General features: G+C 61.7%; 35 protein-coding genes, 1 tRNA gene and 2 CRISPR repeat arrays (1 of these 38 running past the window's edge). Of the genes, 13 read left to right on the forward strand and 23 right to left on the reverse strand.

The window, feature by feature from the left end; genetic code table 11:
* Nucleotides 1-309: 309 nt before the first annotated feature.
* Nucleotides 310-395: transfer RNA gene (locus J3L12_RS08390), tRNA-Leu, on the reverse strand.
* A 356-nt stretch (nucleotides 396-751) separates the two neighbouring features.
* Here J3L12_RS08390 and hypF point away from each other — a divergent pair.
* Nucleotides 752-3,037 carry a carbamoyltransferase HypF gene (gene hypF / locus J3L12_RS08395; protein WP_208014603.1) on the forward strand — a complete coding sequence of 762 codons (2,286 nt, stop codon included), beginning with the start codon at nucleotides 752-754 and terminating at the stop codon, nucleotides 3,035-3,037.
* Between the two features lie 147 nt (nucleotides 3,038-3,184).
* A CRISPR array of direct repeats spans nucleotides 3,185-8,848; the repeat unit is 37 nt; unit sequence GTTTCAATCCTCACTCGAGCTTTCGCCCGAGTGCAAC.
* 200 nt (nucleotides 8,849-9,048) lie between these two features.
* Here hypF and cas2 read toward each other — a convergent pair.
* From cas2 to J3L12_RS08485, 18 genes are all read right to left on the reverse strand, one after another.
* Nucleotides 9,049-9,348 (reverse strand): CRISPR-associated endonuclease Cas2, encoded by a 300-nt coding sequence (gene cas2 / locus J3L12_RS08400; protein ID WP_208014604.1) that lies wholly within the window; start codon nucleotides 9,346-9,348, stop codon nucleotides 9,049-9,051.
* Nucleotides 9,349-9,351: 3 nt separating this feature from the next.
* Nucleotides 9,352-10,371: a type I-C CRISPR-associated endonuclease Cas1c gene (gene cas1c / locus J3L12_RS08405; protein WP_208014605.1), complete on the reverse strand. Its 1,020-nt coding sequence runs from the start codon at nucleotides 10,369-10,371 to the stop codon at nucleotides 9,352-9,354.
* A complete protein-coding gene (gene cas4 / locus J3L12_RS08410) occupies nucleotides 10,368-11,021 on the reverse strand; it encodes a CRISPR-associated protein Cas4 (protein ID WP_208014606.1) in 654 nt (217 codons plus the stop codon). Before cas4 ends, cas1c begins: the two co-directional genes overlap by 4 nt.
* Complete coding sequence (locus J3L12_RS08415) at nucleotides 11,022-12,080, reverse strand: putative CRISPR-associated protein (protein WP_208014607.1); 1,059 nt, start codon at nucleotides 12,078-12,080, stop codon at nucleotides 11,022-11,024.
* Nucleotides 12,077-13,057, reverse strand: a complete 981-nt coding sequence (gene cmr6, locus J3L12_RS08420) for a type III-B CRISPR module RAMP protein Cmr6 (protein WP_208014608.1) — start codon at nucleotides 13,055-13,057, stop codon at nucleotides 12,077-12,079. Before cmr6 ends, J3L12_RS08415 begins: the two co-directional genes overlap by 4 nt.
* Nucleotides 13,038-13,436, reverse strand: a complete 399-nt coding sequence (gene cmr5 / locus J3L12_RS08425; RefSeq protein ID WP_208014609.1) for a type III-B CRISPR module-associated protein Cmr5 — start codon at nucleotides 13,434-13,436, stop codon at nucleotides 13,038-13,040. The genes cmr6 and cmr5 overlap by 20 nt, the downstream gene beginning before the upstream one ends.
* Nucleotides 13,426-14,295, reverse strand: a complete 870-nt coding sequence (gene cmr4, locus J3L12_RS08430; protein WP_208014610.1) for a type III-B CRISPR module RAMP protein Cmr4 — start codon at nucleotides 14,293-14,295, stop codon at nucleotides 13,426-13,428. The genes cmr5 and cmr4 overlap by 11 nt, the downstream gene beginning before the upstream one ends.
* A gap of 2 nt (nucleotides 14,296-14,297) precedes the next feature.
* Nucleotides 14,298-15,431 carry a type III-B CRISPR module-associated protein Cmr3 gene (gene cmr3, locus J3L12_RS08435; protein WP_208014611.1) on the reverse strand — a complete coding sequence of 378 codons (1,134 nt, stop codon included), beginning with the start codon at nucleotides 15,429-15,431 and terminating at the stop codon, nucleotides 14,298-14,300.
* Nucleotides 15,412-16,887, reverse strand: coding sequence for a type III-B CRISPR-associated protein Cas10/Cmr2 (gene cas10 / locus J3L12_RS08440; RefSeq protein ID WP_208014612.1), 1,476 nt, complete (start codon nucleotides 16,885-16,887; stop codon nucleotides 15,412-15,414). Before cas10 ends, cmr3 begins: the two co-directional genes overlap by 20 nt.
* Nucleotides 16,884-18,107: a type III-B CRISPR module RAMP protein Cmr1 gene (gene cmr1, locus J3L12_RS08445; RefSeq protein WP_208014613.1), complete on the reverse strand. Its 1,224-nt coding sequence runs from the start codon at nucleotides 18,105-18,107 to the stop codon at nucleotides 16,884-16,886. The genes cas10 and cmr1 overlap by 4 nt, the downstream gene beginning before the upstream one ends.
* Complete coding sequence (gene cas7c, locus J3L12_RS08450) at nucleotides 18,100-19,083, reverse strand: type I-C CRISPR-associated protein Cas7/Csd2 (RefSeq protein WP_208014614.1); 984 nt, start codon at nucleotides 19,081-19,083, stop codon at nucleotides 18,100-18,102. The genes cmr1 and cas7c overlap by 8 nt, the downstream gene beginning before the upstream one ends.
* Before the next feature lie 30 nt (nucleotides 19,084-19,113).
* On the reverse strand, nucleotides 19,114-20,955 hold the full coding sequence (gene cas8c, locus J3L12_RS08455) for a type I-C CRISPR-associated protein Cas8c/Csd1 (protein ID WP_208014615.1): 1,842 nt from the start codon (nucleotides 20,953-20,955) through the stop codon (nucleotides 19,114-19,116).
* Nucleotides 20,955-21,701 (reverse strand): type I-C CRISPR-associated protein Cas5c, encoded by a 747-nt coding sequence (gene cas5c, locus J3L12_RS08460; RefSeq protein ID WP_208014616.1) that lies wholly within the window; start codon nucleotides 21,699-21,701, stop codon nucleotides 20,955-20,957. Before cas5c ends, cas8c begins: the two co-directional genes overlap by 1 nt.
* Before the next feature lie 61 nt (nucleotides 21,702-21,762).
* The gene (gene cas3, locus J3L12_RS08465; protein WP_208014617.1) at nucleotides 21,763-25,017 is read right to left on the reverse strand and encodes a CRISPR-associated helicase Cas3'; all 3,255 of its coding nucleotides are present in this window, start codon (nucleotides 25,015-25,017) and stop codon (nucleotides 21,763-21,765) included.
* Nucleotides 25,018-25,125: 108 nt separating this feature from the next.
* Nucleotides 25,126-26,748, reverse strand: a complete 1,623-nt coding sequence (locus J3L12_RS08470) for a tetratricopeptide repeat protein (RefSeq protein ID WP_208014618.1) — start codon at nucleotides 26,746-26,748, stop codon at nucleotides 25,126-25,128.
* Between the two features lie 501 nt (nucleotides 26,749-27,249).
* Nucleotides 27,250-33,015: a CRISPR direct-repeat array (repeat unit 37 nt; unit sequence GTTGCACTCGGGCGAAAGCTCGAGTGAGGATTGAAAC).
* Nucleotides 33,016-34,090: 1,075 nt separating this feature from the next.
* Nucleotides 34,091-35,599 (reverse strand): lysine--tRNA ligase, encoded by a 1,509-nt coding sequence (gene lysS / locus J3L12_RS08475; RefSeq protein ID WP_208014619.1) that lies wholly within the window; start codon nucleotides 35,597-35,599, stop codon nucleotides 34,091-34,093.
* Nucleotides 35,600-35,717: 118 nt separating this feature from the next.
* Nucleotides 35,718-36,191, reverse strand: a complete 474-nt coding sequence (locus J3L12_RS08480) for a GreA/GreB family elongation factor (RefSeq protein WP_208014620.1) — start codon at nucleotides 36,189-36,191, stop codon at nucleotides 35,718-35,720.
* A 157-nt stretch (nucleotides 36,192-36,348) separates the two neighbouring features.
* The gene (locus tag J3L12_RS08485; RefSeq protein WP_208014621.1) at nucleotides 36,349-36,714 is read right to left on the reverse strand and encodes a hypothetical protein; all 366 of its coding nucleotides are present in this window, start codon (nucleotides 36,712-36,714) and stop codon (nucleotides 36,349-36,351) included.
* A 427-nt stretch (nucleotides 36,715-37,141) separates the two neighbouring features.
* Between J3L12_RS08485 and J3L12_RS08490 the strand changes: the two genes are divergently transcribed.
* The 7 genes from J3L12_RS08490 (at nucleotide 37,142) to J3L12_RS08520 (ending at nucleotide 46,272) form a co-directional block, all read left to right on the forward strand.
* On the forward strand, nucleotides 37,142-37,612 hold the full coding sequence (locus J3L12_RS08490) for a MarR family transcriptional regulator (protein ID WP_208014622.1): 471 nt from the start codon (nucleotides 37,142-37,144) through the stop codon (nucleotides 37,610-37,612).
* A 50-nt stretch (nucleotides 37,613-37,662) separates the two neighbouring features.
* Nucleotides 37,663-38,955: a TolC family protein gene (locus tag J3L12_RS08495; protein ID WP_347708869.1), complete on the forward strand. Its 1,293-nt coding sequence runs from the start codon at nucleotides 37,663-37,665 to the stop codon at nucleotides 38,953-38,955.
* Nucleotides 38,952-39,941: a TolC family protein gene (locus tag J3L12_RS08500; RefSeq protein WP_208014624.1), complete on the forward strand. Its 990-nt coding sequence runs from the start codon at nucleotides 38,952-38,954 to the stop codon at nucleotides 39,939-39,941. Before J3L12_RS08495 ends, J3L12_RS08500 begins: the two co-directional genes overlap by 4 nt.
* Complete coding sequence (locus J3L12_RS08505) at nucleotides 39,941-41,164, forward strand: efflux RND transporter periplasmic adaptor subunit (RefSeq protein WP_347708870.1); 1,224 nt, start codon at nucleotides 39,941-39,943, stop codon at nucleotides 41,162-41,164. The genes J3L12_RS08500 and J3L12_RS08505 overlap by 1 nt, the downstream gene beginning before the upstream one ends.
* Before the next feature lie 208 nt (nucleotides 41,165-41,372).
* Nucleotides 41,373-44,726, forward strand: coding sequence for an efflux RND transporter permease subunit (locus tag J3L12_RS08510; RefSeq protein WP_208014625.1), 3,354 nt, complete (start codon nucleotides 41,373-41,375; stop codon nucleotides 44,724-44,726).
* Between the two features lie 172 nt (nucleotides 44,727-44,898).
* Entirely contained in the window at nucleotides 44,899-45,468 is a 570-nt protein-coding gene (locus J3L12_RS08515) for a GNAT family protein (RefSeq protein WP_208014626.1), read from the forward strand.
* 60 nt (nucleotides 45,469-45,528) lie between these two features.
* Nucleotides 45,529-46,272: an alpha/beta hydrolase gene (locus tag J3L12_RS08520; RefSeq protein ID WP_208014627.1), complete on the forward strand. Its 744-nt coding sequence runs from the start codon at nucleotides 45,529-45,531 to the stop codon at nucleotides 46,270-46,272.
* A 3-nt stretch (nucleotides 46,273-46,275) separates the two neighbouring features.
* Here the strand turns inward: J3L12_RS08520 and J3L12_RS08525 are convergent, their stop codons facing one another.
* Nucleotides 46,276-47,118 carry an SDR family oxidoreductase gene (locus J3L12_RS08525; RefSeq protein WP_208014628.1) on the reverse strand — a complete coding sequence of 281 codons (843 nt, stop codon included), beginning with the start codon at nucleotides 47,116-47,118 and terminating at the stop codon, nucleotides 46,276-46,278.
* Nucleotides 47,115-47,486, reverse strand: coding sequence for a holo-ACP synthase (gene acpS, locus J3L12_RS08530; protein ID WP_208014629.1), 372 nt, complete (start codon nucleotides 47,484-47,486; stop codon nucleotides 47,115-47,117). The genes J3L12_RS08525 and acpS overlap by 4 nt, the downstream gene beginning before the upstream one ends.
* A gap of 20 nt (nucleotides 47,487-47,506) precedes the next feature.
* On the opposite strand from acpS, the gene rsmF reads away from it, so the two are divergent.
* A complete protein-coding gene (gene rsmF, locus J3L12_RS08535; protein WP_208014630.1) occupies nucleotides 47,507-48,880 on the forward strand; it encodes a 16S rRNA (cytosine(1407)-C(5))-methyltransferase RsmF in 1,374 nt (457 codons plus the stop codon).
* Between the two features lie 153 nt (nucleotides 48,881-49,033).
* On the opposite strand, the gene J3L12_RS08540 is transcribed toward rsmF, so the two are convergent.
* Nucleotides 49,034-49,255: a transcriptional regulator gene (locus tag J3L12_RS08540; protein WP_208014631.1), complete on the reverse strand. Its 222-nt coding sequence runs from the start codon at nucleotides 49,253-49,255 to the stop codon at nucleotides 49,034-49,036.
* A gap of 183 nt (nucleotides 49,256-49,438) precedes the next feature.
* Here J3L12_RS08540 and murA point away from each other — a divergent pair, with 183 nt between their 5' ends.
* Both murA and prfB read left to right on the forward strand, forming a co-directional pair.
* Nucleotides 49,439-50,722 carry a UDP-N-acetylglucosamine 1-carboxyvinyltransferase gene (murA, locus tag J3L12_RS08545; protein WP_208014632.1) on the forward strand — a complete coding sequence of 428 codons (1,284 nt, stop codon included), beginning with the start codon at nucleotides 49,439-49,441 and terminating at the stop codon, nucleotides 50,720-50,722.
* A 402-nt stretch (nucleotides 50,723-51,124) separates the two neighbouring features.
* A protein-coding gene (gene prfB / locus J3L12_RS08550) for a peptide chain release factor 2 (RefSeq protein ID WP_208014633.1) occupies nucleotides 51,125-52,223 on the forward strand; the annotation gives its coding sequence in 2 pieces (ribosomal slippage) (nucleotides 51,125-51,175 and nucleotides 51,177-52,223; 1,098 coding nt in all).
* A gap of 365 nt (nucleotides 52,224-52,588) precedes the next feature.
* Here prfB and acs (J3L12_RS08555) read toward each other — a convergent pair.
* Nucleotides 52,589-54,535 (reverse strand): acetate--CoA ligase, encoded by a 1,947-nt coding sequence (gene acs, locus J3L12_RS08555; protein ID WP_208014634.1) that lies wholly within the window; start codon nucleotides 54,533-54,535, stop codon nucleotides 52,589-52,591.
* 227 nt (nucleotides 54,536-54,762) lie between these two features.
* On the opposite strand from acs (J3L12_RS08555), the gene J3L12_RS08560 reads away from it, so the two are divergent.
* Together J3L12_RS08560 and acs (J3L12_RS08565) are read left to right on the forward strand one after the other, a co-directional pair.
* Nucleotides 54,763-57,405 (forward strand): AMP-binding protein, encoded by a 2,643-nt coding sequence (locus J3L12_RS08560; RefSeq protein ID WP_208014635.1) that lies wholly within the window; start codon nucleotides 54,763-54,765, stop codon nucleotides 57,403-57,405.
* Between the two features lie 116 nt (nucleotides 57,406-57,521).
* Nucleotides 57,522-57,671 carry the 5' portion of an acetate--CoA ligase gene (gene acs / locus J3L12_RS08565; RefSeq protein WP_208014636.1) on the forward strand. The gene runs 1,734 nt beyond the window's last position, so the window shows 150 of its 1,884 coding nt (coding positions 1-150); its start codon is at nucleotides 57,522-57,524; its stop codon lies beyond the right edge, outside the window.

Consider the following 57,671-nt stretch of genomic DNA (forward strand, 5'->3'; position numbering starts at 1 on the left):
TCGCCAGCAGGTTGGTGCGTCCACTCCCCAGCCCCATCAGCACCAGCATGAACAACAAGCGCCAATCGTAGGTGGTGTTGTGGGCTCGCAGATCGGGTACTTCCATCAGGTAGGGAATCGGGCTGGGGATCTGTATGGTCGTCTTCATGCAGAATATGATAAAAGCCTGCTTACTTTGTGGAAATGCTCAACTGATTACACTGTCATCTAGTAGTTTGTACAGAAGCTGCAATCAACTGGCCAATCGCAAAACTGCTGCAAAACTACCTTCCCACAGGCGGTTTGCCGAAAATCCTGCTCAGAACCGTTTGGTGCCGGGAATGGGACTCGAACCCACACGCCCTTGCGGGCAACGGATTTTAAGTCCGTAGCGTCTACCATTCCGCCATCCCGGCAGACCCGCCCTCTAGTTTATCGCCTGGTTGCATTCTGGCAAGCCAGAACCAAAAACGTTGAATACAGTTAGCTTTTTACCATACCAACCTTACATCGGTGTGGAGAAAAGGGTGTTGGAGGTCGGATGCGGAAGCCTGGTGTCGCCAGGTAGCAGAGCTGCTGAAAAGACCTTGACCCGGCAACCTGGTTTGGACATCTCAATCACTTCTGGTAACGGTCAGGTGTTGGGGTTCAGATTGGGAATTGTCGAGCACGATAGGTAAAACGACACGTACAATAACAGTGGATTTGAAGCAGATCAGCCAGAGGTTGTGGCTATGAATTGCCGGCGACTATAAATCCTCATCTGAGCTATATGAGCCCTCTTCACAACTCCCCAGCCCCGCAAACGCTGCGCCTGCGGGTGCAGGGGGTGGTGCAGGGCGTGGGTTTCCGCCCTTTTGTGTTTCGGCTAGCCCAGGCCTTGGGGCTCTCGGGCTGGGTACGCAACGACCTCGAGGGGGTGCTGATCGAGGTCTCCGCAACCCCCGAGGTGCTATCGGCGTTTGTCCAGGCCCTCCGCGAACAGGCCCCACCTGCCGCCCGGGTCGAGCGCATTGACGTTGTTGAGTGCCGTCCGGGAGGCTTACCCCCCGGTTTTGCCATCCTCGAGAGCGAGGCCAGCGGCCCTATCACCACCCTCATCTCGCCCGACCTGACCCTCTGCGAAGATTGCTTGCAGGAACTATTCGACCCTGCGAACCGCCGTTACCGCTACCCTTTCATCAACTGCACCAACTGCGGCCCGCGTTACAGCATCATCCAGCAACTGCCCTACGACCGTCCCTTCACCACCATGTGGGCTTTTGCGATGTGCCCGGACTGCGCCGCCGAGTACCACGACCCCCTCAACCGCCGCTTCCACGCCCAGCCCATCGCCTGCCCAACTTGTGGCCCACAGGTGCATCTGTGGAACGCCAGGATGGAACCCATTGCGTCCAGACACCCGGCCATTGCAGAAGCTGCGCGGCTCCTGCGCGAGGGCCAGATTCTGGCCATCAAGGGGCTGGGAGGCTACCACCTGGCCTGCGATGCACACAACGCAGAGGCCGTAGAAACGCTGAGAACCCGCAAAAAGCGCCGGGCCAAGCCCTTCGCGCTGATGGCAAGAGACACCGAAGCCCTGCGCGGCTACGCCCTGCTAGACGAGGCGGCCCTGCGCCTGCTGGAGAGCCTCGAGCGGCCCATCGTACTGCTGCCCAAAGGCCCCAAACCCCTCCCAGAACCCCTGGCGCCCGGCAGCCCCCACCTGGGCTTCATGCTGCCCTACACCCCCCTCCAGCACCTGCTCTTTGCCGAAGGCGCCCCTCCGCTGCTGGTCATGACCAGCGCCAACCGCTCCTGCGAGCCCATGGTCTACCGCGACGAGGCGTTGGGCAGCCTGTCCGGCCTGGCCGATTTTTTCCTGGTGGGCGAGCGGCCCATCGCCCGCCGGGTGGACGATTCCATCGTGGCGCTGGCCGATTCAAAGCCCCTGCTCCTGCGCCGGGCTCGAGGGTTCGCCCCTGCGCCGATCCTGCGCTCAGAACGGTTCCAGCGGCCCATCCTGGCCCTGGGGGGCATGCTCAAAAATGCCATTGCGCTCAGCACCGGCGGCCAGGTATTCGTGAGCCAGCACATCGGCGACCTGGAAGAGCTGGAAGCCCGCCTGGCTTTCCAGCAAACCATCCACGACCTGACCCAGATGTACCGGGTCAACCTGGACAAAACCCTGGTGGTGCACGACCTGCACCCCGACTACCCCTCCACCCAGTACGCCCTGGAACTGCCCGGCCCCAGGCAGGCCGTCCAGCACCACCAGGCCCACATCGCCTCGGTGCTGGTGGAGCAGGGGCTCTGGGAAGAAGAGGTGATGGGCTTTGCCTTCGATGGCGCAGGGCTCGGGGAGGATGGGGCCATCTGGGGCGGGGAGGTGTTCGCCGGCTCGCTGGCCCGGGGCCTCAGGCGGGTGGCCCACCTGCGCTACGCCCCCCTGCTGGGCGGGGACGCCGCTGCTTCATTCCCGCCCCAGGCCGCGGTGGGGTTCTTGCAGGAACTCGCGGGCTGGGAGGCTCCGTTGCCCGAACCGGTGGTGCAGGCAGGAACCCGCCTGCTGCGTTCCAAAATGCCCATTCCAGTCACCAGCAGCATCGGGCGCTTGTTCGATGCAGTAGCTGCCTTGCTGGGCTTTCACACCCGACAGGACTACGAGGGCCAGGCCGCAACATGGCTGGAGAGTCTGGCGCGCTCGAGCCCACCCCTGCCCAACCAACTAACCCTGCCCATCCGGCAAACCTCGGGCCTGTTCGAGTGGGATTACCAACCTTTGCTCCAGGCTGTTCTGGATTTACTGAAGGCCCGCACCCCCAGCACACTGGTAGCCCGGCATTTCCACGCCGCCCTGGCCGATGCCGTTGTGCGCATGGCCCTAACCCTCCACCCCACCCACCCGACCACTCGTGTGGTGCTTTCAGGCGGGGTGTGGCAAAACCAGCTTTTGCACCAGCTAACCCTTAGCAAACTGCGTTCAGAAGGCTTTGAAGTGTACTGGAACCAGAAAGTCCCTCCTGGCGATGGCGGCCTGGCACTCGGACAACTGGCACTGACCCTGGACTCGGTGTGAAGTTACCCCACAGCGCCCCCTGTTCCAACCTACTCATTTGGGACTTTTTTCCCTAGCGCGTCCGGGAGTTTAGCTGTAAAAAGTACTCAACCCACTTATGGTGGGCATCCATAAACGCCTGCGGGTTCCCCTCCCTAACCCACAGGCGTTATTTTTTGTGATCGAGCTTTCGCCCGAGTGCAACGTTGTATGCGGAGCGAAATCCTGAAGCAAATCGAGTTTCAATCCTCACTCGAGCTTTCGCCCGAGTGCAACGGGGCATGGGAGAAGGGGGTGGTTACATCAAAAAGTTTCAATCCTCACTCGAGCTTTCGCCCGAGTGCAACATACCTCCCGCGAAGATACCTCCAGCCGCCACTCAAGTTTCAATCCTCACTCGAGCTTTCGCCCGAGTGCAACCCCCGAAATGCGGGTACGGGGTGTACCCGCTCCTCGTTTCAATCCTCACTCGAGCTTTCGCCCGAGTGCAACAGAACAAGCGAAATACGGAGAACTGCTCAAAGCTGTTTCAATCCTCACTCGAGCTTTCGCCCGAGTGCAACGTCAGTTTATAGGTTCCAGGCGCATCGCACGAGTTTCAATCCTCACTCGAGCTTTCGCCCGAGTGCAACGGGCATGGCTACCTCCCAGCAGTTGCACCACCGGCCAGTTTCAATCCTCACTCGAGCTTTCGCCCGAGTGCAACGCTATTTCCATGTTTATAGCAAGGGCCTGACGCAGGTTTCAATCCTCACTCGAGCTTTCGCCCGAGTGCAACAAAATGTCCTCAAGGTCAACCTCCTACCACCGCCATGTTTCAATCCTCACTCGAGCTTTCGCCCGAGTGCAACTCCCGCCTCATTCACCGCCCGCAATACGGGTAGCAAGTTTCAATCCTCACTCGAGCTTTCGCCCGAGTGCAACGCACTAGATCGAGTGTACTCCACCGTGTGGTGGGGGTTTCAATCCTCACTCGAGCTTTCGCCCGAGTGCAACCCTCGAGGGAGTCAGCTCGAGGGGTCGCGGCTGTTTCAATCCTCACTCGAGCTTTCGCCCGAGTGCAACCAAAACCACGGCGGATAAGTCCACCAAGCCCGCGTTCGTTTCAATCCTCACTCGAGCTTTCGCCCGAGTGCAACAGTGCCTGTATGCTTGGGCACTCGGGTGTTTGCAGGTTTCAATCCTCACTCGAGCTTTCGCCCGAGTGCAACAGCCGTGGGAGTGTCAACTTAAAGAAGTAGCATAAGTTTCAATCCTCACTCGAGCTTTCGCCCGAGTGCAACTATCTTGCCGTAAATGTCGTCCTCGTGATTCTGGGTTTCAATCCTCACTCGAGCTTTCGCCCGAGTGCAACCGTGTATGAGTATGCGGGCGCAAATGTGGGCGTATACAGTTTCAATCCTCACTCGAGCTTTCGCCCGAGTGCAACCGGGAGGTTGTGCGTGAGGTTGTGGCCGAGGTTGGTTTCAATCCTCACTCGAGCTTTCGCCCGAGTGCAACTTGCTGCGATTCGATCCGCTAATAGCATCCTGCGTTTCAATCCTCACTCGAGCTTTCGCCCGAGTGCAACCCGTCCCCGATAAGCCTGAGTATGTCTCCGTGGTTTCAATCCTCACTCGAGCTTTCGCCCGAGTGCAACGAGGGTCGTCTGGCTTCCCGCCTTACAGTCGCCGAAGTTTCAATCCTCACTCGAGCTTTCGCCCGAGTGCAACCGTCGGGGCATGAACCCTCCCAGCGTGGTATGCTGGTTTCAATCCTCACTCGAGCTTTCGCCCGAGTGCAACAATGGGCGGCATACTTTGCCCAGCCCAGCGCGCAAGTTTCAATCCTCACTCGAGCTTTCGCCCGAGTGCAACCCATGACTATCAGTAAGCTGGCAGAACGGTTCAAAGTTTCAATCCTCACTCGAGCTTTCGCCCGAGTGCAACGCGCGTGTCCAGCGTTGCAGCGGCTGTGGCCGCGTCTTTGTTTCAATCCTCACTCGAGCTTTCGCCCGAGTGCAACCTCCATACGTATATGTACATCTCCATCCATTTGCAGTTTCAATCCTCACTCGAGCTTTCGCCCGAGTGCAACTAGGCTACATCCTGGAATACGTTCCCGGCGAGAGCGTTTCAATCCTCACTCGAGCTTTCGCCCGAGTGCAACCCTTATCAGTCGCAAAGACTTTGAGAGAATACTCGAGAGTTTCAATCCTCACTCGAGCTTTCGCCCGAGTGCAACGCTCAAGCCGCTCACGATGCTGTAAGCAAGCGTCTGTTTCAATCCTCACTCGAGCTTTCGCCCGAGTGCAACCTTGGGTATCTACGCCGAATGGGATGAGCAAGCCGAGTTTCAATCCTCACTCGAGCTTTCGCCCGAGTGCAACCCTGATGGCTGAACAGGTAGGCGTCCCAATGCTCAAAAGTTTCAATCCTCACTCGAGCTTTCGCCCGAGTGCAACATGCTCGAGCGCGTTGTAAACAAGGCGCGTATGCTTGTTTCAATCCTCACTCGAGCTTTCGCCCGAGTGCAACGGCGGGATATAGCCTAGGCCAATATCCCAGTATTCAGTTTCAATCCTCACTCGAGCTTTCGCCCGAGTGCAACCCCAGTCGGGCTGGGACTCAACTTGGGCTACCCGAGTTTCAATCCTCACTCGAGCTTTCGCCCGAGTGCAACGCTCATGAGAGTCGCCTACGGGTTCTCTCATGGAGGTTTCAATCCTCACTCGAGCTTTCGCCCGAGTGCAACCATCACGGCAAACGCCCGTTCTTGCCGTTTGCCATCGTTTCAATCCTCACTCGAGCTTTCGCCCGAGTGCAACAAGCCCGTCGCCGCCAAATCCGACGCCGCCAAATCCGTTTCAATCCTCACTCGAGCTTTCGCCCGAGTGCAACGCGTTTGAGGAACTGCAAAAGCGCTTCCCAGCTTGTTTCAATCCTCACTCGAGCTTTCGCCCGAGTGCAACGCCCGAATGTCCAAGCATGCGGGCGCTTGCCGAGGTTTCAATCCTCACTCGAGCTTTCGCCCGAGTGCAACTTCCCAACCAGGTGTTGTTTGTTGCGGCTATGCAAGTTTCAATCCTCACTCGAGCTTTCGCCCGAGTGCAACGCCCTTGCCAGGATGTGGGCAGGGGGTAGCATGGGGTTTCAATCCTCACTCGAGCTTTCGCCCGAGTGCAACTGCCCTCACGCCCGGCAAAAGCATCCGGCGGCCAGGTGTTTCAATCCTCACTCGAGCTTTCGCCCGAGTGCAACCAGGCTGTTCACGAGGGACAGGTACGTATACGTGTGTTTCAATCCTCACTCGAGCTTTCGCCCGAGTGCAACTTACGAGGACATGTTGCACCTCGTAACGGACGCCGTTTCAATCCTCACTCGAGCTTTCGCCCGAGTGCAACCTGAAAAATCCCCCGAGCTATGCTTTGTGCTGCTGTTTCAATCCTCACTCGAGCTTTCGCCCGAGTGCAACGTATGGACGTCAGCAAGATGATTGATTACCTCGTTTCAATCCTCACTCGAGCTTTCGCCCGAGTGCAACTTGGGCAGGGTCACAGCATTCTGCTCAGCCCAATCGGTTTCAATCCTCACTCGAGCTTTCGCCCGAGTGCAACTATCGCGCAAAACAACAAACAAGCCGCTGTCGTTGGTTTCAATCCTCACTCGAGCTTTCGCCCGAGTGCAACGAGATGTAGTACAGATACGTTCGTCAAGAGGGTGGTGGTTTCAATCCTCACTCGAGCTTTCGCCCGAGTGCAACAGGCTGAGGCCCTGCTCGGCAACCAACAGGCGGACAGTTTCAATCCTCACTCGAGCTTTCGCCCGAGTGCAACGTCGTGCAAGCGGCGGCACGTATAGCCGGCTGCTGTTTCAATCCTCACTCGAGCTTTCGCCCGAGTGCAACGCCTTGAGCCCAAGCGCCGTCGGGCCGGAGTCCCGGCTGTTTCAATCCTCACTCGAGCTTTCGCCCGAGTGCAACGGCCAACCACGGCGAGCGCAAGCGCTACGTTTTGTTTCAATCCTCACTCGAGCTTTCGCCCGAGTGCAACGCTCCATCAGATTCTCGCCAGGCTGCAAGCCCTGCGTTTCAATCCTCACTCGAGCTTTCGCCCGAGTGCAACTTTGGTGCTCTGTTCCGTCTCCTCCCTCCCTCCATCCAGTTTCAATCCTCACTCGAGCTTTCGCCCGAGTGCAACCGTCTGCGGGCTATCGAGGCGGCTGTCGAAGAAGTTTCAATCCTCACTCGAGCTTTCGCCCGAGTGCAACGCCCCGTCTGCGGGCTATCGAGGCGGCTGTCGAAGAAGTTTCAATCCTCACTCGAGCTTTCGCCCGAGTGCAACAGGTATTCTCGAAGACTTCGGCGTTAGCGAAGACGTTTCAATCCTCACTCGAGCTTTCGCCCGAGTGCAACAAAGGCCGGTTTATCCCTATCGCCGCATTGATAGGTTTCAATCCTCACTCGAGCTTTCGCCCGAGTGCAACTTAATATGGCTTGGCGCTTTCAGCTTGACTTGCTGTTTCAATCCTCACTCGAGCTTTCGCCCGAGTGCAACGGCAGATGGGCGATTTTGTCGTGCTGCACGGCGAAGTTTCAATCCTCACTCGAGCTTTCGCCCGAGTGCAACCTGCCCAACGGCGACCGGCAGGTCGAGGTTTTGCCCGTTTCAATCCTCACTCGAGCTTTCGCCCGAGTGCAACGAAGAAATGTCTTACGTTCTAACTCGCTCATTCATGTTTCAATCCTCACTCGAGCTTTCGCCCGAGTGCAACCCTCAAGGGGGATTTTTCTTTGGCCCGCCAGCCTGTTTCAATCCTCACTCGAGCTTTCGCCCGAGTGCAACCCAAGTCCGACGACAAGCCCGTCGCCGCCAAGTCCGTTTCAATCCTCACTCGAGCTTTCGCCCGAGTGCAACCCGCCAAGTCCGACGACAAGCCCAAGTCCGACGACGTTTCAATCCTCACTCGAGCTTTCGCCCGAGTGCAACTTGCCGCGTCTCTGGGCGTGAACAAGTCGTTGGAGGGTTTCAATCCTCACTCGAGCTTTCGCCCGAGTGCAACAAGGATGGGCCATGGCCCGCTACTTCAAGTACAAGTTTCAATCCTCACTCGAGCTTTCGCCCGAGTGCAACCTGGTCACCCCTTGGCCCGCCCGTGTAAGCATGAATGTTTCAATCCTCACTCGAGCTTTCGCCCGAGTGCAACTGATTGACGAGGGGAAAATAAACCCGCAATACGTCAGTTTCAATCCTCACTCGAGCTTTCGCCCGAGTGCAACCAAGCGGGTTTGCTGCAACTATGGGAACACGCTTGTTTCAATCCTCACTCGAGCTTTCGCCCGAGTGCAACGCTCACTCGCCTCAAAAACTGAACACGATTCGAATAGTTTCAATCCTCACTCGAGCTTTCGCCCGAGTGCAACGCTTGGACTTGGCCGTAGCCGTAGCCGTAGGCTTGGTTTCAATCCTCACTCGAGCTTTCGCCCGAGTGCAACACGGACACATTCGTCAAGAGGGTGGTGTACGAATGTTTCAATCCTCACTCGAGCTTTCGCCCGAGTGCAACGCAGATGCGCTGGAATCCCTTGGCACGCAGGTGGGTTTCAATCCTCACTCGAGCTTTCGCCCGAGTGCAACTTGCGCGCTGGGCCTAGCAAAGAACTCCGCCCAGCGTTTCAATCCTCACTCGAGCTTTCGCCCGAGTGCAACCAACAGCAACCATGCTGTACATTCTTGCCAATCTGGGTTTCAATCCTCACTCGAGCTTTCGCCCGAGTGCAACGCTCAAGCTCATGCTCGAGCGCCGCTGCGATGATTTGTTTCAATCCTCACTCGAGCTTTCGCCCGAGTGCAACAGCCCCATTTTAGCGTGCGTGCTGGACGCGGCTCAAGGGGGGTTTTGCGCGAACCCCCCCAAAAAGGGTTCCGACGCAGGGTGGCGGAGGGTGGGGGGAAAACGGGTTTTCAATGTCCCCTAGCCGATTTCTCGGCTTGCGCGAACCCCCCTGGGTTTTGGCACTTGCTTGGGGTTCGCGCAAAGCAAGTGCCCGGTGGTTCAAACCACCAAGGGGTCGTCAAAATCGGTGTACCTGTCCTGGCCGTGAACCCGCAGGCAGCGGTCTCGACCACCCACCAGGGTGTAGATTCGCAGGCTGTCTTTGTCCGGCTCGATAATCTTCAGAAGTTTGGCCTCCATTTCCTCGAGCTGTGCTCGCGTCACCCGGCACTCAAACACCGACATCTGCACCCGCTGACCATAATTTTTGCACACCTTGGCCACCCGTGCGAGCCGTGCCTGGCCGTCTTCGGAGGTTACGTTCACGTCGTATGTGACCAGAATATCCACCCGATCCACGCGTCACCTCCCCACAAATGGGGCATATTCGGGCAGGTCGCCCCGTAGGTAGCGGGCCAGCAGGCGGGCCTGTACGTGGGGCAGCAGACCCACCGGCACGGGTTCCTTGAACAATGGGTGCTGCACTGTCTCCTGGCGGCGGCTCTGGAAGGCCACAATCACCGCCTTGCGGCCCTCCTCATCCAGCAGCACCGCGCCCCCAGGACGCTCCTCGAAGTGCTTGGGGGTGAGTTGCTTGCGGTTCAACAGCGAAAGGGCCAGGCGGTCGGCCCACCAGGCCCGGAACTCTTCCATCAGATCCAGGGCCAGGGCGTTGCGGCCTGGGCGCAGGGCGTGCAAGAAGCCCATCTGCGGGTCGAGGCCCACCCCCTCCAGGGCGGCAGTGCATTGGGTCACCAGCAGGGCGTAGATGTAGCCCAGAAGGGCATTCACCGGGTCGCGCGGGGGCCGTTTGTTGCGCCCATCGAAGCGAAACTCGCCCGATAGCAAAAGGTCGCCAAAGGCGGCAAAGTAGGCGCTGGCCGCCTGGCCCTCGAGGCCCCGCACCTCGTCCACCGAGCGGGCCTGGGGCAGCATCCGCAGGGCGGCCTCGTGTTCGGCGATGGCCAGGGCCAGGGCCTCGGTCTCGCCCCGCTCGCGCACCGCCCGCTGAAGCACCAGGCGGCTGTTTTTGAGCTTGGCCTCCACAAAGCGCCCGGCCAGGTAGAGGGTTTGGGAGGGGTTGTCGAGGGCTTTGTGCTGGGCCCGCCGCAAAAGCACATTGCCCGAAACCGGCCCCGATAGGCGGCCCTGAAAGCGCCCCGACTCGCTAAACCAGGCCACCTCGAGGCCCTCCTCGGCGCAGCGGTGCAGCAAAAAAGGCGAGATGAGCACGTTGCCAAACACCGCCACGCCGCCCAGGTGGTGCAGGGGCACGTTGCGCAGGGTTACGTCTTCGTGCTGGATGCGCAGGGTGTCGCCCTCGAGGCGCAGGTACACCCCCTGGGTTTGCACATAAAGCGTGTTCAAAAGTTCGCCGGTCATGGTTGTTGGGCCTGCCACTCGGCCAATGCCTGCGGCACGTGCGGCATACAGACCGCCATCAGCGAGCAGTGGCGGCAGCGCTCGTCGGCGGCGGGCGGGGGCAGGCGCTCTTCCTGCAGGAGCTTTCTTAGACCGCTCAGGGCGGCCAGGGTGGCGGCCCGTAGCTCGGGGGTGAAGCGCACTACCCGTCGGCGTCGGTTGGCTTTGCTGAACAAAGCGCCTTCCGCCACGCTCTGGCCAAACATCTCCTCCAGGCACAGGGCCTGGCCGCAGAGCTGGATCTCAGCGGCCCGGCGGGCCAGCTCCTTGGGCCAGCGCTGGCCCACCTTGTACTCCACCGGATACGGAGCCCCCTCCACCAACTCCACCACGTCGGCCCTTCCCACCAGGCCCAGCCGCTCCGACCATAGCGGCAAGGCCCGCTCCACCCAGACCCCCTCGCGCAGCAGGCCCTCGGGCAGGTCGGCCTGCTCGTGGGCGCGGGCGCCGCGCAGGGTGAACTCGTTGTCCTGCCACTCGCCCTCGAGCAGAATCAAAGCCGCCCGGCGGGGGCAGTAGGTGTACTGGGCCAGGGCGCTGATGGGCAGTGGCTCCTGGGTTTCAGGCGGGCTCAGGGCAGCCTCGGGCAACAAGTCGTCCAGGTCGTTCATTTAGCCCTCCCAGAGGGTGAAGTCTGCCGGGTCGAAGTCGCGCCAGCTAAAGCCCTCCCGGCACATGCGCTCGTACTCGGGGCCGTGCCGGGTGAGGGCGAACACGTAGAGCTTCCCATCGCGCTCGGCGTAGAAAAGCCGCTCGTCGGTGTGCCCCTTGGGGTAGCCCAGGGCGTCGCCCCCACCGCTTTTGAGCTCGCTGTTGGCCGCACGGTTGGGCAGGCGCAGGCGCTGGAGTAGCTTTTGGTAGCGCTCCTGTGCGGCGGGCTCGAGGCTCTCCCAGGTGGCCTGCGCTTTGGGAGAAAAGTACACCGGAACGCTCTGGGCCTGTTCAAACTCGGTCTGGAAGGCCTCGAGGTAGGCATCGCCCAGGGGCGACAGTCCCATGTAAGGCTTGCCGTCCAGCTCGAAGGTCTCGAGCAACACCTGGGCTTCTTCGGGCAGGGGCGCCATCCTGGGCTCAACCTCGGCCTTGGGGCGCACGCCCCCTTCGCCCTCGCTCAGCCAGTCGAAAAAGTCTCTGTACCAGACAAACAGGCTGTTGTCCCAGCTAATGGGCGTGGGCGGCAGGGTGACGATCTCTCTAAACTGCTCGTGGATGTAGCAGACCGGCACCTTGAACACCAAGCCCAGCACGGTGGCGTAGGAAATCTCGGCCTTAAAGCCGCCGGTGGCGTTGATGATGACGTCTTTTTGCGCCCTGGTCGCCTTGCGAATCTCACCCGCTAGGGTGCGCACAAAGTTTTTCAGGCCATAGTCCACGAACCCCTGTGCCTCGTAGGCCAGGCCGGGAATCCGCACCCGGCTGCAGGGCACGCCCTGCTGCCGCCAGTACTGTTCCAGAAGCTCAGCGGCCCGTGCGCCTTCTACGGTGTCGCTGTGCAGCAGCACGATCTCGTCGCCCTTGTGCAGAATACGCGTGAGGGAGTTGGTTTCGGCGCTGGCCTTGATGGGATCTTGCTTTATATAGGCCAGAATATCACTGTCCTGCACAAGATTATCGCGGCGGGCGTTGAACAGCAGGCTGGTGCCTACGGTGGTGAGGATGACGTTGCTCATTGGTCTAGTAGCTCCTGAATCCTGGCGTGCTGAGGGTTGCTTGTCTTCCAAACTTTCCACTCCTGTAGATGCTTTTTGAGGGCCTCGAGGGTGGGCTTACGAAGGGCTGGGGGTTTATCGGCCAGCTCCCGTAGGAAGAAGTCCAGCTCACCCCGCTCGTTTGCGGGTTTGATGCCGGCAATCCGCTTGCGGTAGCCCTCGAGGAGTTCCAACCCAAGCTCGAGTTCACCTTTGGGCTTTTCGGGCGGTTTTACAGTGAAATACCCATACCCCGCATTGGTCTTACCCCCCAGGCCCAGGTTTTCCAAACCCCACTTGAGCATCTCGGCGGCCTTGTAGGGCCAGTCCTGGGCGTTTTCGGCGGGGGAGGTGATGGGAATGCAGAACTTTACTCCCGGCTTCACCGACAAAAAGGCCACGGGATTGGGGTCGTCGAAGTCGGTGGGCCAGACCGCGCCTTTTTTGCCGTAGTATTCGCGGTGATGCACGGTAATCACATCCGACTGGAAGGGCTGGCTGCTGGCGGGGTCTAACCAGCCGTCCCAGTAGACCAGGTAGGCCGCGTTGCCCTGGTTTTTTCGCTTGGGGTCGGGGCCTTCGCCCAGCAGCACCGCTTTTTCCTGCTCGGTAAGCCCATAGCGCTCGGCCACCCGGCGCAGCAGGCCCTTTAGCGCGCTGCCCGGCAGGTAAGGCGTGCCGTAGGTGTGGTGCAGGGCCAGACCGTTCTCCAGGGGGCTGCTGTTGCCCAGGCCAATGGCCAGTGGGGTGCGGGTGGTGGCCTCGAGCCAGATTGCGCCCTTGAGGCTTTCCTTCCAGCGCTCGAAGGCGGTGCGGTACACGGTAGAGACCTGGCTGTTGGCAATATGGGTCAGGAGTTCCCGCGCCGAAGCGTTTTCATCGTCTTGCTGCTTCAAGTAGCGTTGAAGGGCCAGCCCGGCGTGGGGGGGTGGGGGAAGGTTAAGTCTGCTGGCTCTCATCGTGTCCTCCGGTATGCACGCCCAGCACGCTGGCGGCAAAGCGCTTGAAGTAGACCCAGGCTGAAAGCACCCGGCGGGTGTAGTGCATGTAGCCAATGGCATCAGCGCCCTGAACAGCCCCCAGGGCGTCGTTTTGGCCCAAAATCGCAGCCACATGCTCGAGCAGCTTTTGATGTGCTCTTGCTCGGTTTCCGTCCCCAGTGGCCTTGTCGGCGCTAAAAGCCAGCGCCTGGCACAGCCCGCTCTGCCGCACCAGGATGGGAAAGTTGTGGCACAGGCCGCCGTAGATGTTCTTGACCTCTTCGTTTTCGCCTTCAAGGCTGCTGACTAGATTGAGGGCTTTTTTCATATCCTCCTGGGCGCGGGTCTTAAGACTCATACTTCACCCCCAGCCGCCGCAACAGCCCCCTTCCCACGCTGGCCTGGCCGCCTATTTGGATGTAGGGCCGGTTGATTTCGTCAAAGCCGCTCTTGCCGATGGCGAAGCTCGAGAAGACTGTTTCGGCAGGGATAGCCTCCTCGTACCACAGCCCTCCTCGCTCAACGGTCTTTGTATCCGATTTGAGCCTGACCCGAGCGATAATCTCCATGCCCATCTCGCAAAAGTAGGCAAACACGTCGTTCGAAACCAGGGCAAACCGCTCGACAAAGTAGCCCGCTTCCTCACCGAACACCAGTTTCCCAAGTTCCTGCGCCAGGGCATCTGCGCCCCCGACTTTTGCGCTCAGGTCTATGTCCTCGAGGATCACCTTGTCGCCATGCACAATCTGGGTGTTCTGCGCCAGTAGGGCATCTGTTTGTCCCGGATTTGGAATCGAGGCTTTTAGCTCGGGAAGGCCCAATGCCTTCTGGTCGCGCTTGAGCCGCTCGAGCACCAGCGGGCAGGTCAGGAAAGCGAAGGTGCCCGCATACGAGCGCACCGGCAGGAAGAGCACCCGCGCATCGGTTAGGGTTAGCTCGGCGGCCTGGCTGATGTCTTCCTCCTCTTCGGAGTCGCTTTTCTTCTTCTTTCCGGCATATCCAAAAACCCGTCTTGCAATCGCAGCCTCCTCGCTCTCGTCGTTCTTCTCGAGGCCGCGCCCGTCCCGCAACACCCCCTTCAGGCTGCTGGCCGGAATCACCGGGAAGCCAGTAGCGGCCTCGCGGGCTACCGGAAGGTCAATCACGCTGCTGCTGTCCTGCCCGGTGCCGGGGTGCACCGGCGTAAGGGCCTGCCAGAAAATCATCTTTGCTTGCATCTTCACCACACTCCCCAAAGGGCCAGTCCAAAGCCGTCCTTGCGGTCTTGCTCACTGTCGCTAACGGGCCGGAGCCAGCTTTCCAGCAGGTCGGCTGGGTTACCGTCCTCTACCTCGAAGAAGTACACGCTGCCTGCGGGCGCCATCCAGCGCACCCGTTTGGGCTGGTTTTGCCGCAGGTTCCAGCCGCTCACCGGCTCGCGCCGCCCCACCGCCGCCGAAACCAGCCTGAGACGTACCCTGGCCAGCCCGCGCGGCAGGTGCAGTTCGCCCGTGCCGGACTTCTCGACCCAACCGGGCTTCCAGCCCTGTTCAAACAGGGCCGGGGTGGCCAGCACCAGGCGCACCCTTGCCCCCTTGCCCAGCTCCGCGAAGCGCTTTTTGATAGCTTCCGGGCAGTCGAACCAGTAGTCCGAAAGGCTCGGTTTTACCTCCACCGCCACCGGACGGCGCTCGCCCCCCAGGTGGCCGATGGGGGCCGGGGTCTGCCCATTGGGCAGCGAGAGCCGCACCCGCAGGCTGGCGGGCTGGTAGGTTTGGGGGTTCTTGCCCATCTCCAGGGGCCGGTAGGCCACGCTGAAAAGCTGGCCTTCCTGGGCTTTACCCTTTTCATGGTCCATGCCCACGTGCACGCGAGTTTCGGTGGGCAGGCCGGAAATTTTTTGCGGTATAACCGTTTCTCCCAGCAACCAGCGCTCCATCTCGTGGGCCGGCCAGAAGTTGTAGCCGGACTCGGGCTTCACGTCCTGGGTGACCTGCAGGGGCAAAAGGCCGTCCGGCAGGTCACAGCCCGCGCCGTCGGGGGGGCTAAAGGGTGTCAGCTTCATAACCTGGGGACTGCCGTCAGCACCCCCGTAAACCACCGCATCGCGGGGGGCGGGGAGCAACACCTCGTCGCCTCGAGCCAGCAACGGCCCGCACACCTGAAGGCCATGCAGGTTTTGCAGTTGCTCCTGGCTAAACCCCTTGCCCTCGGCCAGCCCTACCTGGGTACGCACAAAGCCCGCCACAGTGCTGGGCAAGGGCAGGTTCAGGCTCCGGGCGGCGGTCTCGGTGCCGTCGGCGGCGCTGAAGGGCCGGCCATCGCGGAACAGCAGGGGGCTCAGGGCGTGGATTTCAAGCACTCGTTCCGGCATGCGCTTCCTCCCGGATGCCGCTCAGAAAGCGGGCGATGATAAGTTGATCCACAAAGCGAAGCAAATCGCTTCGGTAGGTTGGTGTGTCGGTGATAGGCGCGGGGATTTTCAGCTCGCGGGCCTCTTTGCGGGCCAGAACCCGCAGGGCTTCCTTGTGCAGGTAATCGGCCCGCATATGGTCTTGCCATTCCCGCACCAGATCCCGCAGTTCGTGGGCAAACCCACGGGTAATCTGGCGAGACCTGTAGGCCTCGAGCAGCTCATCCCAGCTCAGGGCGTCCCAGTGCTGCACCACCTGGATGGGTGCGCCCCCTCGAGTGTGCAGGGCTACCGCCAGCGCATTGCGCCCGCCATTCTTGGCGGCTTTTTCTGCGTCTCGAGCATTTTCCAGGGAAATGGATAGCGGCTCGCGGTAGTGCACAATGGCAACCCCTGCCGAAAGGGTGCCCTTGACCCGGCGGCGAAACTCCTCCGAGAGCGCTTTGGCGCAGGCTACTGCTCGGTTCACCGGCAAAAAGGCCAGCACATCGTCCCCGCCCGAATAGACCATAAAGCCCTTGTGCTTGAGCACAATGTTGCGGGCTTCCCTGGCGAAGTCATCCAGGGTTTTGGAGAGGCTGCGGTGGGCCTCTGGGTCGTCCTGGCGGCTGATCAGGTCGCCCATGCGATCGCCGTCGGCTACCAGGATGGCAAAGTAGGGCTGGGGCTCCTGGATGTGGTCGTCGTCCTCGCCCCAGCGCTCATCCGGCATAGCTTCGGGGTTGATGGCCCGCCGAGCCATGGTGCGGGTGTCCACCACCACCTCAGACTTCAGCGCCCCGTAGCAGCGCTTTAGAAGCGAGACTGCGTCCAGAAACTCGGTGGGCTTGATGCGGAGCGGGCGATAGGAGCCATCCTCCAGCCGCACGCTGGCCTCGGCCCACTGCCGGGGGTCAATGACCGCAGCCCGCGAAGGATCCAGGGCCGACTTGGGCACGCCATCGTCGTTTTGCCGGGTAGGCGCAAAGTCCCGCAGAGCCTTGCGGCCTGCGAGCAGTCGCTCCACGGCCTGGCGGCTTTCGGGGTATTTCTTCAAGGGCACCCAGGCAGCGTAGAACTCGAGGAAACTCCCAAGCTGCTCTTGGACTCGTTTATCGTCAATCAAGCCCCGGTGCTCACCGGAAAGTTTGCCGATGGTCTCTTCCCAGATTGCCTTCAACTTCTTCTGAACTTCCCTCCTGGTATCCTCGGCAAGCTGCTTGGGGTCTGTGCTCACCTTGGCCAGAATCTTGTTGGCCCCGTCGGCGTTCGGGTCGGCTGGGAAGATGAGCTCTGCTTCCTTTGAATGGAGAAACTGCGCGGCGTGCTTGCTCAGCTTCTGCAAGATTTGCGAACCTGCGTACAGGTCGGCGGTGCGGCGGGCGGCGGCGATGAAGTCCTGCACGGGGCCGATGGAGATGGCGAGGAGGTGGGTCATAGGCGCACCTCCTGGGTGAAGCCCTGAAGCTGGGCAGCCTTACGCACAGCCTCGAGGGGCTCGTCGGCCTCGAGCGCATCCAGCACAGGGTCGTTGTCAGGAATCTGCAAAGAGAGTTCTTCTCCATTGACCCTGATTCGTGTGGGGGCAGGGGCATTGAGGATGATGACGGCTGGCCAAATGCTGCCATCCCCAAAAGCAATGGGCTTCAAAATAACCGGCGAGGCCATGCGTCTGCCACCTGAGTGAACGGCCTCGAGGGTTCCGCTAAAGCTGTCGCCCAAGCGCTGGTAAACGATGGGCAGGCCGTAGAAGGGCTTGGCCAGGGCAATACGCTCTTGCCTGGGTCGCAAGGCCAACAGGGTCTTGTGGTCGCGCCACTTGCCCCCAGCCATGGGGGTGTAGGCCATGGTTTCTCCGGTCACGGGGTCTTCCAGATAGTGCCCTTTCCGAAAACGCGCCCAAAAGCGCCCCAGCTCCCGCCAGGCCGAGTGCCCTTTATAGGGGTCGGTGTTGCTGGGCCTGCGGGGCTGGCCCAGGCAGATCACCGCGCCAGCAAGGGTGGTGTGATGAACCTCTTTCTGCGGTGGAACCGCAAACCAAGTTTTGAGCTGGTCGGGGGTAGCGGGTAGCCAGTCTTTGAGGTTCGCGGTGACCTCGAGCGCCCCCACCCCGCGTCGGGTTCTCGCCCCAATGCCGCCGAAGGCAATCCAGGCCCGAACAGCCCGACGCAGGTGCTCCGCCTCGGTTTCGGAGAGGGTATGGGTGAGCTCGAGGGTAAACTCCACCGACTTTAGCCCACTAGCTTCTGACAAACCCTCGCTTCTATTTTCGTTGAAAGGGTGCAGAAAGAACTTCTCCATCGGCCCGGTTCTCGCTGTACCCCTATCCGGCACAAGTTCCGAGGGTCTCACGGCCTGCCCGGCAGACTGCTCCAGAACCCGCAGGGCCACTTTTCCGTACTTCTCTGCACTCCCCCAAATTTCCTCTTCCGCCTTGAACAACTCCTCCGCACTGGCATACTGCGCCCCCGCCGTGGCCCGCCACCAGAAGCGCAGGTGCCCCCGCACGCTGGCGACGCGTACCGGGTTATTGGGGTCAACCTCGCGCGGGGTGGCGCTGCCCCCGAACATGGGGGTAATGGTTCTCAGTTTGAGCGTCCAGGTAGTAAGCTCCGGCGCTCTTAGCTGGGGGGGTGGGATGGGGATGGTTCTAGGCATCGGCCCCTCCCATCCAGCGGTCGAAGCGGGCTTCATCCCAGGTGTCCAGCTCGAGCATCCGCACGCCTCTGGGCAGCCGGGTGGGATCGGCCTTCACCTCGTAGTCGGCGAAGCGGCGCGGGGGCTTGCTCTCGTCTAAGAGGCGCACCGAGACCACCTGGCCCAAATCGAGCAGGCGGTGCGCGGGGGCGCAGCCCAGCATGGCCTGGCGCTTGTTCTGCTCGGCGTTGTGGGGGTCGGTGCCCACGTGCTGGAAGAGGTAGAGGCGGCGGGTGGCCATGTGGCCCTTGCTGGCACTGCGGTCGTGCTCGAACATGTTCAAAAGGGCTTCCACCAGCAGCTTCAGGTCGGCCTGGCTAAAGCCGGTGCCCTGGGCCAGGTGGGCGCTCACGAAGCCCTTGGCCTGGTACAGGCCATACGAGACCTGGCTTTTGCGGCCCATAGTGCGGAGTTTGTCCTCGGGCTGTTCTTGCTCCCATTTTTCGTAATCGGCCAGGGTCTTGGCGTTCTTCACGTCTTCGGCCACCGCACCGCGGGTGATGCTGAACTCGGCGGGAAAGATGGGGTCGAGGCTCCTAGCAAAGGTGATCTGCACCGGCCCCCGCACCTGCCCGGCGTTGGCCCCGGTGCTCATCACCGCTCCAAAGGTACGCACGTCGAAGAACTGCTCGCACATCCACCGGCGGGCGGCCTCCACTTTGTCTTTGGTTTTGGCTCCGGTAAAGCCGCCCGTTTTCTCGTGGGCTTCGAAGATTGGGCGGTTCAGGTTGGTGCCGTGCTGCACAAAAATGTTCGCCCCGGCGGCCTGGGCATAGTTGCGAATGCGGCGCTTGAGGGCCACGTCGCTCACCAGGCCGTGCCCGTCCTCGGGGTCTACCCGGGGGGCGTTGCCACTGTCGGGGTCGCCGTTGGGGTTGCCGTCCTGCACGTCGAAGAAGAGCAGGAACTCGTAGCGGTTCTGGATGGGTTGGGACATATACCTCTCCTTTCAAGCTCACGCGCGGTTTTATGCGGATGGGGCTTCACTTTCTTGCTTGCCCTTGCGGCTTTCGGCCAGTTGATGGTAGTAGCCCAGGGCAAAAAGGCTCTGCTCCTCCAGGCTCAGCGTGCGCGGGAGGCTGGGCCCCAGGGCGCTCCAGACCTGGGCGAGCTGGCTGTTGAACCAGTAGGCCAGGCCGGGGGAGTCCTTGGCCATTTTGCTCAGGTGGTGCTGCGAGAGCCGGGTCAGGCGGCCCAGCACCAAAGCAGGCGTGCTGCTGGCCGCGCCGTAGTAGCGCTGCACCACGCCGGCGTTGATCTCGGCTTCGGTAGATGCCTCCTGGATCTGGGCCAAGAGGCACATCAATCGGCCACAGTGATAGGCCGGGCTGGGGTGATGGGGGTCTAGTGCGGTGCTCATCTTCCCTCCTTTGCGGATGTGGTAGGCCTTCAAAAGCCCCATGCGGGCGTAGATGCGCCCCAGGGCGGCGGCGTCGGGCTTTTGGGCTTTCAAAGCCTCGGTAAAGGCCCCGGTCATGACCTCGGCGGTGTGGGACTCCATGACGCGAACGACGGCCGCGTAAGGGATGGGCAGGTCGGGGTTCAGGGCGGCCCGCCAGAGGGGGAGTTGCAGGGTTTTGATGGGCTTGATGTAGTCATCGAACTTTTGCTCGGGGGCTTTGGGGCGTTGGAGGCTCAGGAAGAGCCGGTTCAGCCCCGGTAGGTTGGCGGATCGGTCGCCACTTTTGCGCACGATGGAAAGGTGGTCGAACCAGGCCTCTACGGCCAGAATGAAGCCCTCGAGCGAACCCGTCTGCCAGTCGCGCACCATCACCCGGCCCGAGGCCGGGCTCATGGCGGTGGCAAAAAAGCGGGCCTGGCGCAGACTGGGCGGGGCTTCGCCGGTCTTTAGGGCTTTGAGTACCTTGCGGGCGCGCTCGAGGGCCTGGGCTTCCTCGGCCTCGGGGGCGCTGGGGGCGAAGAGGTCGCGGAAGAAGTCGTCTTCCTGGGGCACTTCCTGGTCGTACCAGACCACCACCTTCATATCGCCCAGGGTTTCGGCCTGCTCCAAGAGCGTGTCCAGCCCGGCCCGGTAGGCGGTGGCGGCCATTTCTTCCACGGCGGCGTTCTCGCCCTGCGAGAGCCCATACGACTCGAAGGCCTCCTTGTCGTAGGTGACCAGGGCGTGTCCGAAAGCGCTCCCGCCCAGCTTGGTCACCTTGGGGTGGGTGGGGGCCGGTGGGGCCAGTTCCCCACTGGCAAAGGAGCGCATCCCACCAGCATTGGTGGCCGGAAAGGCCTGAGCCCGGAACCGCCGCCACCAATCGTGCCAGTCGGGAAAGTCAAGCACGCACTGCCCCTGCACAAAGAACGAAATTTTGTCGGTGGGCTTGAGCTTATCGGCCCCTTTTTGCTGGGTTTGGGCCTCGAGCTTCTCCAAGGCCCGTGCCATCTGCACGGTGTTGGCCAGGGCCTGGGCGATGGGCTGTAGCAGGGGCACCTCTTCAGCAGCCAGCTCGATTAGCAGTTGGAAGGTCTGCTGCTTCTGGAGGTTTTTGGCGTGATCTTCGGGCTTCTTGAGGTTGCCCTCGCGGTCCCGCTCGGCCAGCCCAAACACCACCGCACAGGTCTCAGCCAGAAAGTGGGCGGCCTGCTCTGCCGGATGGCCCTGGGCCCGCAGGTAGCCCGGCAGGGTCATCATGTCGGGCTGGGAGAGGTCGGGGGCGGGTTTGGGCTGGTTTAGGGGGATTAGCTCGGTGAACTCCCCCGCCGGGCTCACCCCGATCAACCAGCGAATCTCCTTGGTGGTAAAGCCGGGTTCGGCCCCCAGGCCCTTCTGTTGGGCGTACCGCACGAGCTGTGCGAGCATCAGGCCCCTCCTTTGCGTACTTTTTCGCTCCCGTAAGGGGGCACCTCGAGCACCCCGTCCCTCACTTCGGCCTCGAACACGCTCACGCTGGGCTTCTCGCCTTTGTCGGTGCGGAGCGGGCCGCGTGGCTTGGAGAGGTCGAAGACGTCGTAGAGCATCCAGCCGATCTTTTCGCTGTAGGGCACGGGCTGGGCCTCCTCGCCGGGCTCTACCAGGCGAAAGTAGCCGGTAAACTCGCGGCAGCCCAGATAGGGCTGGTAAACGCACTGCCCGGCCCTGGCCCGGCGTTCAAAGCTGTGCTCGATTTTCTGGCGCAGGGCGTGGTCTTCGCGGTAGAGCACGGCGTGGGCACTCAGACGGTAGCGCACGTCCCGCAGGGCCATGGTCTGGCGCTGGGTGCGGCCTTTGGTGTCCTGGCCGGTGTCGTCCTTGGTAGCGTCGGCAAAGATGGGCTCAAAACTGCCGGGGTCTTTCATCCAGCGCTGGATGCTACGTTCGCTGGCCTTTTCCTTCACCTCGTTGCGCATCAGAGCGATGTAGCGCACCGGCCTGAGCACCTCGATGCGCTCGATTTGCCAGTACATCAGGGGTTTCTGGCCCTGTGGGCTAAAGTCCAGGTAAATGGCATCGAAGATGCCCCTGGCGGCGCTGGGCGTGATGATGGGGTAGCTGAAGCGCTCGACTTTGAACTCGGGCCGCGTGAAGCAGGCCAACTCACCCCAGACTTCCAAGCTAAAACTTCGCATGGCTCCTCCTCTTCGCCTTTTTTGGGGCGCAGGATACCAAAGGATGCGCCCCGGTACGGGGTTAAATGACCAGGCCTGCCCCGCTGCCCTCTTCGGGCGTAAAGCCCAGCAGGGCGTCGTAGAGGGCTTGGTCCGGGCAGAGGTACCAATCGGGCACTTCACTCCGCCCGTAGCGCAGGAAGATCGTCTCCAGGAACGACGGGGGCCCGCCCTTGGGCAAAAAGAACGGCACCGTGTAGGGCCTGGCGCGGTGAATCCAGTCGGCGGCGATGCCCCGGTTGCGGGCCTCCTGCATGAGGGCCAGGGCTTCGTCGTTGTAAGGCACCACCACATTCACGGCAGCGGTCTCGATCAGGCGGTAGCGGCGGGCCAGCTCGGCGTAGTTCTGGGTCTGAATCAGAGTTTCGATTTCGGGATCGCTTACGTTTTGCAGGGTGTAGAGGCTCTGGTAGTAACGGCGGAAGACGGCGGGCTCGAGGGTCAGCGCTCCCTCGGCCTGCAAGGCGCGGGTCAGCCGGGCGGCCTGTTGGTAGGCTTTGTCCGGATACCCCTCGTCCTCGGGCACAAACACCACCAGCCGCCCCTCACGGCGCAGCCCGTGCCGGTTGATGCGCCCGGCGGTCTGGGCGATGGCCTCGAGGGGGGCCAGGGCGCGGTAGCCCACCGGAAAGTCGAGCTCCACCCCGGCTTCCACCACCTGCGTGGAGATCAGACGGCAGGGCCGGCCGTCCTGCAAACGCTGCTGTACCTCTTCCAGCACCTTTTTGCGGTGGGCCGGGCAGAGGGCGGTGGAGAGGTGAAAGAGCCCCTCGAGGCCCTTTTCCTGGGCCTGCCGGAAAAGGGCGTGGGCCTGGCGCTTGAGGTTCATCACCACCAGGGCCTGAGGCTCGGTTTCCAGTAGCGTGACCAGGCAGGGCGTCTGGGTGGGGTTCTTGAGCCACCACTCCACCTGCACCCGGCTGCTTTGCTGAAAGAGTACCTCGGGGGCGGGAGCGATCTCCACCGGCTGCCAGCCCTGGGGCTCACCGGCCTGCACCCGGGGGTGCAGGGTATCGAAGGCGGGCTGGGTAGCGGTGGCAAAAACCACCACCGCGCCGTACTTCTCGCTGGCCAGATGGGAAAGGGTCTTGAGGGTGGGCACCGCCAGGTGGGTGGGCAGGGTCTGGACTTCGTCGAAGAGCAGCACACTCCCGGCCAGGTTGTGCAGCTTGCGGCAGGCCCCAGGCCGGTTGGCGTGCAGGCTTTCCAGCAGTTGCACGTGGGTGGTCAGGATGATGGGCGCTTCCCAGTTTTCTGCCAGCAGGCGGCGCTCGAGTTCGGCCAGGTTCTGCTCGTCGGAAAGCTCTTTGTGCAACGGGCGGTAGGCCAGGCTGTGGTCTTCCAGGATGTAGTGCGGCCCAAAGCCCGCAAAAAGCTTGCGGTACGTCTGGGCGGTCTGGTCGAGGATGGACAGGTAGGGCAGCACCACCACAATGCGCCGGATGCGGGGGTCGCGCTTGGCCCGCCGCAGGGCGAAGCGCAGCATGGCCAGGGTCTTGCCCAGGCCGGTGGGCGCGGTGAGCGTAAAAACCCGTTCGGGCCGCCGGGCGGCCTCGGCGGCCGCATCGGAGAGGGCTTTGCGAAGGGCGCGGATGCGCTCGGGCAGGCGCTCGTCCTGGGAGAGGGCCTCGAGGTGCGCCTCCAGGCGGGATAGCGCCTGGCCGACCTGGAGCGATGGGGCCTGGGGGCGGACGGCCCCGTGCAGGTGGGCCTCGGTGTCCAGAAAGTCGGCATCTACCAGGGCCGAGAAGAGCATTCGGGTATCGAGCATGTCGGCAGCCCTGCTTGGGGCGGTCATGGGGCTGGTTGGGGCCGGTGTGGGCAGGGTCAGGCCGTCGTCTTGCAGGCGCCTGGTAAGCAAGTCCTTGTTGAGTTCGCTGAGCTTTAGTTCGGGCGGCACCCCCTGCCCATCGGAGCGCAACCACATGGCCTTGAGCTGCTCTTTAGCCCCGCTTTGCAGGCCGATGTGATGGCCCTGCACCGCCAGGGCCACAGCGGGCAGGCGGTAGTCGAAAAGGGCGACGTGGGCCCCCGCCGACCAATGGTCGAGGCCCCTGGCCTTGCCCTGCAGCCGAAGCTGAAACCGGTCGCCGTACTTGCCGAGGTCGTGCAGATACCCGGCCAGACGGGCGCTTTGCTCCTCGGCAAAGGGGGCCGCCCGCTCGGCGGCCAGGCGGGCCACGTTCTCCAGATGCACCCGCAAGGGCTGCCACCGGTTGGAGTCGGGGTGGGAGTGGCCCCAGTACACCCGCGGGCTGGGGCCGGATTGGGCGGCACTGAAGCGCTCCACCACCGCCCGCGCTTCGTCCAGCCAGACCTGTCGCAGGCTTGGGGGCTCCAGCACCTCCACCCTGGGCCCCCAGCTTTGTATCCAGGGTAGCAGCTCGAGGGGGAATCCTGCGGTATCGGTGCCAACGGTAATTTGAGCGAGAGTGTAGCCACCCTCGGGCTGCTCCAGTATTTGCAAGTTGGGGTAGCCCCCTTCGCGCAGGCGCTCGCTGGCCTCCGGTGCGAAGCGCAGCAACACCCGCAGGGGGTTCTCACCCCCCACAATGCCCCAGGCCGTTGAGAGGTAGGCGGTGGGGTCGAAGTCGTCGGGAATGGTGTAAGAAACGTCCAGCAGGCGCGGGCGCTGGATGCGCTCGAGCTTGTAGGTGCGGAGGTTTTCCAGGTAGTGGATGCCCCGGCCATACAGGCGGTCTCTGCCAATGACGTACACGGCCATATTGGCCCGCGAGACCTCGATGAAGTAGGGCTCGAGTTCCACCCCAATGCTTCGGCCCGCCGGAAGACGGTACTCGAAGGCCACCGCCCGGCGAAGGAGCCAGCCCTGGGTGAGGGTCTCGAGGTTGGCCCCGCTCAGGCTGGGTGGGCGCTCTTGCAGGGCCTCGGTGCTCTTGAGGGCGATGGCTTTGAGCGGTTCGGGCAGGTTTTTGGCCAGCTTGCGAAGCGCCTCCTGGTAGGCTTTGTTGCTGCCCGGTGAGTGATGGGCCAGCATCCGCAGGGCGGTAAAGGCTACCACCGTCTCGGTGAGGCTGAGCCGCTCCTCGACCTCGATGGCATAGGTGCTGCGTAGAGGGTCGTGGATGAAGCGCAGACCCAGCTGCTGGGCCAGGGCCTCTACCTCGTTCAGGTAGTCGAATATCGCTCGCTCGCCCAGCCCCAGCTCGGCCCGAAGCTCGACAGGCCGCCAGGGCTTCTGCTGCAAAAGCTCGAGGAGCCGGAGCAGTCTAAAGGCTTTGGTCTGGTGGTGGTTGAGTTCCTGAGAACTGGACATACGGGTGCTTTGCTTTGCCGATAACTATAGCGCCCCCCATCCAGCCCTTGTCCATTTTTTTTACTCATGATTTATTTGTAAGAAAATATGAGTCTAGTAAACTCATGACTAGACCACCAACCACTGCTGCCGCCACTCCTCCACCCACTCGCTGTAGTAGCCCTGCATGAAACTCTGTGAACGCTCGAAGCCCCGGTGGGACGGGAGGTTGCCCGGCTCCAGGTCGCACTTCCACTCGGCCTGGGGATCCAGGGTGTACACCCCGCCGTGGCTCTGCACGCTCTCCTGCCAGCCCAGGGCCTGGCGTAGTTTTTCGATAACCTCCCACAGCGCTTTGCGGGGGTTTTTGTTGCGGGGGTCGCCCAGCCGATCCAGCAGCACCTCGAGGCTGGCCTCCCTGCCATGCACCAGCAAAAACACCAGCAGCTCGCCGGTTTTGCTGACCGCCGGGATGGGCACAGGCCGGCCATTCACCCGCACTTCCAGCCGCCCAAAGGGCCGCACCTCCACCCGGAAGGGCTGCTTCTGCAGGGGCTCCAACTCCAGCATCCGGGCCAGGGCCGGAAAACAGCCCAGCTCTTCCCGGGCCCACAGGCTTTGTAAGTCCTGGCCTGCCAAAAGCGCCCTGGCCTGCTCTGCTTGGCCCTGCTGACGGGCCAGCTCGGCCTCTAGCACCCGCAGCACCAGTTGGCCCCGCTGGCCCAGTTGCCCCGACTCCACGTACCCCTGCAAGCGTGGCAGGCTTTGTCGGACGCTCCTCTGTTCGCCCAGCATCAGCCGGGTTGCGGCCAGATCGGCCTCCAGCCAGACCTCGTGGGGGTTTATCTGCCAGGCTTGCAGCAGCTTGGCCAGGGCCTCTTCCACTCGCCCCATCAGGCGCAGGGTGTGGCCCCAGCCCCACAGGGCCAGTTGACGGTCTGTAGCCTCGCTAGCGGCGCGGTAGGCAAGCTGGTAACTGTGCAAAGCACGCGGCCACTCCCCCAGGCTGCGCCGCACCGCCCCCACCCCGGCCAGGGCCTTGGAGCGGAACCCTCGGGCCCCCTCCTTCTGGCTTATTCGCAGGGCCTCTAGCAGGTGTTGTTCGGCCTGCTGAGGCTGATCGTTGAGCAGCGCAAAGCCCAGGCTGTTATGGGCCCAAGCCAGGTAGTAGGGGTCGGGCTCCAGGTAGCCCAGCGCCTCGGCCCAGCAGACCCGCGCCTCCGCCAGCCGCTGCCGGGCGTTTAGAAAGCCCCCCAGGTCAATCAGCATTCGCCCCAACGCCGCCCCCTGCAGATGGGGCCGGGCCTGCTCCAGCACCTGCTGCCAGTCGGGGCGCCCCAGCCAGAAAAGGGCTTCGCCTTTGGTGCGGTAAAAAATGCCCCAGTCCAGCTCGGGTTCGTTTTCAAGCTGCTCGAGTACCTCCAGCGCCTCGGCATAGCGCCCCCCGCGAACCAGTGCCCAAGCCCGGTAAACTTGCCCCTGCACCGGGCCCTGGTGCTGCTCGAACCAGTTCAGGATGCGCTCGGGCATTCTGGCCCTGCACAAAGCTTTCAGGTAAAGCTGCTGCAAGCGGGCATCCTGGGCGAACGGGCCGGGCAGCCCCTCGAGCAGGCTCACAAACTGCTCGGCTTGCTGGTGGGTCTGGCACTGTTCAAACTGCTCATGAAGCAGGTGAAGGGCTGTTTGGTTACGCTCATTTTCCCAAAGCCCCTCAAGGGAGAGTGCCAACAGTTTCAGATCAGCTCGTTTCACCTTGGCGTTATATTACCCAGCGCATAACCATCGAGGGAGGCCATTTTGACCTCCCCCGAATGCGGCCCACTAGCCGCCGGTGCCAATTTTGGGCCGGTCGCCATCGGCCAGATGCGGCCCTGCCGTAGCCCCCTGGGGCGTGGCAAGCGCCAGCAGGCCCAGCAGCACCAGCGCCAGCAGCCACCCTTTCGCCCAAACCGATTGCCTGAGGTTGTTTGTGCCTATTGTGGGATTGTGAAAGTTCGTTTTCACAACCCCCAGGGTCGGGGCCCGGTATGCGCGATTCGTGCAGGGTGATGTAACCTAAGCGTCAGAGACCTGCGCGAACCCCAAGCAAGTGCCAAAACCCAGGGGGGTTCGCGCAAGCCGAGAAATCGGCTAGGGGACATTGAAAACCCGTTTTCCCCCCACCCTCCGCCACCCTGCGTCGGAACCCTTTTTGGGGGGGTTCGCGCAAAACCCCCCTTGAGCCGCGTCCAGCACGCACGCTAAAATGGGGCCGTTGCACTCGGGCGAAAGCTCGAGTGAGGATTGAAACATCACCGCCGCTGACACGTACCCCTCGAAGGTCGGGGTTGCACTCGGGCGAAAGCTCGAGTGAGGATTGAAACAGGAGCAGGCGTGCCCACGAGGGGAGCGCCTTTGCGTTGCACTCGGGCGAAAGCTCGAGTGAGGATTGAAACCCTGCAGCCTGGCGAGAATCTGGTGGAACTTGTCCAGTTGCACTCGGGCGAAAGCTCGAGTGAGGATTGAAACCAAACCGGGTGCTTTCTCAGCCACACGGGTATGGGGTTGCACTCGGGCGAAAGCTCGAGTGAGGATTGAAACTGGCATCGGTGGGACTTGAGTCCCGATAGGCAATCTGTTGCACTCGGGCGAAAGCTCGAGTGAGGATTGAAACTTCGAGCTCTGCTAAGGGCAGCGTCAGCCGTGCCCTCGTTGCACTCGGGCGAAAGCTCGAGTGAGGATTGAAACGGCGACTCTCATGAGCCCCAAATGAGAAATCCCAGGTTGCACTCGGGCGAAAGCTCGAGTGAGGATTGAAACAGGGCCCATCCCTGGGCCATAGGCAGATCAGAGCCCGTTGCACTCGGGCGAAAGCTCGAGTGAGGATTGAAACAATGGCCGGATTTTGGTGTCAATGGCGTACCGGATGTTGCACTCGGGCGAAAGCTCGAGTGAGGATTGAAACCTCCCGGCACAAGAGAACCATTTGATAGTCCACCGGTTGCACTCGGGCGAAAGCTCGAGTGAGGATTGAAACGGGGTTGCCCCCCAACCACACGTAGGCTAGCACAACGTTGCACTCGGGCGAAAGCTCGAGTGAGGATTGAAACCAAGATACATCGCTTGTCTCCTTTTCCACCGTGATGTTGCACTCGGGCGAAAGCTCGAGTGAGGATTGAAACTCTCACTCGGAGTAAGCCTGAGCGCATTCAAGCGGTTGCACTCGGGCGAAAGCTCGAGTGAGGATTGAAACACGCTGCAGCCCCCGCTGCACTAGCAGCGCCATGTTGCACTCGGGCGAAAGCTCGAGTGAGGATTGAAACCTTGCTGGAGCACCTGTAGGCGCGCCAAGATTTGGTGGTTGCACTCGGGCGAAAGCTCGAGTGAGGATTGAAACCACCCTGCACACCAGCGCTTGACGCTTGACCCGAGTTGCACTCGGGCGAAAGCTCGAGTGAGGATTGAAACTCCTCCTTGCCCTGGATTGCCCGCCAGGGCTCGGGTTGCACTCGGGCGAAAGCTCGAGTGAGGATTGAAACGGGGAGAAGGCCGCTTGTGAGGGCGAATCGCCCTCGTTGCACTCGGGCGAAAGCTCGAGTGAGGATTGAAACTTCAACCTGGCAGGGTATACCGTTAGCGTCAAGCGTTGCACTCGGGCGAAAGCTCGAGTGAGGATTGAAACATCTATCCCGGCTATCATTATCCCAGGCTTGCCGGCCGTTGCACTCGGGCGAAAGCTCGAGTGAGGATTGAAACACGGAGATGTGTTCGGGCTTGTCGCCGGGCTTGGCCGTAGGTTGCACTCGGGCGAAAGCTCGAGTGAGGATTGAAACTTGGGGGAAAATCCTTGAACACCGGAAGCTCGCCATCTGTTGCACTCGGGCGAAAGCTCGAGTGAGGATTGAAACATCGTGGGAATTTCGGATCCTACGAAGCCGCATTGGTTGCACTCGGGCGAAAGCTCGAGTGAGGATTGAAACGCTGGGACGAAGCGCGCTGGGCGGAATTTTTCGCTCGTTGCACTCGGGCGAAAGCTCGAGTGAGGATTGAAACCGTTACATGTAGCGTTGTTCATGCGTAGCTAGCGTGTTGCACTCGGGCGAAAGCTCGAGTGAGGATTGAAACTAGAGGGCGGATTTTTGCCTCTAGAGCGTACTTTATGTTGCACTCGGGCGAAAGCTCGAGTGAGGATTGAAACGGCGACTCTCATGAGCCCCAAATGAGAAATCCCAGTTGCACTCGGGCGAAAGCTCGAGTGAGGATTGAAACTGTATTTCCGCCGCCAGCCGACAATGTGGGCATCGTTGCACTCGGGCGAAAGCTCGAGTGAGGATTGAAACTTTATAACTTTAGCCTATATCCCACTCTATAAGCCGCTCAGGTTGCACTCGGGCGAAAGCTCGAGTGAGGATTGAAACTTTGTCGGGCCGAGCGAAAAATTCCGCCCAGCGCGCGTTGCACTCGGGCGAAAGCTCGAGTGAGGATTGAAACGGGCGGCATGTGTCCCAGCGATTCTCATAATCGCTGGTTGCACTCGGGCGAAAGCTCGAGTGAGGATTGAAACGGTTCATTCGCTCACGCATGACAGTCAGTTCCTCAAGTTGCACTCGGGCGAAAGCTCGAGTGAGGATTGAAACTGATTCTGGTGTCAAGGCCAACAGAAGATTCAAGGGTTGCACTCGGGCGAAAGCTCGAGTGAGGATTGAAACGCCAGATTGGGCAGCGCTTCATGCCCACCTACGTTGCACTCGGGCGAAAGCTCGAGTGAGGATTGAAACTTTATGCGCCGCATCCACCAAAGCAAGCAAGTCCTCGTTGCACTCGGGCGAAAGCTCGAGTGAGGATTGAAACATGCTCGATGACCTCCGCGATGACTTCGCGCACAAGTTGCACTCGGGCGAAAGCTCGAGTGAGGATTGAAACGGCGGGGACGCGGAGGTCATGCTCGATGACCTCCGCGAGTTGCACTCGGGCGAAAGCTCGAGTGAGGATTGAAACCCAGGGTTCCGTACCTGAACGTGTCCATGTACGGGGTTGCACTCGGGCGAAAGCTCGAGTGAGGATTGAAACCGATAATACAGAAGGGGGATACCAGGGCGGAAGCGTTGCACTCGGGCGAAAGCTCGAGTGAGGATTGAAACGGCTTGGAGACGGGCTTGTCCGCCGTAGGCTTGGTTGCACTCGGGCGAAAGCTCGAGTGAGGATTGAAACTTCACGAAAGCCACCCGGCAGGTCGAGCAATGCTTCGTTGCACTCGGGCGAAAGCTCGAGTGAGGATTGAAACGCTGTACCTCCTTCCTTTCTCCTGACTCTCCTTCTCGGTTGCACTCGGGCGAAAGCTCGAGTGAGGATTGAAACCTCCTCCTTCGCGGCAAGGAAGGCGAACAGCTTGTCGTTGCACTCGGGCGAAAGCTCGAGTGAGGATTGAAACGGGTAATTCGCACCCGTTCCTGGGGGGTTGCCAATGTTGCACTCGGGCGAAAGCTCGAGTGAGGATTGAAACATAGACTGATAGCAGACATCCCCTTCGGGGAAGTTGCACTCGGGCGAAAGCTCGAGTGAGGATTGAAACATGCAAAATGAGCATGATTGCTCCGTGGAGTGATGGGTTGCACTCGGGCGAAAGCTCGAGTGAGGATTGAAACCGCCAGGGCAGCACGGTCAAAACCTACCTGAAGGGTTGCACTCGGGCGAAAGCTCGAGTGAGGATTGAAACGCTGGGCTGGATTGGGTATGCACGTACTCTCCGCCGTTGCACTCGGGCGAAAGCTCGAGTGAGGATTGAAACGTTGCAGTAATTGATTGCGAGCGGGATGCCCGCAATGTTGCACTCGGGCGAAAGCTCGAGTGAGGATTGAAACGCTGAGGTCGTGCATGACCTCGCGTACAACCTCCGCGTTGCACTCGGGCGAAAGCTCGAGTGAGGATTGAAACGCCGGAATCCCGGCAAACTTGGACAAATGCCGGGGTTGCACTCGGGCGAAAGCTCGAGTGAGGATTGAAACGCCGATCTGGATACCCTCCTGGAATATACGGTCTTGTGTTGCACTCGGGCGAAAGCTCGAGTGAGGATTGAAACAGATACGTCTCCACCTCTCCCGGAGTTGGGAGTGGCGTTGCACTCGGGCGAAAGCTCGAGTGAGGATTGAAACTGCGCGCGCTGCTGGAAAAGGAGCGAGGGATGTGGATGGTTGCACTCGGGCGAAAGCTCGAGTGAGGATTGAAACCTTTATCTGGGGTACGCTCAGGCTGGGAACTTCCCGTTGCACTCGGGCGAAAGCTCGAGTGAGGATTGAAACCTATATGGAGCTTGGAAGCCAAGCTTTTCCAGAGCGTTGCACTCGGGCGAAAGCTCGAGTGAGGATTGAAACCAGGTACTTTTTCTCATAAACCTCCTGTGCTGCTTGTTGCACTCGGGCGAAAGCTCGAGTGAGGATTGAAACAACGACATCATGCTGATAAGTCCAAGCGAGATAACCGGTTGCACTCGGGCGAAAGCTCGAGTGAGGATTGAAACGCCGGGTTGGGGTGCGACTGGGCCCTGGCTCCAGTCGGTTGCACTCGGGCGAAAGCTCGAGTGAGGATTGAAACGCCGTAGCTATCGAAATACTCCTCGACAGCCCTTGTTGCACTCGGGCGAAAGCTCGAGTGAGGATTGAAACGGCGTCCAAAGCGTAGCGGATTTGGGGTACGCTCATGTTGCACTCGGGCGAAAGCTCGAGTGAGGATTGAAACTGAGGCTACCAAGCCCGCCAAGTCTGAGGCTACCAAGGTTGCACTCGGGCGAAAGCTCGAGTGAGGATTGAAACCGCTACCAAGCCCACCAAGTCTGAGGCTGCCAAGCGTTGCACTCGGGCGAAAGCTCGAGTGAGGATTGAAACCAACGAGGGTCGTGCGGGGTTGCACCAACCGGTTATGTTGCACTCGGGCGAAAGCTCGAGTGAGGATTGAAACAGCAAATGCCAGCCCCATTGACAAAATGGGGGCGTTGCACTCGGGCGAAAGCTCGAGTGAGGATTGAAACACGAGGAGGTGAGAAAGGAGAAGGGAGGCATGAAGGGTTGCACTCGGGCGAAAGCTCGAGTGAGGATTGAAACCCAACCCGAAGATAGCGGCCCATCTGAGCCACCAGGTTGCACTCGGGCGAAAGCTCGAGTGAGGATTGAAACGTAAAGCCGCCAAGACCTCAGCAAGAGTCTCCGCGGTTGCACTCGGGCGAAAGCTCGAGTGAGGATTGAAACAGGTCGTGGCTGAGGTTGTACGTGAGGTCGTGGCTGTTGCACTCGGGCGAAAGCTCGAGTGAGGATTGAAACTCTCGCGGGATGGCAATAGCTTACCATGCCTCCAGGTTGCACTCGGGCGAAAGCTCGAGTGAGGATTGAAACGCGGGCTTGGTGGGCTTGGTAGCGGGCTTGGTGGGCGTTGCACTCGGGCGAAAGCTCGAGTGAGGATTGAAACAGTAGGGAAACGAGGTGAGGCAAGCATTCCTCCAACGTTGCACTCGGGCGAAAGCTCGAGTGAGGATTGAAACGAGCCCCAAAACGAGGCCGGGGATGGTGGTGCGGGTTGCACTCGGGCGAAAGCTCGAGTGAGGATTGAAACACATCCTGGTCAACGATGGGGGTCGGAGCAAACTCACGTTGCACTCGGGCGAAAGCTCGAGTGAGGATTGAAACGACGGTGCATCGTTTGTGGTGGGGGCGCTGCCCTTTGTTGCACTCGGGCGAAAGCTCGAGTGAGGATTGAAACTCGTTGCCGAAATAAGTTTACCCCGGCTATCCGCCGGGTTGCACTCGGGCGAAAGCTCGAGTGAGGATTGAAACCGACCCAGAAAAAAATGTGTGGGTGCGTAAAGGGAGGTTGCACTCGGGCGAAAGCTCGAGTGAGGATTGAAACGCTGGAGTTCAAGTTGGATTGAGTATAGCTGTATCGTTGCACTCGGGCGAAAGCTCGAGTGAGGATTGAAAATGGCCCAGTGAAAACCAAGCGTTCTATGGCTGCGCGTTGCACTCGAGCGAAAGCTCGAGTGAGGATTGAAAGTTTTGGTATGTATTTGAATCAGCGTACTATCAACGAATATAACCAGGTCATTTTCTTTGCTCCTGGACATACTCGAGGGAACTTTTTTTACCTTTGAGTTTGATCTGCGGGGGGGCAGGTCTTTTTTGGGGGTTAGCAGGCTCGAAAACCATGAAATCGCTGGCCCAGGAGGTTGGGTCTGGGCCGTAGACTCTTCTTTTGGACTTTTTAGAGAACGTGCGGTCCATGTCTTTATGCTACAGTTCATCAATCACTGGATTTCAAACTTGGCTCGGGCAGCAAGGCAAAGCCTACCTATTCCTATCGAGCGAAAGCTAAGGTAAAGATTGGAACTTGGGCATGAGTCCGAATAACCGCTCCCTTGGACAAGATACTCGTCTCACCTGCGCTGCTCCTGGACATATTCTAGAGACGATTTTGACCCCGGTTTTAGTTGGATCGGTTTTGGTAAAACCGGTTTGCTGGGTTTGGTAGGCACAATAACGGAAAGTCGTCAGGCCATTTTGTTCTTTTCTTTTTTTTGGCTTCACGCTTCATGTCCTTATGGTAACTGTTCCACCCTGGCGAAGCTGTATGTGGATTAAGCTTGGAAGCCGGGCTGTTTCTTGAGTATACCCACAGCAGGCGTTGAGCCTAATGTTGTTTTAGTATGCGATTAGGGCTTCGGACGCCTGCCCCTGGGGCTAATCGGCCCGTTGATGGGCTTGTTTGGCTCCACAGTGCCCTGCCCTACACCAAGGGGAATATAAACACCATCAAGGTACTCGGAAGCTTGTTCATGGGAAACAAAGTGATCTAGAAGCTGTTTAGGATCACTTATAATTTTTCGCGATTTCTTACCTTTTTCCATTGCTTCTACAATTGCATTCTATCAAGCGTTTAAATCAGCCTTTTTTCCATTAAGATATAGCAAGGTTGATAAAAAATCTTGTAAAATGCTTTTGACAACTGCGGTGGGCTCGGACTCCCAATACCGCACGCGACTCTCCTGCGACCGAGCGCAGAGAGATGCCTTTTGATTTCAGGTTGCAAAGCCAGAGCCCGAACTCGTGCTGAGTTTGGAGGCTCTTCAATTCTAATCTTCTTCCGTACTTTCGTCGGGTTTTTCCGCTTCTTTGCGCGGCTTCAGGAGCGGGAACAGGATTACATCGCGGATGCTCTCCTGGTTGGTAAGCACCATGGCCAGCCGGTCTATGCCCAGGCCCATCCCGGCGGCGGGGGGCATGCCGTACTCGAGGGCCAGCAAAAAGTCTTCGTCAATTTCGGGCTCCTCGTCGTCGCCGGCCTCGCGGCGTTTGGCCTGCTCTTCGAAGCGGGCGCGCTGGTCGAGGGCGTCGTTTAGCTCGGAGTAGATGGGCGAAATCTCAAAACCGGCCACAAACAAATCGGCCCGTTCGGTCAGGTTGGGCTTGCTGGGGTCGCGGTGGCGTTTGACCAGGGGGCTTATGGCCAGGGGCACGTCCAGCACGTAGGTGGGCTGGATCAGGGTGGGCTCCACGTAGTGCCCGAACAGCTTGTCCAGCAGCTTGTAGCTGGGTACGCTGCGGAGTTCGGGGTGATGGACATCAGCCCAGGCCCGCAGGCGCTCGAGGTCGGTGGGGTCGAAGTCCAGGCCCGCTTTTTCTTTGAGGGTAGCGGTAAAGTCTATGCGGCGGAAGGGCTTGGCAAAGTTAATCAGGTGCTCGCCGTAGGGCACCTCGGTGGTGCCGAACAGGTGCTGCACCAGCCCCGAGAGCAGGTCTTCGATCAGGGCCATCATGTCGTGGTAGTCGGCGTAGGCCCAGTAGGCTTCCAGCATGGTGAACTCGGGGTTGTGTTTGACCGAGATGCCTTCGTTGCGGTAGTTGCGGCCAATCTCGAAGACCTTTTCAAAACCGCCTACCAGCAGCCGCTTTAGGTGCAGCTCGAGGGCTATCCGCAGGTTGAACTCGTGGTCGAGGGCGTTGTGAAAGGTTTTGAAGGGCTTGGCCTCGGTGCCCCCCGCAATGGCCTGAAGGGTGGGGCCTTCAACTTCCAGAAAGCCCTGCTGGTCGAAGTAGTTGCGGATGTAGCGCACCATGCGGCTGCGGATGCGAAACACCTCGCGCACCTCGGGGTTCTGGATCAGGTCGAGGTAGCGCTGGCGGTAGCGGGTTTCGACATCGCGGATGCCGTGCCACTTGTCGGGCAGGGGGTGCAGCGACTTGACCAGGGGGGTAAACTTTTTGACCTTGACCGTGATCTCGCCGGTCTTGGTGGTGAAGACCGTGCCCTCAATGCCCACAATGTCGCCAATATCCAGTTTTTTGATCAGGTCGTAGTGCTCGGTCAGGTCGCGGGCCAGGTAAAGCTGAATGCGTCCGCTCTGGTCTTGCAGATGGGCAAAGCTGGCCTTGCCCATGTGCCGGAAGGTCATCAGGCGGCCCGCCACCCGCACGGTCTCGTCGGGCCACTCTTCCTGGGGCCCGGCTCCGGCGTGGGCGGCTAAAATCTGGGCGGCGTCGTGGGTTTTGGGGAAGCGGTAGGGGAAGCGCTCGAACCCGGCCTCGACCAGGGCCTCACGGTTGGCCAGGCGTTGTTGGGTCTGTTCACTGTATTCAGGCATAAGTCCATCCAGCGTATAGAGTCTAGGCCCCAGGGCCGAAGATTGTCGAGGGTTGAGGGCGTCGCATAGCAAAAAACGCCTTCGGCGGCTGGCCTCGGGCGTTTGGGGGGTGGGGCAGCTAGTGCTTGATGGTCTCTACCTTGAACTCTTTTTTGCCCTTGGGGGTCTCGAGCATCACCTTGGCCCCCACCTTCTGACCCAGCAGGGCCTTGCCCAGGGGGCTCTCGTCGGAGATTTTCATGGGGCGCTCGAGGACGCTGGCTTCCGCCGGGGCCACCACCTGCACCTCCATGTGATCGCCTTCCTTGGACTTCAGGCTCACTATGGCCCCCAGGCTGACCACGCTCACCTTGTTGCCCTCTTCCTCCATGATTTCGGCGCGGGAGAGGGTGTCGGTCAGGGAGTCTATGCGGGCCTCGATGCGGGCTTTTTCGCGCTTGGCGTCCTCCAGACCGGAGTCGTCGTAGTCGTCCGAGGACTCCATAAGTTCCTGCAATATACGGGTGGCATCCTGCAAGCGGGCCCGTTCTTGCTCGAGCTCGGCCACCAGACGTTCATATCCCGATTTGGTTAGTTTAACTTCGCGTGCCATCCGGCCTCCTGAAACCTGAGTATCTGCGGCGCATAGTGTGTTGCGCTAATCGCTAACGATGCTGCGCCATCGTTCTGAGATTTATATGAGATGGCCTTCCTGAGTCAAGGAAGAGGCCCGGCGCACCTTCTGCCGAGCCTGGTTTTAACCCACCTGCTCAGGGCAGTATACCCCTTAAGAGGATTTCTCTCAAACGCCCCGGCCTGGACGCCCCCGAGCAGCTTTCGGTGTCGCGGCACAGGGCCACATAGCGAAAGTGCCGCTGGTTTTCCCCCACCCCAAAGCGGAAGAACTGCGCCGCCGTGCGGGAGACATGCCGCAAGCAAGCCTCGCAGATGATGGGTGTGGTGCTGTTGGAGCGCTCGAGGGGTTCCAGCACCAGATGGAGCGGGCTTTCTTCGATGTGTACCCGCCCTTCGCTATCCCGGTAATAAAGCACTTCCCCCGGAGGCAAGAGCTCCGGGGAAGTTCCAGGGAACAGCTCTAAGATCAGTTCCCGCTCTTCAAAAACTTTTTCCCCCATGTTGAGAGTAGCTTACCACGCCCTCACAGAGAGCGTCCAAGGCTTGTCACCTGGCAGGGGGTGTGTCCCTGTTTCAACCAGCCTCAACAACCCCAACTCGCCGTGAAACCCCTCTGGATGCCGATCACCATAGCGGCACTGACCTTCCGGCGCAGACCGAGTACCCCTACGGGGGCTTGGATAGAGCTTTGTGCAGCACCCCAAGGGGGATTGACCGTCTGGGTTCATTGGTTGATTTTGGGACGCACCCTCACCTGGCAGGTGACGTGTAGCCAGTGGCTTGTGGCTTATAGCCTTTGACTTTGGGCCTTCAGCTTTCGGCTCTAAGCTTCTGTTTTTGCTATCTGCTATAGGCCATCCGCTTTTTGTGAAAACTGTAGCGAGACCTTCTTTCCCAACCTGTTAGTCAGCCTAATATTTCATGCGTATGAAGTTTGCATTGGACGAAACGTTAGACGAGCTATGGCAGCTGTCCACCCATCTAGTCTGGCAGATGCGGCTCGATCAGCAGAGGGCTTTCGAGGGTCTGGGGGTCTCCCCCATGCAAGCCTTTGCGCTAATGTGCATCTCGGAGGGCATTGACCAGCCTTCGGGGCTGGCCTTCGTGATGGACGCCTCGCCGCCTGGGGTCTCGCAGCTTCTGGCGAGCCTCGAGGAGCGGGGTCTGGTGCACCGCCAGCTCGATGCCAGCGACAAGCGCAAGGTGCGTATTGTGCTGACCGAGGCCGGTAAGGATTTTCTGGTGCAGATGCGCAAAAACTGGAGGGAAGTTTCGCGTGAACGCTTCGCCCGGCTCAGCCCAGAGGAAATTACTATGCTAACCCGGAGCTATCGCAAGCTCACCGAGCCTGCCCCCGACAAAGACGTGCAGTCCCCAGAAAGGTCGGTGGAGCCATGAACAGGCCTCCAGGATTAGGAGATAGGGTTCTGGGGCCAAACGGCAGACATGTGGCGCTGGCCCTGCTGATCGCTGGTACCTTCAACGCCGGGCTGGCGCAGGGGTTCTTTGCACCCCTGGAGAACCATCCCTCGCTGTTGCAGGCCCGGTTGGGGCTGGAGGCGGCCCAGGCCCAGTTGCGGGCCACCCAGAGCCCGGTCAGTGTGCAAGCCCAGGGGGGGTTTTCGTTTTTTGAGGTGTCCCCGCCCCCCGGCCCTCCTACCTGCCCCAATCCGCTCAACCCGCAGTGCGCTAGCCTGCCCGGCGAGGCCCGGCAGATCACCCTGGGCCTGACCTTTACGCCCTTTCCCTTCGGCGATGTTGCCGATGCGGTCGGTCAGGCGGCGCTGGGGGTGGAACAGGCTGCACTGGGGGTGCGGCAGGCCCGCACCCAGCTCGAGGCCCAGGCGGTGGAGGCTTTCTGGCGGGTGCGGTTGGCCGAGTCGGGGCTGGAAGTGGCACGGCTGGGGGTGCGGCTGGCCCAGGCCAACCTCGAGGCCACCCGGCTGCGCGAAAGCCGGGGAGCGGCCAGCCCCAGCGAGGTGCGCCAGGCCGAGGCCAGCCTGCGCCAGGCGGCCATCCAGCAAACCGACGCCGAGCGCAACCTGGCCCTGGCCCGGCAGAGCCTGGCCGACCTGATCGGGCCCAGCAGCGCCACCCCACCCCGGCTGGCCGTGCCCACCGAGGGCACCCCGCCCCAGGTGCGGCAGGCCGAACTCCAACTGGCTAACGCCCAGATCGCCTACGACCGGGCGGTGCGGGGGGTGCTGCCGGTGGTGCAGGGTAGCTACACCCGCAACACCTCCGACAACGACTCGCTCACCCTGTCCATCAACTCCCGCACCCTGCAACCGAGCCTCAGCTACACCAACACCTCCCAGGGCCGCAGTGCCCCTCAGGATCGCATCAACGGCACGCTGCAAATCGGCCTTTCGGCCAACATCGCCTTCGGGGTGCTGGATGCCCTCGAGGCTGCCCAGAAGCAGGTGGACGCAGCCCGTCAGGCCGTGGAGGCCGCCCGGCGCAGCAGCAAGTTGCAAGAGGATTTGCTGCGCTCTTCCCTGCAGACCGCCGAGCAAAACCTGACCAACGCCCAGCAGGTGCGCTCCGACGCCGAGCGCAGCCTGAACGAAGCCCGCGAGCGCGAACGGCTGGGGCTTGCGAGCCCCCTCGCCACCCTGCAAGCCGAACTGGCCCTGGCCCAGGCCCGCCTGGGCGTGGAGCAAGCCGAACTCAACCGCATCCAGCGAATTTTAGATCTGTACCGCTTTTTTGCCCTACCCCTCAGCGAGGTGAACCGATGAAACTGGCCATCCCCACCCTTTTGACCCTCCTGACCACGCTCACATTGGCCCAGGCCCAGAACCTGAGCCTGGAAACTGCCCTGGCCAAGGCGCTGGAGCAAGCCCCGGTAGTTGCAGCCAAAGTCGAACTCGACGATGCCAGGGCCAATCTGCAAAGGGTGCTTTCCGACCCCCTCCTGACCCGCCCCAGCAAGGTGCAGGCCGAGCAGCGCTCTGCGCTCGCACAGGCCAGCTACGACCGGGCCGTGGTGCAGGCCCAGAGCAGCATTGTGGGGGCCTACACCCAGCTGCTCGAGGCCCAGATTCAGGTGCGCCTGGCCCAGAAGGCCCTGGAGGTTGCCACGCGGGGCCTGGAAATTGCCCAGATTCGCCAGCGCAACGGCTCCGGCACGGCCCTGGATGTTCGCAACGCCCAGAACCGCCTGGATGACGCCCGCAGCAACGCCACCCGGGCCGAAAACGGCCTGGCCCTGGCCCAGACCTCGCTGCGGAGCCTGGTGGGGCCTTTTGCAAACGTGGCCCCCTTACCGAACCCACCTGCCATGCCCGAGGCCAGCCTGATTCGGGAGCTACTGGGCAAGAACCCGGACGTGCTACAGGCCCGCCAGCGGGCCGAGCTGGCCAGCCTGCAGGTCGAACTGCTCGACCCCAGCTATGCGGCCCGGGCCGAGATTGACGCCGCGAAGGCTCGAGCCGAGCAAGCCGTGGCGGGTGCGCGGGAACTCGAGCGGGGTCTGGGCTTGCAGTACGACTCGCTCTACCAGAACCTCCAGGCCGCCCAGCGGGCCCTGGGCGTCCAGCAGGCCGCCCTGGCCAATGCCCGCGAGACCCTGGCCAACGAGAAAAAGCGGCTCGAGGCCGGTCTGATTAGCCAGGTAGCCTACCTGCAGGCCGAGCTTTCCTTCATTCAGGCCGAGCTTGCGGCCCAGCAGGCCCTGGGCAACTACTACCGCGCGTACTACAGCCTGCTGGCAGGAGGTCGCTAGTGTTGGGCCAGACTTTCCTCCGAGGCGGGCTTGCGCTGGGGTTGGTGGGCCTGTTGCTGGTGGGCTGTGGCCCTCGGCGGGCACAGAGCGAGGCCCCGCAAGCCGCTGAAGGCGCGGTTTCGCGCAGCATCAAGGTGCGGGTTGTAACGCCCGAAACCGGCACCCTCACCACCACCCGCACCACCGGGGCCACCCTCTCCCCTGCTCGCGAAAGCCAGGTGGGGGCTACCGCCTCGGGCAAGGTACTGGAAGTGCTGGTACGGGAGGGTAGCCGGGTGGCAGCGGGGCAGGTGGTTTTGCGGCTCGACCCCGTCAACGCTCAGTCGGCCCTGCGAAACGCCGAACTGGCCCTCGAGCAAGCCAGGGTGAACCTCGAGCGGGCCCAGCGCTCCACCTCGGGCTCCCTCGCGCCGTTGCAGTCCAGCCTCGAGTCGGCCCTGGCCAACCTACAGGTGGCCGAGCGGCGCTACCGCGAGGGCAAGCAGCTTTTCGCCGCCGGGGCCATTGCTCAGGTCGAGCTGACCGGCCTCGAGGCGGCTTACAACCAGGCCAAAGCCGCCGCCGACAACGCCCGCGAGAACCTGGCCCGCGCCCAGCGCGCCTCCAGCGAAGACCTGGCCCTGCTGCGCCTCCAGGTGCAGCAAGCCCAGAACCAGCTAGCTCAGGCCCGGCGGGCCGTGGCCGATACCGAGGTCAAGGCCCCCTTTGCAGGTGTGGTGGCCGAAACCTTCGTAAACCCCGGCGAGTTCGTTTCGGCGGGGCAGCGGGCTTTTAGGCTGGCCGATACCAGCCGGCTCGAGGCCAGCTTCCGCCTGCCGCCCGAGGAAGCCGCCGCCCTGCCCTTAGGCAGCCAGGTCAACCTGATTTTTGGCGGCCAGACCTACCCCGCTACCCTCAGCAAGAGCAGCAAGGTGCCGGGCACCGACCGGCTGGTGGAGCTGGTGGCCGAGGTCGGGGGCAGCCTGCCCCCCGGCGCCAGCGCCCAGGTGCGTTACACCCTGCGCCTGGCCCAGGGCCGACTGCTGCCGGCAGGGGCTTTACGCACCGAAGGGCGTAATACCTTCGTGTTCGTGGTACAGGACGGCAAAGCCGTGCGGACGCCGGTGCGGGTGCTGGGCGACACCGGCACCCGTGTGGCCGTGGAAGGGCTCTCCGGCCAGCCGGTGGTGTTTCCGGTGCCCTCGAGCCTCTCCGACGGCGATACCGTGGAGGTGGTGCAGTGAGGGTTCGCCAGGCCCAAATCTTTGTGAACCCCGTGCCTTCTCTCCTTGTAGGAGAAGGTAGCGACACCCCACCGATGCCTTTGCGCTCCATTGCGGCGAAGCCATTGGCTGGATCGGGGGTGTTGTCGGATGAGGGGCATATGGAACGCCCCTCGAAAATAACCATTCAGGTTGGGCTGGTATCAGCGCAGCAGGAGGGGGGGCCGGTATGAGCCAGGAAGAACGCAAAAACCCAGCGCCCCAGACCGGCGATAAACCGGAGAACCCACTCATTGCGTTCTTTGTCAAGCGCTTCGTGTTCTCCACCGCGGTATTCCTGGCCATGGTGCTCTTCGGCCTCATCTCGGGTAGCCGGGTGGGGGTAGACCTGCTGCCGCGCTTCGAAATTCCGGTGGTGGCGGTCACGACCGCCTACCCCGGCGCCGGGCCCGAGGAGGTCGAGCAGCAGATAAGCCGCCCCATCGAGGATGCGGTCTCGACCCTTTCCGGCCTCGACCAGATCGCCTCGCTTTCGGGGGAGGGCTTCTCCCAGGTGATTGTTTCGTTCGAGTTTGGGCAGGACATCAACCGCGTGGCCACCGATGTCTCCCAGCGGGTGGCGGCGGTGCGAGGCCAGTTGCCGCGCGAGGCCCAGGCCCCGGTGGTGCAACGCTTCGACCCCGCGGCAGCGCCCATCCTGTTCATCGCGCTGTCCGCCGAGGGGCGCGACCTGCGCGAGGTGGCCAAGTACGCCAACGATGTGCTCAAGCCCCGGCTGCAGCTGGTGGGCGGGGTGGCCGATGTGCAGGTACAAGGCGCCCCCGACCGGCAGATTCAGGTCTTGCTCGACCCCTACAAGGTGGCCGCCTACAACCTCTCCCCAGCCCAGGTGGTGGGGGCCATCCAGACCTCGGCGCTGGCGGTGCCTGCTGGCACCCAGAGCAACCAGGGGCAGCGCCTGCTGTTCACCCTGCGCAACACCCCCACCACCCCGGAAGAGGTGGGGCGCATCCTGGTAGACCCTGCACGGGGCCTCGAGGTGCGCGACCTCGGCGTGGTGCGCGACACCCAGGCCGAGCCCACCCGCCTGACCCGGCTCAACGGCCAGCCGGTAATTCCCCTGGCCATCCGCAAAACCCCCGACTCCAACGCCGTAGCGGTGGCCCAGGGCATCAAGCGCACCCTCCAGGAAGCCCGCCTGCCCCAGGGCTACCAGGCCCGCATCGTGGGCGACACCACCACCTTTATCGAGAACACCGTCAACGACACCTTCCGCGAGGTGCTGCTGGTCGCCCTGATCGTCTCCTTCATCACCCTGATCTTTCTGGGCAAGCTCAACTCGGTTTTTAGCGTGGTGCTGGCCATTCCCATCACCATGTCGGGCGCTTTGATTGTGTTTGGCTTGCTGGGCTTTACCTTCAACGTCATCAGCCTGCTGGCCATCATCGTGGCGGTCGGCATCGTGGTAGACGACTCCATCGTGCTGGCCGAGAACATCGAGCGTTACCGCAAGATGGGCTACGACAACCTGCAAGCGGTGCTGAAGGGCTCTACCGAGGTACTCTCGGCGGTTTCGGCGGCCACCCTCTCGCTTTTGGCGGTGTTCTTGCCGATTAGCTTTTTGCCGGGCATCATCGGGGAGTTTTTCCGGCAGTTTGGCATCGTGCTGGCCGCGGCCATTGCGGTGAGCTGGCTCGAGGCCCTGTTCTTCCTGACCGTGCGCCTGGCTTACTTCCCCGACCCCGAGCCCCCCACCTGGCGGCAACTGGGGGCCCGCTTTTTGGGTCTGGGCCAGGATCTGCGCTGGGGGCTGCGGTTGCATGTCTACCGGCAGCCGGGCCTGAGCTGGGAGCGCCGCCTGTTCAATGTGCTGATTACGCCCATCACCCTGCTCCTGGCCCCCTTGCGCTGGCTGTTCTCGGTGATTTTCGGGCTGGCCGGGGCCATTACCGGCAGCCTGCACGGGGTTTCGGAGCGGGTATTCCTGGGGCTGCGCGAGCTGTATGCCCGCAGCCTGGCCGCCGCCCTGAAGCGAAGCGGTCTGGTGCTCTTGCTGGGCCTGGGCTTCTTCCTGAGCATTGGCTATGTGGGCCCCAAAATTCCTTTCAACTTTACCGCCAAAAACGACAACGGCCAGATGAACGTGGATCTGGTGCTGCCCAAAGGCACCGCCCTCAGCGAGACCGATGCCCTTACAAGGCGGCTCGAGGGCTGGCTGGCGACCCGGCCCGAGGTTCGGGCAGTACTCAACACCGTGGGCAGCTCACAAAACATCCTGGGCGCGGGCAACCCCGAACGGGCCCGCCTGGTGATTGAGCTGGTGCCCAAGGACGAGCGCGAGAACGTCTACGACCTGCTGCCCACCTACCGCGAGGCCCTGGAGAAGCTCCTGGCCGACCGCCCCGAGGCCGACCTGCGGGTGACCGTGCCGGAAGGGGGGCCGGGTGGGGCTGCCGACCTGCAGTACACCCTGACCGCCCCCAGCCCCACGCTGCTGGCCGAAAAGAACCGCCAGGCCCTCCAGGTCATGCGGCAGCTCCCCTACCTCATTGATGTGCGCAGCAGCCTCGAGGAGACCGCCAGTGAGCGGGTACTGGTGCCCAACCCCAACAAGCTCCAGGGCACCGGCCTGACCCCCAACGACCTCGCCCAGACCCTGCGCATCTACAACGCCGGCACCGAGGCCGGCAACCTGCGCTCCGGCGGCGACGATATTCCCATCGTGGTCAGGGCCGACCCGCGCTTCGTACCCGACCAGACCAGCCTGCTCTCGCTGCCGGTCACCGCCCCGGCCCTGCGCAGCGCCCTGCCCCTGGGGAGCTTAGGGCAGTTCGAAAACCGCCAGACCCCCGCGCAGCTTTCGCGTACCAACCAGGCTTTCTCTACCGGCATCAACGCCAATCGTGCGCCCGGCACCGAGATCGGCACCTTCCAGCTTTCCAACCTGGTGCGCCAGGAGCTGGAAAAGGCCGGGGTCTTTACCGATGGGGTGCGCCTCGAGACCCAGGGCTCCACCGCCTTTGTGGGCGACCTGGCCCGCAGCGCCCCCATTGCCTTCGGGCTGGCCCTGCTGCTCAACTTTCTGGTGATCTCGAGCCAGTTCAACACCTTCCGCTACCCGCTCTACCTGCTCCTGCCCGTGCCGCTCGCGCTGGTGGGGGCCTTCTGGTTCCTCTACTTCTTCAGAAGCGGCCTCGACGTGGTCTCGGTGCTGGGCGTGGTCATTCTGATTGGACTGGTCACCAAAAACGCCATCCTGCTACTGGACTTTGCGGTGCGCGAGGCCCGCGAAAAGCCCCTCTACGATGCCCTGGTAGAGGCGGCCCGGCTGCGTCTGCGCCCCATCCTGATGACCACCCTGACGGTGCTGATGATCTCCATACCCCTCATAGCCGCGGCTGGCGAGGGCTCGGAGTTCCGCAAGCCCCTGGGCATCATCATCCTGGGCGGAGTCTCGGTTTCCATGCTGCTGACGCTGTTTGTGGTGCCGGCTGCGTTCTACCTGTTTGAGCGCAAACGCTACGAGAAGATGCGCCAGGAGCGCACCAGCTTGCAGGGCGCCGCGCCAGCGGTGGGGGATTGAGTACGCTTTGCCTCGGGACGATTAGCGCTCTCAAAAAGCATGTGGCCAAACCGGATTCTGAACTCCAGATCCACAGATTCGGACATCATTTGAAAACCACCTAGCAACCACAACAGCAACCACCACAATGGTAGTTTGATTGACCTTAAGCCCAGGTATTACGATAGGCAACATGCTCTACCATCTGATTGGCGAAGAGAGCGAGTTGCGCCTGCTCCAGTATCAACATGCCGAGGCCCTTTACAACCTGATCATGCAAAACCGTGAACACCTTGGCCGCTGGCTACCCTGGATTGATGAATACAACACTGTGAATTCGCTTTACTACTACATTCGCGACTCACTGGAGGCTTTCTCAAAGGGTACAGAGCTGCCACTCACCGTCTGGCACCAAAGCGAACTTGCGGGTATGGTCGGCCTTTACGAGATCAGACTGCACCATCGAAAGGCCCAGATCGGCTACTGGCTCGGCGAATCGTTCCAGGGCAAAGGGCTGATCTACAGGTCTATACGTGCGCTGCTGGCCCACGCCTTTACCGAACTAGGGCTTGGCAGAGTGGAAATCCAGGTGGCGAGCCACAACCCGCGTAGTAGAGCCGTGCCTGAACGGCTGGGATTCAAGCCCGAGGGGGTTTTGCGGCAAGCCTTCATCGTGCGCCAGGAGGTACAAGACCTGGTGGTTTACGGCATGACCCTCCAGGATTGGTTTGCGTTTCAGGCTTCGCTGGTCGAGTTCTCTTGAATACAAATACCAAGTTACCTCCAAGTCACCTGGTAAGTCACCCAACAGCAGGTCAAAAGTATGAGCAAATACCGCGTTTTCTGGCTGGTTTTCTTTGGAGGTCTGCTGCTTTTTGCCGGGGCCATGGTCTGGTACACCCGGCAGGCCCTCAAGCCCTATCCGGCAAACCAGGCTGCCCAGGCGGCCCTGCAAACCGATGCCCAGGTGCAGGTTCGCGCCACCCCCTACGGCTGGATCTTCCTGCCGCCAGGGCCTGTTAGGGGCGGGCTGGCCTTCTATCCGGGGGGTCTGGTAGAGCCCCAGGCCTATGCCCCCGTGATGCGCCGGATTGCCCAGGGGGGGTACCGGGTGGCGCTGCTCCAGGTGCGCTTTAACCTGGCCGTCACCGAGCAAGGCAAGGCCCGCCAGGCCATCGCCGAGGCGCCCGACCTGCCCTGGGCGGTGGGGGGTCATAGCCTGGGGGGGGTGGTGGCCTCCAACTTCGCCGACAGCAACCCCAGCGTAAAAGCCCTGGTGATGTGGGCCGCCTATCCCCAGAACGATCTCTCGAGCAAAACCCTGCCCACTTTGGCCCTGTTTGGCGAAAAAGATGGGGTCATTCGGCAAGAGCAGCTCGAGGCCAGCCAGAGTAAATTTCCGCAGAACACCCTCAAACAAACCATTCCGGGCCTCAATCACGCGGGGTTTGGTTCGTACGGCCCCCAGCGCGGCGATAACCCTGCCAGCATCACCCCTAAGGCGGGCTGGGACGAGATTGCTCGCAGAACCTTGGCGTTTCTGGATCAAACGCTGGTCAAGCCTTAATGGCTATGACTTTCCAAACCGGCGCCCGGCGATGAAACGGTCCACCCAGCGGTCGGGTAACATACGCGCCAGAAGGGCCCCGACTCTGGCATCCCGCCCCACCACATAGCGGGTTTTGGGGCGGGCCGAGACCAGGGCTTGCTCCACAACCTTAGCCACTTCGTTGGGGTGCAGGCCTCTGCCGTCCTGGCCCCGGATATAGCGCAGGATGCCGTCAATAGCACCACCGTAGAGCTGGGTGGCATCAGGGGAAAGCTGCTCTTTGAGTGCCTCGCCCCAGGCAATCCCCTTGCGCCAGATGGGCGTCTGGATATTGCCGGGCTCGATGATGGACACTTCGATACCCCAGGGTGCCAGCTCCCGCCTGAGGGCATCGCCAATGGCCTCGAGGGCAAACTTCGAGGCCGCATACGGCCCCATCAGGGGCGCCGCTACCCGCCCGCTGATGGAGCTCATCAGGACTATCCGCCCTCTGGCCTCCCGCAGCAGGGGCAAAAAGGCCTGGGTGACGGCCACCTGTCCAACCACGTTGACCTCGAGCACCCGCCTGAGCTCCTGCAAGGGCACAAACTCGAGCGGCCCCGCCACCGCAATCCCGGCATTGTTCACCAAACCCTCGAGCTTTGGTGTTTGGGTGAGGACAAACTGAACCGCCTTGCGAATAGAGGCTTCGTCTGCCACGTCCAGCAGAACCGGCGTCAGGTGGCCTTTTGACTTTTGCTGCAGGGCTTCGGCATCGGTATTTTTGCGCACCCCGGCAAAAACCCGGTAGCCCCGGTCTTGCAGCCACAGCGCACAGGCCTCCCCGATGCCGGTCGAGGCGCCGGTAATCAGCACGGTTTTCACCTTTCCACCCTTTCCAGCACCACCACGGCCAGGGCGTAGTGCTTCTCGTGCGAAAGCGAGAGGTGCGCCCTGAGGGAGCCCCCTTGCAGTTGGGCCAGGAGGCCGGGGGCAAAGCGCAAGGCGGGTCTTTTTCCCTCCATCTCCACCCAGACCTCGAGCCAGCCAAAAGACTCCGGCCAGCACTTCTGAAAGGCTTCCTTGGCCGCAAAGCGAACCGCCAGCGAAGGAACCGGGTCGGCCTTGGCCAGACAGTAGGCGATTTCGGGAGGGGCGAAGTGGCGCTCTAAAAACCGCTCGGGATGCCGCTCCCAGACCCGGCGCAGCCGCTCTAGCTCTACAATGTCGGTGCCAATAGCCACGATGGACATCGGTTAGCATTGTAAGCGCTGTGCTGCCCAGAGCCTTTCTGTCCCGCATGGCCGACCTGCTCGGCGAGGATTTTCCCCGCTTCCTGCAAGCCCTCACCGGCGCCGACCGCAGCTATGGCCTGCGGGTAAATACCCTCAAACTGACCCCCGAACAGCTTTTACAGATAAGCCCCTGGCCGCTGGAGCCCATTCCCTGGTCGCCCGAGGGCTTCTACTACCCCACCGAGGCCCGTCCGGGGCCTCATCCGTTCTACTATGCCGGGCTCTACTACATCCAGGAACCTTCGGCCCAGGCCGTGGGGATGCTGGCCGACCCCCAGCCAGGGGAACGGGTGCTCGACCTGGCCGCCGCCCCCGGCGGCAAAACCACCCATCTGGCCGCAAGGATGCAGGGAAAGGGGCTGCTGGTGTCCAACGAAATTGATAGCAGCCGCGTCCGCGGGCTCTTAGAAAACGTGGAGCGCTGGGGGGCCTGTCTGGCGGTAGTCTCGACATCTGTCGAGAAACTGGCCCAGCAGTGGGGCGCCTACTTCGACAGGGTGGTGCTGGATGCGCCCTGCTCGGGCGAAGGGATGTTCCGCAAGGACCCCGAGGTGGTGCGCCACTGGGGGCCGGGGGCTCCGGCGCGGGCCGCGCGGGTGCAAAAAAGCCTGCTCGCTGCCGCCGGAGACCTGGTGCGTCCGGGGGGCGTGCTGGTCTACTCTACCTGCACCTTTGCCCCCGAGGAAAACGAGCAGGTGATTGCGGAATTCCTGCGCAGTCCGGGCTGGGAACTCGAGGACGCCCGCATCCACCCCGCTTTCGCACCGGGGGTTCCGGCCTGGGGCGATGGCAACCCGGCCCTGGCCAAAACTGCCCGGCTGTGGCCCCACCTTTTGCGGGGGGAGGGGCATTTTCTGGCCAGGCTCCGCAAAACCGAGGGCCATGAAAGCAACCCCGCGCTCGAGCGCGTGCCGCCCCTGTCCCGCGAGACACGGGCGCTATGGCAAGCCTGGAGTGAGGAACATTTGCGCGTGAGCCTTACGGGGGAAATCATGGAGCGCGCCGGTCACCTCTACCTGCTGCCGCCTGGGCTGCCCAGCCTGGCGGGCATCAAGGCCCCTGCGCCGGGGCTCTACCTGGGGGAAGCACGGGTGGGTCAGCGTAAGGATTCAGGCCGGTTCTTGCCGGGCAAACCCCTCGCGCACTACCTTCAGCCCAGCCAGGTGAAAAAAACGCTGGCCATAGATGTCGATGACCCTCGAGGTATACCCTTTGCCCTGGGCCAGCCTATCCCCGCCGAAGGTTCGGAAGGCTGGTATCTGGTTACGCTCCAGACGCCGGTAGGAGCCTTTGGCCTGGGCTGGGGACGGCTCAAGGGCGGGGTGCTGCGCCCTGGGAAAGTCGGGCTGTGATGGGTGAGAACCGCCTTTGGTCGAACGCTTTCAACACAGTAGGAGCCGTGAGGCAGGGAGCAGGGGACAGCGGTTGCAGGCCACCACCCACCTCCTACCACCAACGCCCGCCTTGTGTATGGTTGAAAGCTGGTTCCCAAAGTTGGTGTAAGCTCACTCTTCTTCAGCCTCGAGCCGCTTCAATAGCTCCTTGAGCTGCGCCTTCTGCTGACCCTCTTCCATCCCATCGGCCAGTTTTTCGATGGCCAGGCGCACCACCTCGGACTTGGAAACCAGTTGCTCGGGGCTGGATAGCTCGTAGGCCAGCCTGGTCAGGAGCGCGTCCTGATCATCGCTGATAACTACCTGCAAACGCTTTTTTTCTTTTTTGGGCATAACCGATATACGTTGGGGCAGTACGAGTATGGTAACGGTAGAATACTCGTATGCGTTTCTGACTAAACTTTAGCACGTTACATTTGTGCTTGACAATACGATTCTAACTTACTATGCTCATAGTGAGTATCATGTGTAAGTTGCTCAAGGATACTCGATGGTAGCCAGGAGATGAGCCCTCGTATGGATCGAACCCTAATTATTCGCGGCGGAATCCCCCTTAGCGGCGAACTTCGCATTTTCCCAGCAAAAAATTCCGCTCTAAAGCTCATGGCCGCCAGCCTGCTCACCGACGAGCCGGTTACCCTAACCGAGGTTCCACGCCTGCGGGATATTGACGTTTTACTCGAGCTTCTAGGGCACCTGGGCACCCGCCACGCCTGGGAGGGCCGCACCCTGCACCTGCACACCCCCGAAATTCTCTCCACCCAGGCTCCCCTCGAGCTCGTCAGCAAAATGCGGGCCAGCTTCAATGTGCTTGGCGCTCTGGCCGCCAGGGCCGGTGAGGGAACCGTACCCCTGCCGGGGGGCTGCAATTTTGCCGAGCGCCCGGTAGACCAGCATATCAAGGCCCTGCGTGCCCTCGGCTTTGAGGTCAGCACCGAGGTCACCGACCAGGGCGTGGCCTACACCGCCAGGCGGCATAAACCCGCCTCGGGCCGGGTGGTTTACGACCTCCCTACCCTGGGCGGTACCGAGCAGGCCCTGATGGCTGCCGCTTTAGGGGGCGAGGCGGTGCTGGTCAACACCCCGCAGGAGCCCGAGATTGTAGACCTGTGCAACTTCCTGACCCGGATGGGTGCTGAAATCAAAGGGATTGGCAGCAGCATCCTGCACATTAAGGGTAAGCCCAGCCTGCGCGGGGTGCGCTACAGCGTGATCCCCGACCGAATCGAAGCGGGTACTTACCTGTTTGCAGCCGCCGCCACCCGGGGCTCCATCACCCTCACCAACGTGGAGCCTTTCCACATGGATGCCGTCCTGGACAAGCTAATCCAGTCGGGCCACCACATCACCACCGGCAAGGACTGGATCCGCCTGGAGTCCACTGCCCACCCCCAGCCCTTCAACATCGAGGCCCGCGAGTATCCCGGCTTCATTACCGACCTGCAACCCCCCGCCACAGCGTATCTGGCCACCGTACACGGCACCTCGCTGGTTTCCGACCGGGTCTATCCGGATCGCTTTACCCATGCCAGCGAGCTTGCCCGCATGGGCGCCGAGATAACCCTGAGAGAGCGCACCCTGATGATCCAGGGGCGTCACCTGACCGGAGCCGCCGTTGAAGCCCGCGATATTCGCGCGGGTGGGGGGCTGATCATTGCCGCGCTGGCCGCCGAGGGCGAGAGCCACATCGCCGGTATGCAGTACATTGAGCGGGGTTACGACGACATCGAAAACCGCCTGCGGAGCCTGGGCGCGCAGGTGGGCGTACAGGCACCCGAGCTGGCTTTAGCGGCTGACTGAAACACCCTTCAGGCATTTTGAGCCATCCAACATCAAAATAGCTTTGTCCTGGACAGGACTGTGGCCGCCTGGAAACCGGCCACGTCTGCGAAGAGCACGATAGTGTGGGTTTTGCAAATGAGTTTGGCAAATTCGGAGCCGCTTTGGTAGCGCCTTTTACCCATGGTCAGCATCTGGGCGCCCAGGCTTTTATCGTTTTCCCCTTTCCCTCTCCCCTTGCGGGAGAGGGTGGCGACAGCGCCTGCAAGTTTGGTGCTCCTTTTGCCAAATAAAACTATTCTCGCGGTAACCGCTGTCGCCGGGTGAGGGGTTGAAACAACCATATCCAGGTAAATGATAAGAGCCTATCTGGGCACCTCAGGCGTTTGACGTAGAGGCCCAGAAACCCTAGACTCAAGTGCTATGGATTTGCAGACCCTACAACACCGGCTCGAGGCCCTCCGGGGGTATCTTTGACATCGCCGGCAAAGAAGCCCGCCTGAGCGAACTCGAGCAACAAATCAACGACCCCCACCTCTGGGACGACCCGGCCCACGCCCGCAAGGTCTCGCAGGAGTCGGCCCGGCTGCGCAAGGTGGTGGAGGGGTTCAAGCGCCTGGAGTCCGATTTGCAAGGGATGCTGGAACTCTGGCCGGAGCTTATGGCCGAAGAGCGGGAGCAGATGCAGCCCGAGCTCGAGCAAGCCGGGCGCGAGCTGGAGGATCTCTACCACCAGACCCTGCTCTCCTTCCCTTACGCCGAAAACGCCGCCATCGTAACCATCAAACCCGGCGCAGGGGGCACCGAAGCCTGCGACTGGGCCCAGATGCTCTACCGCATGTACACCCGCTTCGCCGAGCGCCACGGTTTTACCCTGGAGCTGATCGACCTGGAGCCGGGGGCCGAGGCCGGCATTGACTACGCACAGTTCATCGTGCGCGGCGAAAACGCCTTCGGACTGATGTCCCCCGAGGCCGGGGTACACCGTCTGGTGCGGCCCTCCCCCTTCAATGCCCAGGGCAAACGCCAGACCAGTTTCGCCGCAGTTGAGGTGATGCCCGAGGTAGACGAATCGGTGGACATCCAGATTGCCCCCGAAGACCTTCGCATCGACGTAATGCGCTCCCAGGGCAAGGGCGGCCAGGGGGTAAACACCACCGACTCGGCGGTGCGCGTCGTACACCTGCCCACCGGCATCATCGTGAAGTGCCAGGTGACCCGCAGCCAGCAAAAAAACAAAGAGATGGCCATGAACATCCTGCGCTCCAAGCTCTTCGAGATTGAATACAGGAAAAAGCAGGAAGAGCTGGCCCGGCTCAAGGGCGAAAGCCGCCCCATCGAGTGGGGCAGCCAGATCCGGAGCTACGTGCTGGACAAGCAGTACATCAAAGACCATCGCACCGGCGAGATGCGCCACGACCCCGAAAACGTGCTGGACGGCGATCTGGAAAGCCTGATCTGGGCTGGGCTCGAGTGGAAAGCCGGGCGTAGAGAAACGGTTGCTGCAGTCGAGGAAGAGTAGAAAAGGTTGCTGTACAGGCAACCCTACCCAACCAGAGAAAAGCTGTCTTGTTGAGCCTGTGTTTATCAATCGGGGCCTATCAAGCAGCACCACCATGGGCGCAGTACTCCGAGGTCTGCCCGTTGGGTGTAGCGATATAGACTTGGCAAGAGCGGTTCTCGAGAACAACCCAGCGATCCTCGAGCGGCAAAAACCAGCTCAAAGCAGTTTTTTGCCGCCCAAAAGTTCGTTACAAAGATTGAGCCGCTCAGAGATCAAGAATCCTGGATTCCAAACAAGATAATTGTCGTCCGCAGGGGCGGCAACATCTAAGAAGCCTGCGACAAGCCCTCAGAAATCTTGATGGCCAATGCGGCCAAAACGGTTTATTGTGCAGGCGTTGCTTTAAGCCGCTCCACCACCGCCCGATCCTCTAAGGTGCTGGTGTCACCCTTAATTTCTTCGCCCGAGGCCACCTGCCGCAGCAGGCGGCGCATGATCTTGCCCGAGCGGGTCTTGGGCAGGGCGTCGGTCAGGCGGATCTCGTCGGGGCGGGCAATGGCGCCGATGGCCTTGACCACGTGGGCCTTGAGTTCCTTGGCCAGTTCGGCGCTGGGGGTCTGGCCGGTTTTAAGGGTTACAAAGGCCACAATCCCCTCGCCCTTGAGGGGGTCTGGGCGGCCCACCACCGCGGCCTCGGCCACAGCAGGGTGCGAGACCAGGGCGCTCTCCACCTCCATGGTGCCCAGGCGGTGGCCCGAAACATTGAGCACGTCGTCCACCCGGCCCAGAATCAGGTGATAGCCGTCCGCATCGCGCCGGGCCCCGTCGCCGGTGAAGTAGTTGCCGGGGTACTGGGCAAAATACTGCCGCTCGAAGCGCTCGGGGTCGCCCCAGACGGTGCGTAGCATAGAGGGCCAGGGTTTCTGGATGATCAGGTGCCCGCCCTCATCGGGGTTGTTCACGGGCTGGCCGGTGGTGTCCACGATTTCGGGCTGCACGCCAAAAAAGGGCTTGCCGGCGTGGCCGGGCTTCATGGGGTGCACCCCGGGCAGGGTGGTAATCATGATGCCGCCGGTCTCGGTCTGCCACCAGGTGTCCACAATGGGGCAGCGCTCCTTGCCGATCACCTTGTAGTACCACAGCCAGGCTTCGGGGTTGATGGGCTCCCCCACCGAGCCCAACAGGCGAAGGCTACTAAGGTTGTACTTGAGGGGCCACTGCTCGCCCCACTTCATGAAGGCGCGGATAGCGGTGGGGGCGGTGTAGAGGATGCTCACGCTGTATTTCTCGATGATGCTCCAGATGCGGCCCTCATCCGGGGCGTTGGGGGCCCCTTCGTACATGAGGGTGGTGGCCCCGTTTTGCAAGAGGCCGTACACCACATAGCTGTGGCCGGTAATCCAGCCCACGTCGGCGGTGCAGAAGTAGGTGTCGGTGTCTTTGAGGTCGAAGATGTACTGGGCGGTCAGGTAGGTGTAGACCGAGTAGCCGCCGGTGGTGTGCAGCACCCCCTTGGGCTTACCGGTGGAACCCGAGGTATAGAGGATAAAAAGTGGGTCTTCGGCGTCCATGGGCTCGGGCGGGCAGTCCGGGGAGGCGTTGACCATGAGCTCGTGGTACCAGTGGTCGCGGCCCGGCTCCATGTGTACCTCGTTGCCGCAGCGCTTCACTACCACCACGTTCTCGATGGACTGGGCGTCCGCCAGGGCCTCGTCGCTGTTGGCCTTAAGGGTCACCACACTCCCGCGCCGCCAGCCGCCGTCGGCGGTAATGAGCACCTTGGCCTGGGCATCGTTGATGCGGTCGGCCAGGGCCGAAGCCGAAAAGCCCCCAAACACCACCGAGTGCACCGCGCCAATGCGGGCACAGGCCAGCATGGCGATGGCAGCCTCGGGGATCATGGGCAGGTAGATGGTGACGCGGTCGCCTTTCTGTACCCCCAGCCCCTTGAGCACGTTGGCAAACTTGCTCACCTCGCGGTGGAGCTGCTGGTAGGTCAGGATGCGCGAGTCGCCCGGCTCCCCCTCGAAGATGATGGCGGCTTTGTTGCCCCTCTCGGCCAGGTGCCGATCCAGGCAGTTATAAGAGAGGTTGGTTTTGCCGCCGATAAACCACTTGGCGTTGGGGGGGTTCCACTCGAGCACCTTATCCCACGGTTTGAACCAGTGTAGCTCGGAGGCCACCCGGCTCCAAAACTGCTCGGGTTGCTCGAGGCTCTCGCGGTAGAGGGCTTCGTAGGCCTCGAGCTGGTTGATGCGGGCCGAACGTTTGAAGGCTTCGGAGGGTTCAAAGACCCGGTCTTCTTTCAAGACGGTTTCAATTTTTTCCATGGTATTCCTTTCTGGCAGCGAGAAACAAACCTGACATCTGGTCTGGGCTGACCTTTTTACGGTGAGCATAGGCTTATGAGCACAGCCCGTCAAGAAAAAACCTGGTTTGGAAATGGTAGGAATTTGTCGGTTACTTGACAGCCTGTGAACACCCCGCCACAATAGCGCCAACTACAATTTTCAGGCCGCTCTATCGAGATATGCAGCTTCCGTTCTTCTGGAGGTTTATGGCACAAAGTCGCAAACTCACCACTGTTCAGGCTGCGCTGCGCGTGCTGGCCTACCTGGCTCAGCACCCAGAAGGCGTCGAGGCCCCGCAGCTTGCGGCCTTTCTGGGCAAGAGCCTCTCGACTGCTTATGCGCTCCTGGCCAGTCTGGTCTCGGAAGGTTTCGCCGAACGGGATGGCAGCGCTTATCGGCTCTCTAAAAACGCCCTGGCCCCGAGCCGCACCCCGTTGGCCGAGCCCGAAAAGCTATCCGATGCGCTCGAGGAGCTGTACCTTCGCACCCGCGAGCGAACCTACCTGGCCCAGCTAACCCCCGAAGGTAAGCTGCGCCTGACCACCCGGGGCCGACAGGGTTTACCCAAGCTGGCCGGGATAGACGACCAGGTTTCCGAGGGCTTCCACGCCCTGGCCATGGGCAAGGCCGTGCTGGCCTTTCTGGAGGCTGAAGACCAGGCAACCCATTTACAAAACCTGAAAGCATTTACCCGCCTAACCATCACCGACCCCCTGACCCTCGAGGAAGAACTGACCAAGGTGCGCCAGATGGGCTTTGCGGTGGAGATTGAAGAGCACACCGACGGCATCTCGGGCCTGGCCGCGCCCATCTTCGGCAAGGACGGGCAGGTGGTAGGGGCTTTCGGGGTGGTGGTGCCCTCGAGGCGGTTTCCCTATGCCTTCACCCGGCTGGTTCAGGCCGTGCAGGAGGTGGCCCGGGCAGCCTCGAGCCATCCCAGGGCCGAGCCAGCCCCACCGGCCGAGCCCCAGCCCCTGCCGCCCCAGGAGCCTCCCTGCCTGGGTTCCTCGAGCGAGGAGCAGGCCATATGGCCGCCCAGGCCGCTGGTGCAAAACGCCAACCTGCAGGACTACCCCGCCGAGTACCGGCGGAGCCTCGAGAACCCCGAGGCTTTCTGGGGCGCGTGGGCCCAGCGCTTTCACTGGTTCAGCCCCTGGAAGCAGGTGCGGGAGCTCAATCTGCCGCACCACCGCTGGTTTGTGGGCGCAAAGACCAACATTGCCTACAACGCCCTGGATCGCCACGCCGATGGCCCCAGACGCAACCAGCTGGCCCTGATCGCGCTGGCAGGTGATGGTACGGTACACAAACTAACCTACCGGGAGCTGCGCGACCTGACCGCCCGCCTGGCCGGTGGACTGCTTTCACTGGGCATTCAGCCCGGCGACCGGGTGGCCGTCTACATGCCAACGGGTCTGGAAATGGCCCTGACTTTTCTGGCTTGCGCCCGCATCGGGGCGGTGCACGTGGCGGTTCCTGCAGGTTTGGGGAGCCAGGCTCTGCGCGAACGCTTGCAGGACACCGGGGCCCGCTTGCTGGTGGCCGCCGACCGGATGTACCAGGGCGGGCGCACCCTTTCTTTCACCCCTTTGATTGAGGAGGCTACCCAGGGTCTGGAGCTGCCGGTGCTCTGGTTCAGCCGTGGAGATACTTACCGGCCCCTCGAGTTCTGGAACCTGATCGAGGCTCACCGGCCCACCACCCCCGCCCTACCGGTAGACAGCGAGCACCCGCTTTTCATTCTCTACACCTCTGGCTCTACCGGGAAGCCCAAAGGGGTGGTGCATGTGCACGGGGGCTACATGGTAGGCATCACCTACCACCTGCGAACCCTGTTTGACCTCAAAGAGGGCGACATCTCCTGGGCCACCGCCGACCTCTCCTGGATTGTGGGGCACAGCTACGGCCTGTATGCGCCCCTGCTCGAAGGGCTAACCACCGTGCTGCGGGCCGAACGGCTGGACTACCCCGACCCCAGCGGGTTCTACGAGACCCTGGAAGAGTGCGGGGTCAATGTGCTCATCATCAGCCCCACCTGGCTACGCACCCTGCGCAAGCATGGCGACGAATGGGCTCAGAACGCCCGGCTCTCCGACCTGCGCCTGGTGGCCAGCGTGGGCGAGTATCTGGCCCCCGAGGTCTGGCACTGGGCCGCCAGGAATCTGGCCCACGTAGTGGACAACTGGTGGCAGACCGAGACCGGCGGGCCCTGTCTTTCCACCCCGGTCTGTATGCCGGCCAAGCCGGGCAAGGCCGGTTTCCCTTTGCCGGGGGTCGAGATGCGGGTCGTTGACGCACAGGGGCGCGAGTTGCCGCCGGGTCAGAAGGGGCACCTGGTCATCTGCAAGCCCTTCCCCCACTTCATGCGAACCTTCTGGAACAACCCCGAGCGCTACGCCGAGCAGTGGAGCCGCATTCCCGGCTGCTACGCCACGGGCGACATCGCCGTGCAGGACAGCGAGGGGTATATGGCCCTGCTGGGGCGTTCGGATGATGTGATCAAGGCCGGGGAGCTTCGCATCGGCACAGCGGAAATCGAAGGAGCCATGCTGGCCCATCCGGCAGTGGCCGAGGCGGCTGCCGTGGGAATAGCCCATCCCGAGCAGGGTGAGGTGATCAAGGTTTATGTGGTGCTCAAAACCCGTGAGGCCAGCCCCCAGGTACGCGAAATACTGGCCGCCAAGCTCTCGAGCCACCTCAGACGACAGCTTGGCAACATCAGCCTGCCCACCGAGGTCGAAATCATTGACCAGTTGCCACGAACCAAGAGCGGCAAAATCCTCCGCCGGCTGCTCAAGGCCCAGGAGCTGGGGGCCGATCCGGGCGATCTCTCTACGCTAGAACCATGAAGGCATTCCCGAGTACGTATAAAGCCTCTCCGCACTACCCGTGCTGCCCCTGAAATGCTCCCAAACAGCATTTGCCCCTCTCTCCCACTGCCAAGATAAACCCCTCAGGAGGCCCCATGGAACTCGAGCAACTACTAAAATCCAAGGTCAGCTACGAAGCCCCTGCCACTCTACGCCAAAATGCCAATGTTCCCGACTTCTGGGCCGAATACAGGCGCAGCCTGCAAGACCCCGAGGCCTTCTGGGCAGAGCAGGCCCGGCAGTTT

Origin of the sequence: Meiothermus sp. CFH 77666, assembly GCF_017497985.1 — a bacterium.
Classification (GTDB): Bacteria; Deinococcota; Deinococci; order Deinococcales; family Thermaceae; genus Meiothermus.

Coding starts and splice junctions, on each gene's coding strand:
- J3L12_RS08520 (WP_208014627.1), top strand. CDS start 45,529: ATGAGCAAATACCGCGTTTTCTGGCTGGTTTTCTTTGGAGGTCTGCTG.
- cas3 (WP_208014617.1), bottom strand. CDS start 25,017: ATGTCCAGTTCTCAGGAACTCAACCACCACCAGACCAAAGCCTTTAGA.
- J3L12_RS08480 (WP_208014620.1), bottom strand. CDS start 36,191: ATGGCACGCGAAGTTAAACTAACCAAATCGGGATATGAACGTCTGGTG.
- cas4 (WP_208014606.1), bottom strand. CDS start 11,021: ATGAACGACCTGGACGACTTGTTGCCCGAGGCTGCCCTGAGCCCGCCT.
- J3L12_RS08490 (WP_208014622.1), top strand. CDS start 37,142: ATGAAGTTTGCATTGGACGAAACGTTAGACGAGCTATGGCAGCTGTCC.
- J3L12_RS08485 (WP_208014621.1), bottom strand. CDS start 36,714: ATGGGGGAAAAAGTTTTTGAAGAGCGGGAACTGATCTTAGAGCTGTTC.
- hypF (WP_208014603.1), top strand. CDS start 752: ATGAGCCCTCTTCACAACTCCCCAGCCCCGCAAACGCTGCGCCTGCGG.
- J3L12_RS08515 (WP_208014626.1), top strand. CDS start 44,899: ATGCTCTACCATCTGATTGGCGAAGAGAGCGAGTTGCGCCTGCTCCAG.
- cmr6 (WP_208014608.1), bottom strand. CDS start 13,057: ATGAGAGCCAGCAGACTTAACCTTCCCCCACCCCCCCACGCCGGGCTG.
- J3L12_RS08510 (WP_208014625.1), top strand. CDS start 41,373: ATGAGCCAGGAAGAACGCAAAAACCCAGCGCCCCAGACCGGCGATAAA.
- acpS (WP_208014629.1), bottom strand. CDS start 47,486: ATGTCCATCGTGGCTATTGGCACCGACATTGTAGAGCTAGAGCGGCTG.
- cas10 (WP_208014612.1), bottom strand. CDS start 16,887: ATGACCCACCTCCTCGCCATCTCCATCGGCCCCGTGCAGGACTTCATC.
- J3L12_RS08500 (WP_208014624.1), top strand. CDS start 38,952: ATGAAACTGGCCATCCCCACCCTTTTGACCCTCCTGACCACGCTCACA.
- lysS (WP_208014619.1), bottom strand. CDS start 35,599: ATGCCTGAATACAGTGAACAGACCCAACAACGCCTGGCCAACCGTGAG.
- cas8c (WP_208014615.1), bottom strand. CDS start 20,955: ATGCTCGCACAGCTCGTGCGGTACGCCCAACAGAAGGGCCTGGGGGCC.
- murA (WP_208014632.1), top strand. CDS start 49,439: ATGGATCGAACCCTAATTATTCGCGGCGGAATCCCCCTTAGCGGCGAA.
- cas7c (WP_208014614.1), bottom strand. CDS start 19,083: ATGTCCCAACCCATCCAGAACCGCTACGAGTTCCTGCTCTTCTTCGAC.
- cas1c (WP_208014605.1), bottom strand. CDS start 10,371: ATGACCGGCGAACTTTTGAACACGCTTTATGTGCAAACCCAGGGGGTG.
- J3L12_RS08415 (WP_208014607.1), bottom strand. CDS start 12,080: ATGAGCAACGTCATCCTCACCACCGTAGGCACCAGCCTGCTGTTCAAC.
- J3L12_RS08540 (WP_208014631.1), bottom strand. CDS start 49,255: ATGCCCAAAAAAGAAAAAAAGCGTTTGCAGGTAGTTATCAGCGATGAT.
- cas5c (WP_208014616.1), bottom strand. CDS start 21,701: ATGCGAAGTTTTAGCTTGGAAGTCTGGGGTGAGTTGGCCTGCTTCACG.
- J3L12_RS08560 (WP_208014635.1), top strand. CDS start 54,763: ATGGCACAAAGTCGCAAACTCACCACTGTTCAGGCTGCGCTGCGCGTG.
- cmr4 (WP_208014610.1), bottom strand. CDS start 14,295: ATGCAAGCAAAGATGATTTTCTGGCAGGCCCTTACGCCGGTGCACCCC.
- acs (WP_208014634.1), bottom strand. CDS start 54,535: ATGGAAAAAATTGAAACCGTCTTGAAAGAAGACCGGGTCTTTGAACCC.
- cmr5 (WP_208014609.1), bottom strand. CDS start 13,436: ATGAGTCTTAAGACCCGCGCCCAGGAGGATATGAAAAAAGCCCTCAAT.
- cmr3 (WP_208014611.1), bottom strand. CDS start 15,431: ATGCCGGAACGAGTGCTTGAAATCCACGCCCTGAGCCCCCTGCTGTTC.
- cmr1 (WP_208014613.1), bottom strand. CDS start 18,107: ATGCCTAGAACCATCCCCATCCCACCCCCCCAGCTAAGAGCGCCGGAG.